General features: G+C 73.8%; 35 protein-coding genes. 12 read left to right on the top strand and 23 right to left on the bottom strand.

All coding sequences use genetic code 11. From position 1 onward, the window contains the following. The coding region (locus ACQRUO_RS20485) for a hypothetical protein (protein ID WP_428317434.1) at positions 1-424 on the top strand (424 nt) is incomplete at its 5' end. A gap of 60 nt (positions 425-484) precedes the next feature. Here the strand turns inward: ACQRUO_RS20485 and hrpB are convergent. Together hrpB and ACQRUO_RS20495 are read right to left on the bottom strand one after the other, a co-directional pair. Then, positions 485-3,070, bottom strand: a complete 2,586-nt coding sequence (gene hrpB, locus ACQRUO_RS20490; protein ID WP_428317435.1) for an ATP-dependent helicase HrpB — start codon at positions 3,068-3,070, stop codon at positions 485-487. An 11-nt stretch (positions 3,071-3,081) separates the two neighbouring features. After that, on the bottom strand, positions 3,082-3,936 hold the full coding sequence (locus tag ACQRUO_RS20495) for a class I SAM-dependent methyltransferase (protein ID WP_428317436.1): 855 nt from the start codon (positions 3,934-3,936) through the stop codon (positions 3,082-3,084). A 428-nt stretch (positions 3,937-4,364) separates the two neighbouring features. Here ACQRUO_RS20495 and rpsA point away from each other — a divergent pair, with 428 nt between their 5' ends. Then, positions 4,365-5,855 carry a 30S ribosomal protein S1 gene (gene rpsA / locus ACQRUO_RS20500; protein WP_428317437.1) on the top strand — a complete coding sequence of 497 codons (1,491 nt, stop codon included), beginning with the start codon at positions 4,365-4,367 and terminating at the stop codon, positions 5,853-5,855. Between the two features lie 230 nt (positions 5,856-6,085). After that, entirely contained in the window at positions 6,086-8,299 is a 2,214-nt protein-coding gene (locus ACQRUO_RS20505) for an MMPL family transporter (protein WP_428317438.1), read from the top strand. A 50-nt stretch (positions 8,300-8,349) separates the two neighbouring features. On the opposite strand, the gene ACQRUO_RS20510 is transcribed toward ACQRUO_RS20505, so the two are convergent. Together ACQRUO_RS20510 and ACQRUO_RS20515 are read right to left on the bottom strand one after the other, a co-directional pair. Then, positions 8,350-8,502, bottom strand: a complete 153-nt coding sequence (locus ACQRUO_RS20510; protein ID WP_428317439.1) for a hypothetical protein — start codon at positions 8,500-8,502, stop codon at positions 8,350-8,352. Between the two features lie 82 nt (positions 8,503-8,584). Next, positions 8,585-9,040: a MarR family winged helix-turn-helix transcriptional regulator gene (locus ACQRUO_RS20515; protein WP_428317440.1), complete on the bottom strand. Its 456-nt coding sequence runs from the start codon at positions 9,038-9,040 to the stop codon at positions 8,585-8,587. Positions 9,041-9,076: 36 nt separating this feature from the next. Between ACQRUO_RS20515 and ACQRUO_RS20520 the strand changes: the two genes are divergently transcribed. Both ACQRUO_RS20520 and coaE read left to right on the top strand, forming a co-directional pair. Further along, positions 9,077-9,739, top strand: a complete 663-nt coding sequence (locus ACQRUO_RS20520) for an MBL fold metallo-hydrolase (RefSeq protein ID WP_428317441.1) — start codon at positions 9,077-9,079, stop codon at positions 9,737-9,739. Positions 9,740-9,748: 9 nt separating this feature from the next. After that, positions 9,749-10,354 (top strand): dephospho-CoA kinase, encoded by a 606-nt coding sequence (gene coaE, locus ACQRUO_RS20525; RefSeq protein WP_428317442.1) that lies wholly within the window; start codon positions 9,749-9,751, stop codon positions 10,352-10,354. A gap of 60 nt (positions 10,355-10,414) precedes the next feature. Here the strand turns inward: coaE and ACQRUO_RS20530 are convergent, their stop codons facing one another. The 9 genes from ACQRUO_RS20530 to ACQRUO_RS20570 form a co-directional block, all read right to left on the bottom strand. After that, positions 10,415-10,855, bottom strand: a complete 441-nt coding sequence (locus ACQRUO_RS20530) for a MarR family winged helix-turn-helix transcriptional regulator (protein WP_428317443.1) — start codon at positions 10,853-10,855, stop codon at positions 10,415-10,417. 114 nt (positions 10,856-10,969) lie between these two features. Next, a complete protein-coding gene (locus ACQRUO_RS20535) occupies positions 10,970-11,812 on the bottom strand; it encodes an SAM-dependent methyltransferase (RefSeq protein ID WP_428317444.1) in 843 nt (280 codons plus the stop codon). 108 nt (positions 11,813-11,920) lie between these two features. Then, positions 11,921-12,682 (bottom strand): hypothetical protein, encoded by a 762-nt coding sequence (locus ACQRUO_RS20540; protein WP_428317445.1) that lies wholly within the window; start codon positions 12,680-12,682, stop codon positions 11,921-11,923. A gap of 177 nt (positions 12,683-12,859) precedes the next feature. Then, on the bottom strand, positions 12,860-13,300 hold the full coding sequence (locus ACQRUO_RS20545) for a PPOX class F420-dependent oxidoreductase (protein ID WP_428317446.1): 441 nt from the start codon (positions 13,298-13,300) through the stop codon (positions 12,860-12,862). Positions 13,301-13,305: 5 nt separating this feature from the next. Continuing rightward, positions 13,306-14,019 carry a 2OG-Fe dioxygenase family protein gene (locus ACQRUO_RS20550; RefSeq protein ID WP_428317447.1) on the bottom strand — a complete coding sequence of 238 codons (714 nt, stop codon included), beginning with the start codon at positions 14,017-14,019 and terminating at the stop codon, positions 13,306-13,308. Between the two features lie 48 nt (positions 14,020-14,067). Further along, complete coding sequence (locus ACQRUO_RS20555) at positions 14,068-15,360, bottom strand: ATP-grasp domain-containing protein (RefSeq protein ID WP_428317448.1); 1,293 nt, start codon at positions 15,358-15,360, stop codon at positions 14,068-14,070. 4 nt (positions 15,361-15,364) lie between these two features. Next, entirely contained in the window at positions 15,365-16,633 is a 1,269-nt protein-coding gene (locus ACQRUO_RS20560) for an ATP-grasp domain-containing protein (RefSeq protein ID WP_428317449.1), read from the bottom strand. A gap of 46 nt (positions 16,634-16,679) precedes the next feature. Beyond that, on the bottom strand, positions 16,680-17,933 hold the full coding sequence (locus tag ACQRUO_RS20565; protein ID WP_428317450.1) for an MFS transporter: 1,254 nt from the start codon (positions 17,931-17,933) through the stop codon (positions 16,680-16,682). A gap of 1 nt (position 17,934) precedes the next feature. Next, entirely contained in the window at positions 17,935-19,125 is a 1,191-nt protein-coding gene (locus ACQRUO_RS20570; RefSeq protein WP_428317451.1) for an ATP-grasp domain-containing protein, read from the bottom strand. A gap of 376 nt (positions 19,126-19,501) precedes the next feature. Here ACQRUO_RS20570 and ACQRUO_RS20575 point away from each other — a divergent pair, with 376 nt between their 5' ends. Beyond that, positions 19,502-20,416 carry a DUF6879 family protein gene (locus ACQRUO_RS20575; protein ID WP_428317452.1) on the top strand — a complete coding sequence of 305 codons (915 nt, stop codon included), beginning with the start codon at positions 19,502-19,504 and terminating at the stop codon, positions 20,414-20,416. A 113-nt stretch (positions 20,417-20,529) separates the two neighbouring features. Continuing rightward, entirely contained in the window at positions 20,530-21,570 is a 1,041-nt protein-coding gene (locus tag ACQRUO_RS20580) for a LuxR family transcriptional regulator (RefSeq protein WP_428317453.1), read from the top strand. A gap of 79 nt (positions 21,571-21,649) precedes the next feature. Here ACQRUO_RS20580 and ACQRUO_RS20585 read toward each other — a convergent pair whose 3' ends face one another. The 6 genes from ACQRUO_RS20585 to ACQRUO_RS20610 all read right to left on the bottom strand — a co-directional run bounded on the left by ACQRUO_RS20585 (position 21,650) and on the right by ACQRUO_RS20610 (position 27,048). Then, positions 21,650-23,071 carry a uracil-xanthine permease family protein gene (locus ACQRUO_RS20585; protein WP_428317454.1) on the bottom strand — a complete coding sequence of 474 codons (1,422 nt, stop codon included), beginning with the start codon at positions 23,069-23,071 and terminating at the stop codon, positions 21,650-21,652. Continuing rightward, positions 23,068-24,294: a hypothetical protein gene (locus ACQRUO_RS20590; RefSeq protein ID WP_428317455.1), complete on the bottom strand. Its 1,227-nt coding sequence runs from the start codon at positions 24,292-24,294 to the stop codon at positions 23,068-23,070. Before ACQRUO_RS20590 ends, ACQRUO_RS20585 begins: the two co-directional genes overlap by 4 nt. A gap of 46 nt (positions 24,295-24,340) precedes the next feature. Continuing rightward, complete coding sequence (locus ACQRUO_RS20595; protein ID WP_428317456.1) at positions 24,341-25,405, bottom strand: isopenicillin N synthase family dioxygenase; 1,065 nt, start codon at positions 25,403-25,405, stop codon at positions 24,341-24,343. 16 nt (positions 25,406-25,421) lie between these two features. Next, complete coding sequence (locus ACQRUO_RS20600) at positions 25,422-25,982, bottom strand: TIGR00730 family Rossman fold protein (protein ID WP_428317457.1); 561 nt, start codon at positions 25,980-25,982, stop codon at positions 25,422-25,424. A 17-nt stretch (positions 25,983-25,999) separates the two neighbouring features. After that, a complete protein-coding gene (thyX, locus tag ACQRUO_RS20605; RefSeq protein WP_428317458.1) occupies positions 26,000-26,764 on the bottom strand; it encodes an FAD-dependent thymidylate synthase in 765 nt (254 codons plus the stop codon). Positions 26,765-26,838: 74 nt separating this feature from the next. Further along, positions 26,839-27,048 carry a hypothetical protein gene (locus ACQRUO_RS20610; RefSeq protein ID WP_428317459.1) on the bottom strand — a complete coding sequence of 70 codons (210 nt, stop codon included), beginning with the start codon at positions 27,046-27,048 and terminating at the stop codon, positions 26,839-26,841. 189 nt (positions 27,049-27,237) lie between these two features. Between ACQRUO_RS20610 and ACQRUO_RS20615 the strand changes: the two genes are divergently transcribed. Continuing rightward, positions 27,238-28,011, top strand: a complete 774-nt coding sequence (locus ACQRUO_RS20615; RefSeq protein WP_428317460.1) for an alpha/beta fold hydrolase — start codon at positions 27,238-27,240, stop codon at positions 28,009-28,011. A 64-nt stretch (positions 28,012-28,075) separates the two neighbouring features. Here ACQRUO_RS20615 and soxR read toward each other — a convergent pair whose 3' ends face one another. After that, the gene (soxR, locus tag ACQRUO_RS20620) at positions 28,076-28,528 is read right to left on the bottom strand and encodes a redox-sensitive transcriptional activator SoxR (protein ID WP_428317461.1); all 453 of its coding nucleotides are present in this window, start codon (positions 28,526-28,528) and stop codon (positions 28,076-28,078) included. Positions 28,529-28,626: 98 nt separating this feature from the next. Between soxR and ACQRUO_RS20625 the strand changes: the two genes are divergently transcribed. Next, positions 28,627-29,259, top strand: a complete 633-nt coding sequence (locus ACQRUO_RS20625; protein WP_428317468.1) for a transketolase — start codon at positions 28,627-28,629, stop codon at positions 29,257-29,259. Positions 29,260-29,337: 78 nt separating this feature from the next. Next, positions 29,338-30,231, top strand: a complete 894-nt coding sequence (locus ACQRUO_RS20630; protein WP_428317462.1) for a transketolase family protein — start codon at positions 29,338-29,340, stop codon at positions 30,229-30,231. 52 nt (positions 30,232-30,283) lie between these two features. On the opposite strand, the gene treZ is transcribed toward ACQRUO_RS20630, so the two are convergent. From treZ to glgX, 3 genes are read right to left on the bottom strand one after another with little or no spacing between them, the layout of a single operon-like run. Next, the gene (gene treZ, locus ACQRUO_RS20635; protein WP_428317463.1) at positions 30,284-31,975 is read right to left on the bottom strand and encodes a malto-oligosyltrehalose trehalohydrolase; all 1,692 of its coding nucleotides are present in this window, start codon (positions 31,973-31,975) and stop codon (positions 30,284-30,286) included. Beyond that, positions 31,972-34,212 (bottom strand): malto-oligosyltrehalose synthase, encoded by a 2,241-nt coding sequence (treY, locus tag ACQRUO_RS20640; RefSeq protein ID WP_428317464.1) that lies wholly within the window; start codon positions 34,210-34,212, stop codon positions 31,972-31,974. The genes treZ and treY overlap by 4 nt, the downstream gene beginning before the upstream one ends. 9 nt (positions 34,213-34,221) lie before the next feature. Beyond that, positions 34,222-36,330, bottom strand: coding sequence for a glycogen debranching protein GlgX (gene glgX / locus ACQRUO_RS20645; protein ID WP_428317465.1), 2,109 nt, complete (start codon positions 36,328-36,330; stop codon positions 34,222-34,224). Positions 36,331-36,723: 393 nt separating this feature from the next. Here glgX and ACQRUO_RS20650 point away from each other — a divergent pair, with 393 nt between their 5' ends. Then, a complete protein-coding gene (locus ACQRUO_RS20650; protein ID WP_428317466.1) occupies positions 36,724-37,992 on the top strand; it encodes an SAV2148 family HEPN domain-containing protein in 1,269 nt (422 codons plus the stop codon). A gap of 153 nt (positions 37,993-38,145) precedes the next feature. Next, positions 38,146-40,245, top strand: coding sequence for an iron uptake transporter permease EfeU (gene efeU, locus ACQRUO_RS20655; protein ID WP_428317467.1), 2,100 nt, complete (start codon positions 38,146-38,148; stop codon positions 40,243-40,245). The last annotated feature ends 140 nt before the right edge of the window (positions 40,246-40,385 follow it).

Genomic DNA, 40,385 nt, shown 5'->3' on the forward strand with positions numbered 1-40,385 from the left:
CACGGCGCGCGCCACGCCCGCCCGGGGGCGGCCGGTCCCGCAGCCGGGCGGGTGGAACCCGCCGGCGGCCGGCCGGCTGGTGGGCGGGGTGTTCGCCGCCCTGCTGCTCGGCGGGGGGTTCGGCACGGCGTTCGGCGCGGGGCGGGTGGAGTTCCTGCTGATCATCATTCCGGCGCTGCTCTCGTTCAACGCGCTGGGCGCCACCCTGGCCATCCGCCGGGGCGTGGCACGGGCCGGACTCCAGCACCCGATGCTCTTCACCATCGCTGCCGCCGCCTGGCTCGGCGCCGCCTCGCTGACCGACCCGCACCACCTGCCCTACCTCGCGGCCTCCGTCGCCGCGGTGCTGTGCACCCTGCTCATCGCGGTGCTCGCCCGCCCCCGCCCGGCCGCCGCCCCCACCGGCCCCGGCCGGCACCGCTGACGCGCCCACCCCGGCCACCTCGGGGACCTCCGGGTCACCCGGGCCGGCGCGGGTGCGCCCTCACCTGCGGGGGTTCGCCCGCCTGGTCGGCTCCGCCGTGGTGGGGTCCTCGGGCCAGGGGTGGCGGGGGTAGCGGCCGCGGAGGTCGGCGCGGACGGCTGGGTAGCCCTGGCGCCAGAAGGTGGCGAGGTCGCCGGTGATGGCGGCCGGGCGGCCGGCGGGGGAGAGCAGGTGGATGGTGAGCGGGACCCGGCCGCCGGCCAGGGCGGGGGCGGCGGGCCAGCCGAAGAGCTCCTGGAGTTTGACCGCGAGCACCGGGCGCTCGGTGGCGTAGTCGATCCGGATCCGCGAGCCGCTGGGCACGGTGATCCGCTCGGGGGCCAGCTCGTCCAGCCGGCCGGCCTCGCCGGTGGCCCAGGGCAGCAGGCGGGGCAGGGCGCCGGCCACGTCCAGGCGTTCCAGGTCGGCGCGGCGGCGGGCCCGGGAGAGTTCGGGTTCCAGCCAGTGGTCGGCCGCGGCCAGCAGCGCCGCGTCGTCGACCTCCGGCCAGGGCGCCCCGAGCGCGTGGTGCAGGAAGGCGAGCCGGGCCCGCAGCGCGCGCGCCGCCTCGGACCAGCGCAGCAGCTCGCCGACCCCCTCGCGGGCCAGCCCGTCCAGCAGGGCGGCCCGGACCAGGGTCGGATCGGGGTCGGCGAGGGCGACGGAGTCCAGCTCCAGTGCGCCCAGCGCGGTGCTCCGGCGTGCGGCCAGGTCGCCGCGCCGGCTGCCGGGCGGCACCGCCCAGCGCACCTCGGCCCGCTCGGTGAGCAGGTGGGCGGCCGCGGTCCGGGCGGTGGACTCGTCGATCACCACCGCCCGCCGGATCCGGGCCGAAGGGGCGCCGGCGGGTCGGTCGGCGACGGCGACGGCGAGCCAGGTCGCGCCGGCGAGCGGGGAGCCGGGGGCGGCCTCGGCGGCGGTGCCGGAGGCCATCAGGAAGGCGCCGCCGCGGGCCCGGGCCACCCGCTCCGGGTGGGCGAGCGCCACCACCAGACCGGCCGCGGCCGCCTCGGGCAGGTCCGCTCCCGCCGCGTCGGCACCGGCCGACTGCCGCTGCAGCCGCCGCACCTCCTCCCGCCAGCGCGCCCCGTACCCGCCTGCCCCGGAACCCGAGCGCACCGTGCGCCACACCGCCAGCAGGTCGTCGCCCAGCTCCCGCGGGGGCTCCTCGGACAGCAGCGCCACCACCTCCGCCGCCCGCCGGGCGCCCACCAGCGACGCGCCGTCCAACAGGGCGCGGGCCAGCCGCGGGTGCAGCCCGGTGCGGGCCAGCCGGCGCCCGCGCGCGGTGGCCCGGCCGTCCGCGTCCACGGCGCCGAGCGCGGCCAGCGACTGCCGGGCGGCGGCCAGCGCACCGGCCGGCGGCGGGTCGGGCAGAGCCAGGCCGGCGGCGCTCGGGTCGCCCCAGCAGGCGGCGTGCAGGGCGAAGGCGGTGAGGTCGGCGAGCGCGATCTCGGGGGTGGGGAAGCGCGGCGCCCGGGCGTCGGCCACCTCGGCCCAGCAGCGGTAGACGGTGCCCGGCGCCTCGCGCCCGGCGCGGCCGGCCCGCTGCCGCCCGGCGGCCAGTGAGGCGCGCACGGTGACCAGCCGGCCGAGCCCGCGGGCGTGGTCGGTGCGGGGTTCGCGAGCCAGGCCGCTGTCCACCACGATCCGCACGCCCGGCACGGTCAGCGAGGACTCGGCGACCGAGGTGGCCAGGATGACCCGACGGTGGTCGGCGGCGGACAGCGCCGCGTCCTGCACGGCAGCCGGCGCCTGCCCGTGCAGCTGCAGCACCTCGGCGTCCACCCCGCCGAGCAGGCCGGCCACCCTGGCGATCTCGCCGACCCCGGGCAGGAAGCAGAGCAGGTCCCCGTGCTGTTCGGCCAGCGCCCGCCGGACCACGGCGGCGACGTGGGCCAGCAGCGCCGGGTCGGTGCGGGTGCCCTGCGGCGGGCGCACCTCGCGCGGCGGCGGCGCCCAGCGGACCTCGACGGGGTGCGCGCTGCCGTGCGCCTCGACCACCGGGGCGTCGTCGAGCAGCCGGGCCCAGGCCTCGGTGTCCGAGGTGGCGGAAGCGACCACCAGCCCCAGTTCGGGGCGCAGCGCCGCCCGCACGTCGAGCAGGAAGGCGAGCGCGGTGTCGGCGTCCAGGTGCCGCTCGTGGCACTCGTCCAGCAGCACCACGTCGACGCCGGGCAGTTCCGGGTCCCGTTGCAGGCGCTGCAGCAGCACGCCGGTGGTGACCACCTCGACCACGGTGTCCGGCCCGACGACCCGCTCGCCGCGCACCGTGTACCCGACCCGGCGGCCGACCGGTTCGCCGAGCAGCCAGGCCATCCGGCGGGCGGCGGCCCGCACGGCGAGCCGGCGCGGCTCGGCGACCAGCACCCGGCGGGCGGGGTCCGCAGCACCTGCAGCACCTGCAGCACCTGCAGCACCTGCAGCGCCCGCGGACCCCGCAGCGCCCTCGCCCACCAGGTGGGCCAGTGCCAGCGGCACCAGGGTGGTCTTGCCGGTGCCGGGCGGGGCGGCCAGCACCGCGGTGCCGGTGGTGTCGAGGGCGGCGTGCAGGGCGGGCAGCGCGGTGCGGACCGGGAGGTCGGCCGGGCGAGGGGATGGCAGCACCACCCCAGTATTCAGCCCCGCCGGCTGACGAAGATCGCCGTCCCCGGGATGTGCCGCCCGCGCAGCGGGCTCCAGCCGCCCCACTCCTGGGTCAGCTCGGCCGGCCACTCCGGTTCGACCAGGTCGAGCAGGGTGAAGCCGGCCGCCACCAGTTCGCGCACCCGGTCGCCCAGGGTGCGGTGGTGCTCGACGTAGTTGGCCCGGCCGCTCTCGTCCTGCTCGACGTAGGGCGTGCGGTCGAAGTAGGAGGCGCTCGCGGTGAGGCCCTCGGCGCCCGGCTCGTCGGGGAAGGCCCAGCGGATCGGGTGGGTGACCGAGAAGACCCAGCGCCCGCCGGGCCGCAGCACCCGGTGGACCTCGCGCATCAGCTGGCCGGTGTCGGCGCTGAACGGGACCGCGCCGTAGGCGGAGCAGGCCAGGTCGAAGGAGCCGTCGGCGAACGGCAGCACGGCCGCGTCGGCCTGCACCAGGGCGACGGGCGGCTCGTCGCGGGACAGGTCGATCCGGCGGGAGTGCTGGAGCTGGCGGTGGGAGATGTCCAGCGCCACCGGGCGGGCGCCCCGGGCGCGCAGCCAGCGCGCGCACTGGGCGGCGCCGGCGCCGAGCTCCAGCACGTCGCGCCCGGCCAGGTCGGCGGTCGGGCCGAGCAGCTGGGCGGCGGCCTCGTCCAAGCCCTCGGGGCACCAGGTGAACCGGTCGTCGCCGAGGAAGGCGCCGTGCTCGTCCTGGTACTCGTCGGCGTTGCGGTCCCACCAGTGGCGGCTGGCCCGGGAGCTCTCGGCGGCCGGAGCCGGGCGACGCAGCGCGATGTCCTCGTCACCGTCCGGATCGGCGCCGTGGGTGCCAGGGGGGGTGTCAACGGTCATGATGCGCCTCGCGTATGGTAGGGGCTGCGGAAAGCGCCGCTGTCTGGCACGCCCCTGTGGGGCGGATCAGGCGGTGGCATCCGGGGAGCGGGCCCCGACGGTTGCCACTCCGCACGCCGGTCGGCGTGGGGTGCGCAGGTGGAGGATATGGCCTGATCCATACCGGCCTGGTAGGTTGCGTCGCCTTCGGCGTTGACCGTGCCTGGCTGTCCCCGTATGCTACAAGTTGCGCTGCGGGCCTGCGCGCCTCGGACGGAGCAGGTCGCGCTCGCATCTGTCGAAGACCCCACGGTCGCAAGACGGACCTCATCCCGGTTGTTCGGGTTGATGGGCCGTGCTCTTGGCTGTCCGGCTTTCGGTGGGAGCGAATCGGGCCCCCGCGTGGCATTACCTACGACTTTCATGTCCGTACCGGAGCCCTTTTCCTAATGACGAGCCCCACCGACACCTCTGTCAGCACCACCCCGCAGGTTGCGGTCAACGACATCGGCGACGCGGAAGCCTTCCTCGCCGCGATCGACGAGACCATCAAGTACTTCAACGATGGCGACATCGTTGAGGGCGTCATCGTGAAGGTCGACCGTGACGAGGTGCTCCTCGACATCGGTTACAAGACCGAGGGTGTCATCCCGTCTCGCGAGCTCTCGATCAAGCACGATGTCGACCCCCACGAGGTTGTCTCCGTTGGTGACAACATCGAGGCCCTGGTTCTCCAGAAGGAGGACAAGGAGGGTCGTCTGATCCTGTCCAAGAAGCGCGCGCAGTACGAGCGCGCCTGGGGCACGATCGAGAAGATCAAGGAAGAGGACGGCATCGTCACCGGTACCGTCATCGAGGTCGTCAAGGGTGGTCTCATCCTCGACATCGGCCTCCGCGGCTTCCTCCCGGCCTCGCTGGTCGAGATGCGTCGCGTCCGCGACCTGCAGCCCTACGTGGGCAAGGAGCTCGAGGCCAAGATCATCGAGCTGGACAAGAACCGCAACAACGTGGTCCTGTCCCGCCGTGCCTGGCTGGAGCAGACCCAGAGCGAGGTCCGCCAGACCTTCCTCACCACCCTGCAGAAGGGCCAGGTGCGCTCCGGCGTCGTCTCCTCGATCGTCAACTTCGGTGCCTTCGTGGACCTGGGTGGCGTCGACGGCCTGGTGCACGTCTCCGAGCTGTCCTGGAAGCACATCGACCACCCGTCCGAGGTTGTCGAGGTCGGCCAGGAGGTCACCGTCGAGGTCCTCGACGTCGACATGGACCGCGAGCGCGTCTCCCTGTCGCTGAAGGCGACCCAGGAGGACCCGTGGCAGCAGTTCGCCCGGACCCACCAGATCGGCCAGGTCGTCCCGGGTAAGGTCACCAAGCTGGTTCCGTTCGGTGCGTTCGTCCGCGTGGACGAGGGCATCGAGGGTCTGGTCCACATCTCCGAGCTGGCCGAGCGCCACGTGGAGATCCCGGAGCAGGTCGTCCAGGTCGGCGACGAGATCTTCGTCAAGGTCATCGACATCGACCTCGAGCGTCGTCGCATCAGCCTCTCGCTGAAGCAGGCCAACGAGTCCCTCGGTGCCGACCCGGCGTCGGTCGAGTTCGACCCGACCCTGTACGGCATGGCCGCCTCGTACGACGACCAGGGCAACTACATCTACCCGGAGGGCTTCGACCCCGAGGCGAACGACTGGCTGCCCGGCTACGAGAAGCAGCGTGAGGAGTGGGAGCGCCAGTACGCCGAGGCGCAGGCCCGCTTCGAGCAGCACCAGGCCCAGGTCATCAAGAGCCGTGAGGCCGACGCCGAGGCCGCTGCCGAGGCCGGCGACGCGGTTGCCGCCGCTGCCGGTGGCAACTACTCCTCCTCCAGCGACGAGGGCGCCGGCGCCCTCGCCTCGGACGAGGCGCTGGCCGCCCTGCGCGAGAAGCTGGCCGGCGGCCAGAGCTGATCACGCGGTGGTCGAAGCTGAGCTGAGCTCCAGCTGACACCCAGTGGGCCCCCACCCGGAGTGACCGGGTGGGGGCCCACTGTCGTTTTTCCCCGGTTTTCGGTCGATGGCAACCGTTTGATGTGATAAGGGGCTCATCGCGATCTTATGGGTGTTTTAGGACAGAGCGCCTAGCGTGGGATGAACTGCCCGACGGGCTCCCCCGCCCCGCACGCTAGGCAATCCGCTTGATGCGACTTCACGCTGCGCCCGCTGCGCCTGCTGCCGCTCCCGGCAAGCTCGCCACGCTGGGTCGCTTCTGCCACCGCCACCGTCGCTGGGTGCTCGCCTTCTGGGTGGCCGTCCTCGCGCTCGGGGTGCTGATCGGCGGCCGGGTCTTCGAGGGCTCGGTCACCAACACCTCCTCCGGCGGGTACGAGTCGGTCCGGGGCAGCAACCTGGTCGCCGCCGCCGACCCGGCCGCCGGGACCGTGACCGCGGTGGTCGACGGCAAGCCGGTGGACAGCCCGCAGGTGCGCGACGCGGTCACCGCGGCCGCCGCCGACCTGGCCAAGCTGCCCGGTGTGCTCTCGGTCTCCGACGCCTACCAGAGCGGGCAGCAGGCGCTGCGCAGCACCGACGGCTCGGCGAGCCTGGTCACCGTGCGGATGGCCGCCGACTCCAGCACCGCGCAGCAGCAGGCGGTCAGCCAGGCGCTGACCGCGATGCAGCCGCCCGGCACCCACGTCACGGTCGGCGGCGACCTGGTGCTGCAGCACGAGGTCAAGGCGCAGACCGCCTCCGACACCCGGTTCGGCGAGATCGTCACGCTGCCGTTGACCCTGGTCGTCATGGTGCTGGTCTTCGGCGGGCTCGCCGCGGCCAGCCTGCCGGTGATCGGTGCGGTCGCCTCGGTCGGCGGGGCGCTGCTGGCGATGTTCGGCTTCAGCCAGATCATGGACATCGACACCACGGTGCTGCCGATCGCCACCGTGCTGGGCCTCGGGCTCTCCATCGACTACGCGTTGCTGATGGTCAACCGGTTCCGCGAGGAGAAGGGCGCCGGTGCCGAGCCGGCCGTGGCGGTGGAGCGGACCGCCGCGACCGCCGGGCGCACGGTGGCCTTCTCCGGCCTGACCGTGGCGGTCGCGCTCAGCGGCCTGTTCGTCTTCACCAGCCCGGTCTTCCGGGCGGTGGCCGCCGCCGGGGTCAGCGTGGTGGTGATCGCCGTGCTGGCCGCGCTCACCCTGGTGCCCGCGCTGCTCGGGTTCGCCGGGCACCGGATCAAGCCGCCCAAGCACGCCGAGCCGGACGAGGGCTTCTTCGCCCGCACCGTGCGCCGGGTGCAGCGGCGCGCGGTGCCGGTGGCACTGGTCTGTGTGGCCCTGCTGATGGCCGCCGGCGCGCCCTTCCTGAGCGCCGACATGCGCTCCACCGGCGCCGCCGTGCTGCCCACCAGCTCGGCCGGGCGGCAGGTCTCGGACACCGTCGACGCCCGCTTCCCGCAGCTGGCACCGGCGCCGGTGACCGTGGTGGTGCAGGGCAGCGAGCAGGACGGCGCGCAGGCCGCCCGGCAGTACGCAGCCGACGTGGTGGCCAAGCTGCCGGGCGTGGCCGGGGTGCGCGCGGTGCAGCCGGCCGGGCCGGACCTGAGCACCGTCGAGGTGCTGGTGCACGGCGACCCGCAGGGCGCGCAGGCCAAGCAGGTGGTGGACGAGCTGCGGGCCGACCGCGGCGGGCTGACCACCTACGTCACCGGGGACGCCGCCGGTGTGGTGGACTTCCAGCACGAGCTGGCCGACCGCGGGCCGTGGGCGCTGGGGCTGGTCGCGGCCGGCACCCTGGTGCTGCTCTTCCTGATGACCGGCTCGCTGGTGATGCCGGTCAAGGCGCTGCTGATGAACCTGCTCTCGCTGGGCTGTTCGCTCGGCGCGCTCACCATGGTCTTCCAGCACGGCTGGTTCAGCGGGCTACTCGGCTTCACCCCGACCGGTGGGCTGGAGACCTTCATCCCGGTGCTGGTCTTCGCCTTCGCCTTCGGCCTCTCGATGGACTACGAGGTCTTCCTGCTGGCCCGGATCAAGGAGCTGCGCGACCAGGGCTACGGCTGCAAACAAGCCGTCCAGCTCGGCCTGCAGCGCAGCGGTCGGATCATCACCTCGGCGGCGCTGCTGATGGTGATCGTCTTCGCCGGGTTCGCGGCCGGACAGATGCTGATGGTCAAGGAGATGGGCATCGCGCTGGCGGTGGCCGTGGCGGTGGACGCCACCCTGGTCCGCTGCCTGCTGGTGCCGGCCATGATGTCGCTGTTCGGCGAGTTCAACTGGTGGGCGCCCAAGCCGCTGCGCAAGCTGTACGCCCGGTTCGGGCTGCGCGAGCACGTGGCGCTGCCGCCGCTGGAGGTGGCGGCCGGCGCCTCGGTGCCCGGGCCGCGCAGCCCGGAGCCGTCGGCCGCGCGGGTCTGAGGGCGGGCTGTCAGGGGTCTGAGGGCCGGGCGAGCTCCGTAAGAGGGACCCTAGTCGCCGAGTGAGCAGTTGTTGCCGAAGCCGGAGTTGGTGGCGGCGCCGAGGTCGGCCGTGACGCCGCAGGCGGAGGCCGCGCCGGCGCCGGTGAGGATCAGGCCGCACAGGGCGGCGGCGACCAGGAGCGAGTTGCGCAGGGAGATCACGCGAGGTCCTTAGGGCTGGGGGGACGGGTGCGCCCTGCTAACGCGCGAGCCGCGGCAAAGGTAGTGGGGTCGGCGGCCGGGGTCAGCCGATCCGGCGCAGCAGCTCGACCGCCGCGCGCAGGGTGGCCTGCTCCGGGTCGGTCAGCTCCCGCTCGATCGCGGTGGCCAGGTGCACCTCGCGGCGTCGGCGCTGCTCGTGGAGGGTGGCCCGGCCGGCCTCGGTGGCGGTGAGCACCAGCTTGCGCCCGTCGGTGGGGTGGGGCTCCTGGCGGATCAGGCCGGCCTGGAGCAGCAGCGTGACGGTGCGGGCCATCGACTGGTGGCGCACCCGCTGGCGGTCGGCGAGCTCGGCGGTGGTGTGCGGGCCCTCGCGGACCAGCCAGCCGAGGGCGCCGGCCTGGCTCTGCGGCAGGGCCGACTCGGCGTGCCGCACCTGCCGGACCAGGTCGCCCAGGGCGGCCCGCAGGTCGGCGGCGAGCTGGAGGGTGGCGGGCGCGGGGGCCTCGGCGGTGGGGTCCTGAGGGTGACTGATATTCACAGGCCAACTGTACAGCTCTGCTGTATGGTCTGCCTCATGAGTCCTCTCGAACTGACCAAGTACGGGCACGCCTGCGTACGGATCGAGCACCACGACACCACGCTGGTCATCGACCCGGGGCTGTTCACCGAGCCCGAGGCGGTCGCCGGCGCCGACGCGCTGCTGATCACCCACGAGCACTTCGACCACTTCACCGAGGAGCAGGTGCGCGCCGCGCTGGCGGCCAACCCGGGCCTGCGGATCTGGACCAACGGCGCGGTCGCCGAGCAGTTGACCGGCCTGGGCGCCGCGGTCACCGTGGTCGGCGACGGCGATGCGTTCGACGTCGGCGGGATCGACGTCTCGGTGCACGGCGAGTGGCACGCGGAGATCCACCGCGATGCGCCGGCGGTGAAGAACATCGGTTTCCGGCTGGCCGGCGGCCGGCTCTTCCACCCCGGCGACGCGCTCACCGTGCCGGAGCACCCGGTGGACACCCTGCTGCTGCCGCTGGCCGGCCCGTGGAACAAGATCGGCGAACTGGTCGACTACGTGCGGGAGGTCAGGCCGGCCCGGGTGCTCGGCATCCACGACGCGGTGCTCAGCGAGATCGGGCGGCAGATCGGCGCGCGCTGGCTGGGCGAGGAGCACGGCCCCGGCACCGGTGCGCCCTACGCCTTCCTGCAGCCCGGCGAGAGCGTGCTGCTGGACGCTGTGTAGTCTGCCGCCATGCGGAAGATCGGACTCACCGGTGGCATCGGGGCGGGCAAGAGCGCGGTCGCGGACCTGCTGGTCTCCTACGGTGCCGTGCTGATCGACTCCGATCTGATCGCCCGTGAGGTGGTGGCCCCCGGCACCCCGGGACTGGCCGCGGTGGTCGAGGAGTTCGGCCCCGGCGTGCTGGGCGCCGACGGCGCACTGGACCGGCCCGCACTGGGCGCGATCGTCTTCGGCGACCAGGCGCGGCTGGCCGCGCTGAACGCCATCGTCCACCCGCTGGTCCGGGCCCGCTCGGCCGAGCTGGAGGCCGCCGCCGCACCCGAGGCGGTCGTGGTGCACGACGTGCCGCTGCTCGCCGAGAACGGCCTGGCCGGGCTCTTCGACCAGGTGATCGTGGTCGACGCGAGCGAGGCGGTGCGCCTGGACCGGCTGGTCCGGCTGCGCGGGATGGCCGAGTCCGAGGCCCGCGCCCGGATGGCCGCCCAGGCGAGCCGGGACGAGCGCCTCGCGGTCGCCGACCTGGTGGTGGAGAACAACGGCTCACGGGCGGAGCTGGCGCAGCAGGTCAAGGCCGCGTGGGAGCAGTTGACCCGGCCCGCGCCGCCGGCTGAATGAGGTCCCAGCAGTTGCCGTAGCGGTCGGCGAAGACCGCCACCGTGCTGCGTTCGGCTGACGTCAGGCCGCCGGGTTCGCCTGCTGGGCCTCCAGGTTGGCGCACATGCGGGCCAGGGTGGCGGTGGTGGCCGTGTACTCCTCCGGTGTGATGCCCGACATCAGGGCGACCCGGGCTTCGAGGATGGCGTGTTCGACCTGGGTGTGTGCCGTGTCGCCCGCCGGGGTCAGGGCGTAGCTGCCCGCGACCCAGCCGAGGTCGGCCAGGTCGCCGGTGACCTCGGCCAGCCGGATCGCGCCCTCGCCCCAGAACGGGAGCAGCTTGCCGCTGAGCGTGGCCTCGTCGTTCGGGCCGCTGGTGGCGAGGGTGTGCAGCACCTGCCAGTGGCGCCGGGTGAGGCGGCGGTCGAAGCGGACCAGGACCTCGTCGAAGTGGCCGTCGAGCAGGTCGTCGAGGAGCTTGACGTAGTAGCCGATCGGCTTGAGCTCGGTCGGGGCGGTCATGCCGGCCTCCAGGCACGGGGAAGGGGGTCGACCACGAGCGTGACCGAGCACGCTGGGGGCCGACTGGAGCAACTCCCGGCTTCCGACCCCCAGCCCTGCGCCCCCTGGCCGAGGTCAGCCGGGCTTGCGCGCGACGCCCGCCCAGAAGGCGGTGCGCGCGTCGGTGTCGGCGGGCGGCTGGTCCGGGCGCCACTGGGCGACGGTGACCAGCCCGGGCGGCAACAGCTCCAGCCCGTCGAAGAAGCGGGCCACCCGGTCCCGCTCCCGCAGTGTCAGCGGGGCGGCCGTGCTGCGGTAGATCGCCGAGCCCCTGCCGCGGGCCGGCTCCGGGGCGAAGTCGCCGGTGGCGTGCGAGAGCGCCAGGAAGCTGCCCGCCGGCAGGGCCTCGACCAGTCGGCGGACGACCGCGTGCGGGGCGTCCGCGTCGTCGAGGAAGTGCAGCACCGCGAGCAGCAGCAGCGCCACCGGCTCGCCCGGCTCCAGCAGCCGGGCGATCACCGGGTCGGCCAGGATCGCCGCCGGGTCGCGCAGGTCCGCGTGGCGCACCGCGGTGGTGCGGCGGGCCGGGCCGGCGAGCAGCGCACGGCCGTGGGTGAGCACGATCGGGTCGTTGTCGAGGTAGGCGACCTGGGCGAGCGGGTCCACCTGCTGGGCGATCTCGTGGGTGTTGCCGTCCGTCGGTATCCCCGTCCCGACGTCGATGAAGCGCCGCACCCCCAGCAGCGCCAACTCCCGTACCGCGCGCCTAAGGAAGGCCCGGTTGGCGCGGGCGCTGATCCGCACCAGCGGACCGAGCGCCAGCACCTTCTCGGCGGCGGCCCGGTCGGCCGGGAAGTTGTCCTTGCCGCCCAGGTAGTAGTCGTACATCCGGGCCGGGTGCGGGATCTCCGGGTGCAGGTCGGCCGGTGGTGGTGGGGCCTCGTCGCCCCAGCCCATCCAGTGCTGATGATCGGTCATCACGTGTTCCCCCGTGGACAGTTGCCTGTTGGGGAGAGGGTAAGGCCGGTGGCCCGGATGCGCGCCTGGTCTGCGGGAACTGGCACGCACCGGGGCACTCGGGGCGCGTCAGGGGTGGTAGAGCTCGTCGATGGAGGTGATGGTGTTGCCGGGGCCGAGGGTGACGGCGTACTTGTTGCCGTAGCAGCGGTAGGGCGACGGGTTCGCGCCCGGGGTGGTCAGGCAGGCGCCGGCGACCTTGAGGAAGGTCTGCTCGGAGACCGCGCCCGGCTGCAGGGGGGCCAGCAGGTGGAAGGTGGCGCCGGCGGCGAAGGTGTACTGGGACGCGGCGCCCGCGCCCTGCCAGTAGCCGTCGTCCGGGACGTCGGGGCCACAGAAGAACTGGGCCTTCTGCGCCGTCAGCGTGCCGTCGGGGGCCACCCCGGTCAGCTGGATCACCGTGCCGATGTTGGCCTCCGCCCGCGCGGTGCAGTCGTCGGTCGGGGTGGGGCCGGCGACCGGGCTGGTCGAGGGGGCGGCGCTCGACGACGGCTTGGCGCTCGGCGAGGGCTTCGCGGTCGGCGACGGCTTGGCGGAGGTGCTGGGCCTGGCCGTCGGCGCCGGCGTCGCCGCGGTGGGGGCGGGGGTGGGCCCGTGCGAGGCGGCGGCGGATCCGGTGGGCGCGGGGGTGGGCGCGGCGCTGCCGGGCGGGGTGGCGACGGGACCGGTCGTGGCGGGGGCAGAGGCGATCGGCGCGGTGCTGCCGCTCGGCGAGGCCGGCACCGGTGTGGGTCCGGCGCTCGTGGTGGAGTCCGGCCCGCACGCGGTCAGGGCGAGTGCGGCCAGACCCAGCACGGCAGAGGTGGCGAGTGAGGTGCGGCGAAGTGACATGAGTGGGTCCCCCCAGGGAGTCGGCCGGCCGCCCGGTCGGGCGGTCATCCTCTCTACGCAGTGGGAGGCCGGACAGGTTGATCCCGGGACAGTTCTGTGACAAACGAATCTGCCGGCAAGCCGACGGCCCGGACCGCGGGTGCGGTCCGGGCCGTTCGGCTGCGCGGTGGGGCGGACTCAGTCGCTGATCCCCTGGTGGGCGATGACGTGGTCGATGGTGGCGCGGACCAGGTACTCGCCCGGGACCGAGTTGCGCCGGCCGTACTCGTCCGCGCGCTCGCGGCCCATGTAGCGGGCGCCGATCCGGGTGGCCCAGCTCAGCAACTCCGCCGGGTCCTCGGTGAGCCGCGCGGTGCACTCCAACATCGCGTAGCCGTAGGGCGCCTCCTGGTCGTCCACGCAGAGGGCGAAGCGCGGGTCGCGGTGCAGCGCCGCGGCCTTGACCGAGCGGTGCCAGGTGGTGAACACCAGCTCCGGCCGCTGCCCGCCGGTGTGGTCCAGCAGGAACCAGACCGGGGTGACGTGCGGGCGGCCGTCCTTGCGGAGGGTGGCGAGCTTGCCGGTGCGGGTGCCCGCCAGGACGAACTCCTGCCACTGGGCGTCGGTCATGGGCTTCATGACGGTCAGTGTCCCTCGCCGAGCGGGAAGAAGTCGATCAGCATCATGTCGCGCACCCCGAGGTCGACGCCGGGCGTCGGGGCGACGGCCGACACGCCGTGGAAGACCCGCCGGTCGTCGATCACGATGGACTCGAAGGGCTGCACCAGGGTGGTGCGGAAGATCGGCCGGCGGTCGCGGTCGTACAGCTGCGACTCGCCGCCGCCCACGCCCGACCGGTTGACCAGGACCTGGGCGACGAAGTGGTGCCCGTCCTCGTGGATGCCCTCGGGCGCGGGCGGCCAGGCCTCGTCGGGGCGGGCCAGGATGCGGATCTGGTGCACGCCGACCGCGCCCCGGGCGGTGTCGAAGTCGCCGGGCAGCACCCGCAGGAAGGTCGACACGATCGTCTGCAACACCGCCGAGCCGGCCACCCGTTCGCGCATCGGCGGGAACCGCCGGGCGATCCCGCCGAACACCGCGTTCACCTGCGTGCTCTGCTCGAAGACGACCGGGCCGGTCGGCAGCAGCCGGTCGCCGGCCAGCTCGAAGCGGGCGTAGCGCCGTTGCCGGAAGGTCGCGCCGTCCTTGAGGTACTCGTCCACCGGCAGGTCGTCCCAGGAGGCGGTGAACTCCTTGCGCTCCCATTCCGGGTGGCCGGCCAGGGCGTTGGTCAGCAGATTGGCGGAGAAGTGGCGGTAGGGCAGGGTGTGGGCCGGGGCGATCGAGGTGATGGTCATGTCGGTTCTCCTGGGTGGGGGTGTGGGGTGGGCGGCAGGCGGTGCGGGTCAGGCCCGGCCGGCGGACAGCAGCTGCGGCTGCGCCTGGTCCGCCTGGTCTGTCTCGTCTCCCTCGAGCGGCACCGCGGCGACCCGGAACGCCGCCGCGGTGGCGGCCACGGCCCGCTCCACGTCGCCGCTGCGGGCGCCGCGGAACCGGAACCGGCCGCCGACGTGCTCGTAGTAGGCGTCGGCCCGTGGCAGCACGCCGCCGACCGGGAGCAGCGCCTCCGCGTAGGGGCCGTCGGGCCGGCCGGTCATCGGGGTCACCTCGACGATCCGGCACGGCCGGGCCGCGGGCGCCGGGACCAGCAGGAAGCCGGCCAGCTCCCCGCCCGTCCGCTCGGGCACCGTCGGGACCGGGCGGCCCAGTTGCAGTTGGAAGGCGGCGTCCATCAGGTCGTAGCCGTGCACCTCGCGCCAGAGGAAGGGGATCTCGGCCCCGCCGACCCGGGCGCCGACCTCCAGGAAGCTGCACCGGGGCGGGCCGGCCGCGGTGTCGACGAACAGCTCCAGGTGGAAGACCAGCGGGGCGTCGGTGAGCGCTCCCAGGTAGGCCCTGGCGCTCTCGGCGATGGCCGCGTTGATCGCCGGGTCGTCCTCCTCCACCGAGCCCAGCGCGTCCCCGCTGCGGAAGCCCAGGCAGGTGTTGAGGTACCGGGAGCCGCGGCAGACCAGCAGCTCGGTGCCGGTGAAGACGCCGTCGACGTGGTAGATCTGCCCGGGCTGGAAGCGCTGCACCATCATCGGCCGGTCGGCCAGGTCGAGCGCGGCGACCTCCGCGGGGCCGTCGACCTTGACCACGCCGTCGCTGGAGCTGCCCAGGATGGGCTTGACCACCACCGGCCAGCCGTGCGCCTGCCCGAACTCCAGCACCGAGGCGGCGTCGGTGACCAGCGCGAAGTTGGGGATCTCGAGGCCGGCGGCGGCGACGGCCGAGGCCATCAGGTACTTGTCCCGGAACCGGGTCAGGTCCGCCACCCGGGGGCCGGGGACCTCCCACTCCTCGCGGAGCTGGGCGGCGATCAGCAGGTCGTCCTCCTTGAGCGCCACGATGGCCTGCGGCCGGCCGTGCCGGGCGATCAGCTCCTGCAGCGCGGGGCGGACCTCGGCCGGGTCGTCGGTGGCGCGGACCACGCGGACGTCGTGCGCCTGCGCGGGCACCGAGGCGAGGCCGATCTCGGTGCTGAGGTAGCTGACCCGGTGGGTGGCGTGGTCGAGGTACTCGGCGTACCGGGCGTACTGCTCCTGCCAGCGGTTGACGACGATGACGTGCGGGCGCGGGTGCTGGGTGGCGGACATCGGGTCAGCCCTCCTGTCCGGTCGGGGCGGCCAGCTCGTACATCCCGTGGCCGTCGAGGTACTGGATGGTGTTGGTGTCCCGGCGGACCACCTCCTCGATCTCGTGGAAGAGGCGCACGAAGCCGACGTAGGTGCTGTCGTTGACGGTCGGCACCACCTCGCCGCCGTCCGGCACGAACCGGGACAGGTCGTGGAAGCTCTCCAGGGCCTCGATCTCCGCCTGGTGGCGCAGCGAGCGCAGCGTGCCGGCCGCCGGGGCGACCAGGCCGACCGAGGAGAAGTGCCGCTCGATCCGGTACTCCTCCTCGCAGCGGGCGCGGAACCGCTCGGGCCGCAGGTAGGCGTCCACCGTCCAGGTGAACGGCGATTCGCCGCAGGCCAGTTGGACGAAGTGGGGCAGGTCGCCGCCGCAGATCCGGGCGCCCATCTCGATCAGCACCGGGCCCTGGGCGGTGAGCTTGAGCTCCAGGTGCGCGGGGCCGTGCCGCACGCCGAGCGCGTCGAGCACCTCGAAGGCGTACTCCACCAGCCGGTCCTGCAACTCGCCGCGGCGCGGCAGCAGGTAGACCGAGTTGCTGATGTCGTGGACGCCGTTCACCGAGATCCGGGTGGTGGCCATGATGTCGGTGACGTGGTGGCGCCCGTCCCGGCTGACCGTGTTGACCATGTACTCGCCGCCGAACAGGTGCTCCTGGGCGACCACGGCCACGTTCCGCTCGGCGAACATGTTCTCGGTGCCGGTCAGGGCCCGGAAGGCGGCGGCGCTCTGCTCGGGCGTCTCGCAGAACCAGATGCCGTCGTTGCCGGCGCTCTTCAGCGGCTTGACCACCACCCGGCTGCCCAACTGCTCGTGCCAGCGGACGAGTTCCTCCTCGCTGGTGGCCAGCAGCTGGCGGGCGCCGCGCACGCCGGCCGCCTTGATGGTCTCGATCATGGTGAACTTGTCGCGGCGGGCGGCGCTCAGCTCGGTGCCGTTGGTGGGCAGCTCCAGCGCCTCGCTGAGCCGGTCGGCGAACTCCACGCCGAGCTCGCCGCCGGCGAAGACGGCCGCCGGCCGGTAACTGCGCAGCGCGCGCAGCGTCTCCTCGAGGTCGCCGGTGTGCACGATGTTGTCGGCGTAGAGGGTGGGGTCGACCGAGCCGGCGAAGGCGGGCGGCACCTCGGCGGTGCTCTGCACCCGGATGCACTCGTAGCCGGCCTTGCGGAACTCCTCGGGGAAGAAGCGCGCCGCGGCGAACGGGTCGACGATGGCGACGTAACGCTTGTCGGACATGGGAACTCCGGTTGTTCGGGATCGGTGGGTGGGGTGGCGGGGGCGCTCAGGCGGCGGAGACGCCGGAGGAGGAGGCCTCGGCGGGTCGTGCGGCCGGCGCCGGCCGTGCGTCGGGGCGTGCGGTGCGCGGCAGTCGGCTGCCGGCGAGCAGGGCCGCGGTGGAGACGGCGGCGCTGGTCAGGGCGACCGTGGTGAAGGCCCACAGCGGCCCGCGGGAGTCCATGACCGCGCCGGCCAGCGGTGCGCCGAGGCTGTTGCCGAGGGTCATCGCGGCGCTGTAGCAGCCCATGACGACCCCGCGGGTGCCCGGGTCGGCCTGCTTGCTGGCGGCGCTCGCGGTGGCCGCGAAGGCGGGCGAGCAGAGCGCGGCCGGCAGGGCCATCGCCAGGCAGAGCCAGCGCCAGTCGCCGCTGGCCAGGCCGCCGAGCAGGGTGGCCAGGCCCACCAGCAGGGAGATCACCGCCGCGGCCGGCGGGCGCTTGAGCGTGCCGTAGCAGAGCGCGCCGAGCAGCGAGCAGAAGCCGCAGACCGTCAGGACCGGGGCGGCCCACTGGACCTGGCCGGCGTGCCGCAGCCCGCCGACGATCGCGCTCTCGTACCCGGCGGTGGCCAGGGTGGTGGCGGTGGTGGCGGCCAGCACCGGGAGCAGCCCGGGCTTGATGCAGGCGCGCAGCGGGATGCGGGCCGGCCGGTCGCCGGCCGCGGCGCCTGCCCTGGTGGTGTCGCGGACCACCGGGTTGAGCAGCGCCAGGCCGATTCCGGCGGTGGCGACCAGCAGGCCCAGGCCGCGCATCGCGGTGGCGCCGGAGACCGCGGTCGCCACCGTCACCCCGAGGGCCGGGCCGACCATGTAGGAGATGTTCGAGGTCATCGCGTCCAGTGCGAAGCCGGTGGAGCGCTGCTCCTCGGGCAGGGCGATGGCCAGCCGCAGTCGGACGATCGCGAAGCCGGGCAGGTTCAGTAGACCGCAGCCCAGGCCGGCCGCGACCAGCGCGGGGTAGGGCAGTGACGGGCCCAGCTCCCAGAAGAGGAGTTGGCCCAGCACGGAGGCGGCGAGCAGCGGGCGGACGCCGAAGCGGTCCATCAGCCGGCCGTGCAGCGGACCGCCGACCGCGACGCCGACCGTCCAGACGGTGATCGCCAGGCCGGCCTCGCCGAAGCCGCGGTGCAGGCCGATCACCACGCCCAGGTTGAGCACGACCGGGACCGCCACCACGGCGATCTTGGCGAAGAAGCCCAGCAGCATCAGCGGGGTGATGCCGGGGTGGGCGAGGATCCTGCGGTAGCGGGTGAGGGCCATGTCAGCCGTCCGATCCGGTGCTGGCGGGTGCGACCCCGACGGCGAGCGCGATCTGCCGCAGGAACTCCGGTTCGGCGAAGCGGTGGCGCCGCCGCAGGGATTCGAGCTTGGCGGGCAGTTGCGGCAGGTCGTCGAGCTCGCAGGTGATGATCATGTTGGGGTGTTCGACGCCGTCGATGGTGAGCGTCTGGGTGCGCACCACGTCGAGTTCGGTGAGCACGTCGGCGACGAACTCCGGGGACAGCTCGCGGACCGGGAACTGCAGCGCCACCCGTTGCAGCGCGCCCAGGCCGGCGGTGTCCCGCGGCGGCCAGTCGCCGGTGAGCACCGAGACCAGGCAGTCGTAGGTGTTGAAACCGGTGGCGGCGATGCACGGGGTGGTGGTGCCGGTGACCCGGGGGTTGATCTCCAGGATCTGGTAGACGCCGTCCTGGTAGATCATGTCGAGCCCGATCGCGCCCTGCAGGTCCAGCTCGCGGCAGAGCTCGACCAGCTTGGCCGCCACCGGGGCGAAGGCCGCGTCGTGCTCGGCGCGCGGCGCCACGTAGCGCAGCCGGCCGAAGTTGAAGACCGGGCCGAGTTCCGCGGGCCCCTGCCAGACCACCGGCTGCACCACGTACCGGCCACGGGCGCCGACCACCTCCACCGAGCAGATCTCCCCGGGCACGCAGCGCTCCAGGATGAAGTTCCCCGCGTGCCGCTGCTCCAGGTGGCGGACCAGCTCGGCCTCGCCGGAGATCGGCACCATGCCGGCGCCCATGCAGTCCCACAGCGGCTTGCTGATCACCGGGTAGCCCAGGTCGGCGACCTGGAGCAGGATCGAGTCGAGGTAGGCGGGGATGGCCAGCCCGCGACCGGCCAGCACGTCGTTGTCGACCAGCACGCCCTGCGGCGTGTCGAAGCCGCGCTCGACCAGCAGCCGCTTGGTCTCCCACTTGTTGGCGGTGAGGCTGGTGGCGGCCACGCTGTGGATGACCATCGGGATGCCGAGTGGCTCCAACTTGCGCTTCACCACCGCGTCGCGCAGGGCGTTCTCATCCGCGATGGAGAGCGAGACGACGCCGTCGGCGCCCCACTCCACCACCTTCTTGGCGAGCTCGTCCGGCGAGATGTCGGACGGTATACGTTCCGCCTCGCCGGGGAAGTCGCCGGGTCCACACGAACCATCGGTGTAGAACAGCCTGGCGGTCACGCCGGTGGTTTCGAAGCGATCGGCCAGTGCCGTCAGGAAGGGTTTGGTCTGCTGAATCTCAATGGAACGCAGGAAAGCGATTTTCCGCATCGTCCGTCAGCCTCCGAGGATCCGGTGCCCTTTCCAGGGCCCTCTCTTGCAGCGCGTTGTGACGACCATGTCAGCCGGCGCCGGCGCTGTGGAGAGATACTCGGTGTCCTAAGGTTCCCCGACCGGAAGAGGTTCTCGACAAATGGAGCATTCTCGGACAGAGGGAGAGGCGGGCGGCACCGCACCACAGGCGCCTTGGCTGGCTCTGTACGCGTGGGTGCTCCGCCGTGGCACGCTGCTCGACGGAGCCCGGGCGATGCTCGAACTCGACTTGGAGGAATCGGAGTTGGCTGAGCATCGGGAGACCCTGCTGCGGCTCGGCCTGCTGCTGCCGACCGGTCGGCAGGGCGAGCTGGCGCCGGCCGACCCGGCGATAGCCGAGATCCTGTTGCGCACGCCGCTGGAGGCGGAGATCCACCGCCGGCAGCAGGAGTTGGCCCGGATCCACGAGCAACTCCAGCCGCTCGCCTCGCTGTTCGCCGAGCGCACCATGAGCAGCCGGCGTGACCAGGGCGTCCGCTGCCTGGACGACCCGTCGGAGGTGCGCCGGGAGCTGTCGATGATGACCAGGCTCTGCGCCCGGGAGATGGTGAGCATCCAGCCCGGCGGCGGCCGCAATCCGGACACCCTGCGCGGGATCGTCGCGGAGAGCCGGGGCATGCTGGAGCGCGGGGTGCGGCTGCGCACCCTGTACCAGCACACCGCGCGGGCCAGCCTCGCCACCCAGACCTACGTCCGCGAGGTCAGCGCGGCCGGCGCCCAAGTGCGCACCACCGCCGAGATGTTCGACCGGCTGATCATCTTCGACGGGGAGACCGCGTTCGTGCCCCAGGCGCGCGCCAACGGCCTTGCGCAGGGGGCCTCCATCGTCACCGATCCGACCGTCGTCGGCTTTCTCTGCCGGATGTTCGAGAGCGCCTGGGATTCCGGGATGCCTTTCGAGAGCGAACCGGGGGAGTACCACCACACGGCCGAGCGGCTGCGCGCCTCGATGCTGAAACTGATGGCCGCCGGACTGAAGGACGAGGCGGTCGCCAAGCGCCTGGGGATGACGGCGCGGACCTGCCGCCGCTACATGAAGGAGATCATGGACGATTTGGGTGCGACGAGCCGTTTCCAGGCGGGCTACAAGGTATGGCGGCTGGGGCTGCGGCTGGAGCGGGCGGAAGTCGCGGAGGGCGAGGACTGGCCCGGGGAGTGAGCGGACGAAGCAAACCGGACGGCGGAAAGCAGACTGATGGTCTGTCAGGTACATGGGCTAGACTCGGGTTCGCTCCAAAGTGATCACCACAACTGTTCAACTGGAGTTGGTACATGTACTCGCAGTTGCCATCGGCGCCGATTCCCAGCTCGAAAGCGCGTGAGACCTACGTGGAGCTGCTGCGCCGGAGTTGCCGGCAGGGCGACGGCACGGCGGACCGGCCGACCGGGCCCGAGGAGTCGCAGCAGCCGCAGGCCGCCCCGCCGGTGGACCACGAGACGCTCCAGGAACTCCTGTTCATGGGCATGGTCGACCCGGACGCCTCCTGCCCCGAGCAGGTGGTGGCGGTCGACCCCGGGATCGTCGAGGCCCGGCTCGGCGCACTGCTGCGCTCCTCGGCGCTGAGCATGCTGGAGGAGGCCCGCAGCCTCACCGACCTGCTGCGCCCGCTGATGGCCGACGCACGGCGGGCCACCGGCCCGGTCGGCTCCGAACTGTTCACCCGGATCGAGGGCAAGGCCGCGATCAGCGCGATCGTCAACGAGACGGTGCAGCAGTGCAGTCGCCAGCTCCTCACCGCGCAGCCGGGCGGCGGCCGGCCGGCGGGCACGCTGGACGCGGTGCGCCGCCAGACCACCGTCCTGCTGGAGCGCGGGGTGGAGGTGCGCACGCTCTACCAGCACACCGCCTGGCACGACGGGCCGACCCGCGACTACGTGAGCGAGATGACCGGCCTGGGCGGCGAGTACCGCACCCTCGACCAGTTCTTCGACCGGCTGATCGTGGTGGACCACCGGATCGCCTTCATCCCCGCCGACACCGACCGCTCGCACGCGGTGGTGATCCGGGAGCCGGCCGTGGTGCGCTTCCTCGCCGACGTCTTCGAGCGCAACTGGCAGCGGGCCAAACCGTTCTACGGCTCGCGCACGCCGAACGAGTCCAGCCACATCAGCGCCGAACTGCGCGAGACCATCATCCGCTGCCTGATCGACGGCGACAGCGACAGCGCCATCGCCCGCCGGATCGGCCTGAGCACCCGCGCCTACTCCACCCACCTGGCGCGGCTCAAGGCCGAGTTCAAGGTCGAGACCAGGTTCCAGCTGGGCTACCAGCTGGGTCTGCTGGAGGCGGCCGGAAAGCCGGAGGGGGAGTGAGGCGATCGGTGGATCGCCGCACTCCCCCTCCGGTGGGTGCCGGTTGACCTGCTGTGCTGCCGATCGGACGTGCTGCCGATCAGCTGTGCTGTGGTTCGGCGGCCCGGTGGTGCTGCGCGGCCGGCCGGATCCGCGGGGCGCCGGCCCGGGCGCGCTCGGCGCGCCGGCGCCCGGCGGCCAGCGCGTGGTGGCCGAGCACCGTCACCAGGGTGCCCAGCGCGATCCCGCCCACCGAGAAGTGACCGGCCACCCGCAGCGAGACCCCGCCGATCCCGATCACCAGCCCGGCGGCGACCGGCACCAGGTTGGTCGGCTCGGCGAAGTCCACCCCGGCCCTGATCCAGATCCTGGCGCCGAGCAGCCCGATCATCCCGTACAGCACCACGGTGATGCCGCCGAGCACCCCGCCGGGCGTTGCCGCCACCAGCGCCCCGAACTTGGGACAGAGCCCGAAGCCCAGCGCCGCCAGGGCGGCCGCCCAGTACGCCGCGGTGGAGTACACCCGGGTGGCGGCCATCACGCCGATGTTCTCCGCGTAGGTGGTGGTCGGCGCCCCGCCGACGGCCGAGGAGAGCGCGGTGGCCAGGCCGTCGGCGAACAGCGCCCGGCCCAGCAGCGGGTCCAGGTCGGTGCCGGTCATCTCGCCGACCGCCTTGAGGTGGCCGGTGTTCTCCGCCACCAGCGCGATCACCCCGGGCAGCACCAGCAGCGCCGCGGAGGCCGAGAAGCTCGGCGCGTGCAGCTGCGGCAGCCCGAACCAGTGCGCCGAGCCGACCTGGGACCACTGCACCCGCAGGTGCCGGTGCACCGCGCCGGTGGCGTCCGGCGCGGTGATCGGGCCGCCGAGCCGGTCCAGCAGCCAGGAGAGCGCGTAGCCGAAGACCAGCCCGAGGAAGACCGCCAGCCGGCTCCAGAAGCCGCGCAGCAGCACGGCGGCCGCCACCACCACGGCCAGCGTGGCCAGCGCCACCCACTGGTCCTGCGGCCAGTACACGGTGGCCGCCACCGGCGCCAGGCTGAGGCCGATCAGCGCCACCACGGCCCCCGCCACCACCGGCGGGAAGAGGCGGTTGACCGGCCCGGGACCGACCCGCCGCACCACCAGTCCGACGCCGGCCAGCACCAGCCCGGCCACCAGCACCGCGCCGGTCACCGTGGCGGTGCTGCCGCCGGCGGCCCGGATCGCGGCCACCCCGCCGACGAAGGAGGCGCTGGTGCCCAGGTAACTGGGCACCCGGCCCTGCACCACCAGCAGGAAGAGCACGGTGGCCGCGCCGGACATCATGATCGCCAGGTTGGGGTCGAGCCCCATCACCACCGGGAAGACGAAGGTGGCGCCGAACATCGCCACCACGTGCTGGGCGCCCAGGCCGACGGTGCGCGGCCAGGACAGCCGCTCGCCGGGCGGCACGGCCGCCCCCGGGCGCGGCGCGCGCCCGTCGCCGTGCACCTGCCAACCGATGCCGAGCCGCCGGCGCAGCTCGCTGATCCCTGCTCTCATGTCGTCCTCCCGAACGGCTCGACTCTGCTGGTGATGCCTGCCACGGCCTGGTCGGCCCAGGCCTCGGCCCGGGCGGCGTCCTCGGCCAGGACGATCAGGTGCCCGAGGCGGGTGCTGCCGGCGCCGGCGTCGCCCACCCGGTCGCCCGGCTCCCGGTAGGAGCGGACCACCGCCAGGTGCGGGCCGGCCGCCAGGCCGTCGAAGCCGCGGAAGACGCCGCTCCGGTCGGTGCTGATGAAGCGCAGCGCGGCGGCCCGGTCGCGGTCGGGGCGCAGGTCGGGCCAGTCGCCGAGGGCGGCCAGCAGGTGCGCCCGCGCCGTGCTCATCCCGGTGGCCTGTTCGAGCAGCTGCATGGTGGGCTGGGCGGCCGGTACCGGGACGATGCCGAGCACCTGCACGCCGTGCGCGGTCACCCGGACGCTGGTGTGGGCGACCCCGTCGCGCAGGCCCAGGGCCGCCACCGCCGCCTCCACCGCGGCGAACACGGCCGCGGTGGCGTGCAGGTCGAGGCCGGCGGGCACGGTGAAGCCGGTGGTGCGGCGCTGCGGACCGGGGGTGCACCGGATCCGCACCACCGGCAGGTGCCGGCAGAGCCCCCGGTGCAGCACCGTGTCGATGCCGAACTCCGGTCCGGCCAGGTACTCCTGGACCAGCAGCGCGGGCGCCGGGCGCCCGCCGCCGGGCGGTGGCGCGAGGGGCCGCCCGCGGATGGGCCGGCGCAGCCGCGCCAGCTGGGCGGGCTCCGCGACCAGCACCGCCTCGCCCGTGCTGCTCACGGGCGAGGAGACCAGCACCGGGTACGTCCAGCCGGCCGCGTGCAGCCGGGCGAGCGCCTGGGCGCCGTCCGCGGCGCCGAGTGTGCGCGGGACCGGCACGCCGTGGCGCTGCAGCGCCAGCGCCGTGCGCCAGCGGTCGTGCCCGGCCCCGACGGCGTCGGGGTCGTGGCCCGGCAGGCCCAGCCGGCGGGCGAGTTCGGCGGCCGGCCGGGCCAGGTCCGCCCGGCCGGCCGCGACCGCCTCGATCCCGGTCCGGGCGCAGTACGCGGCGAGCCGGTCGAGGGCCTTGGCCGAGCGGAAGTCGGTCCGGACGGCACCGGCCGGGCCCGCCTGCGGGGCCGCCCGGTCGGTGGCGAGGTGCACCGCCACGTCGAGGCCCTGCGCCGCCCGGACCAGCTGCTCGACCGTGCTGCCCGTCGCGCCGAGCAGCAGCACCGCTCTGGTCACGCGGCGCCCGCCTTCCGGGGCGCGCGGACGGCGTCGGCCGGGTTCGTCACGAGCCGTAGGCCCGGGCGAACTTGCCGATGATGTACTCCCCGGAGCGCACCGGCCGGTGGCGGGCCGGGCGGCCGGGACCGGTGCAGGTGGGGATGCACTCGATCAGGGCGTCGTAGGCCGGCTGGTGGAAGAACGGGACCGAGTAGCGCTCGCGGTCGGCCAGCTCGCGCGGCGGGTTGACCACCCGGTGCACGGTGCTCACCCACCGGTTGTTGGTCCAGATCGCCATCAGGTCACCGATGTTGACCACGAAGGAGCCCTCGATGACCGGTACGTCGAGCCAGTCGCCGCCCTTGTCGAGCACCTGCAGGCCGCCGGGGCCGTCGTCCTGGTACAGGATGGTCAGGCTGCCCCAGTCGCTGTGCAGGCCCTTGCGCAGCTGGCCGGGGGCCGGTGGGACGGGCTGGCGCGGGTAGTAGTTGGCGGTCAGGTTGGTCATGTGCCGCTCGATCTTGGCCGCGAACCAGTCCTCGGGCAGGTCCAGGGCCAGCGCGAACAGGCGCATCAGGTCGGCGGCGAGTTGCTCCATGGCCGCGTAGTAGGCCCGGTAGGCCTCGGCGAAGCCCGGCAGTTGCGGCCAGCGGTTCGGGGTGAGCAGCGCGCGGTCGGCGTCGGCGGGCAGTGCGGCAGCGCCGTCCGCCTCCCCGAGCCGGTTGACGGTGAAGGTCTCCGACACGTCGGGCAGGGCGCGCTCGTGGGCCACCGAGGCGTCGGCGTTGGAGGCGGCCAGGCTGCCCGAGCGGCCGAAGCCGCGCATCAGCGGGTCGGCGGGGTCGGCCCGCAGCGCGGACTTGACCTCGGCCGGCAGGGCGAAGAACTCCCGGGTCGCCCGGTACATCTCGGCGATCGTCCGGGCGGGTACCCCGTGGCCGACCACCACCAGGAACCCGCTGGTGCGGCAGACCTCGTCGATCACCGCGGCCAGCCGCCGGTCGGCGGCCGGCGTGCTGCGGGCGGAGGACAGGTCGATCACCGGGACGTAGCCGTCCACCACCGTGACCGGCGTGAACCCCTTTGGCACGGTCGCTTCCGGTGCGGTCTGCAGATTCAGTACGGACATCGCTCCTTCTCTCGGTTCAGCCCCACCGCGGCGGCGGGGGCTCCCACAGGCGGACGAGTTCGAGGAACTCGGTGGCATCGGCGACGGCGGGCAGCGAGCCGACCTCCTCCTTGCGCAGGAACCCGCTCGCGGCCATCCGGCAGTTCATCCGCAGCAGGCGGTCCCAGTAGCCCTCGGTGTTCAGCAGGGCCAGCGGCCTGGTGTGGCGGCCGAGCACCAGCCAGGCCCAGACCTCGAAGATCTCCTCCACGGTGCCGACGCCGCCGGGCAGCGCCACGAAGGCGTCGGCGAGGTCGGCCATCAGCTGCTTGCGTTGGTGCATGGTGTCGACCACGTGCAGCCGGGTCAGCCCGCGGTGGGCCACCTCGGCCTCGACCAGGTGCTGCGGGATCACCCCGGTGACCCGGCCGCCGGCGGCCAGCGCGGCGTCGGCCACCACACCCATCAGCCCGGCGGCGCCGCCGCCGTAGACGATCTCGTGGCCCGCGGCGACCAGTTCCTTGGCGAACAGCGCCGCCGCTTCCCGGTAGGCCGCCCGGTTGCCCAGGGCGGATCCGGCGTAGACCGTGACGCGCATCGTGCGACCTCCTCAGGTCAGGGGCTGACCCGCCCGAACTCCTCGAACGCGGCGTGGGTCAGCGGCATCAGCCGGGCGAACTCCTGCTCCATCTGCTCGGCGACCAGCTCGATCTCGCGCTGCGGGTGCGAGACGTAGGCGGCGTCGGCGCGGTTGGTGCGCAGGCCCAGGAAGTGCATCAGCGAGCGGGCGTTGCAGGTGGCGTAGACGGTGGAGTAAGTGGCCACCGGCAGCACCATGCGGGCCAGTTCGCGGGCGATGCCGGCGTCCAGCATCCGCTGGTACTCGCGGAACGCGGCCCGGTAGGAGGCGCTGGCCGAGGTGCTGAGCAGCTCGTGGTCGTGGTCGCTGCCCGGGACGTACTGGTAGTGACCGGGCTTGCCCTCCTGGCGCAGCGCGCGGTCCCGGTCGGGGACGTAGAAGACGTTCTTCAGGTCCTTGTAGCGGGCGCTCTCCTCGTTGAACGACCACATCCGGTGCCGCATCATGTGCCGGATGGTGAAGATGGGCGCGTGCACCAGGAAGGTCAGCGAGTTGTGCTCGAACGGGCTGCCGTGCCGGCTGCGCATCAGGTAGCGGATCAGGCCGGCGAGGTAGTCGTCGCCGCGCTCCTCGCGGTGCGCCTGCTCACCGGCAGTGGAGACGCGCGCGGCGCGCACCACGGCCAGGTCCGAGGCGGTGTGGTCGACCAGCTCCACGCCGATCGTGCTGCGCAGTTCGATCTCGGGGCCGTGCAGGGCGGCGGGGGCGGTGTCGGCTTCCAGGGCCGGGGTGATGGTCATCTGCTCTCCTCGCAAGTGGGCTCTGGGGTGGGGCCGGTGGGGCCGGTGGGGCCGGTGGGATCAGTGGGGGTGGATCAGTCCCAGCCGTGGTCGTTCGGGCCGCCGGTGGCGGTTGCGGTGGGGGTGGTGGCGGTGCTGGGGTCGGCGGCCGGCGCGGCGGCGGCCGGCTTCGCCGCGACGGCCGCGGTGGTGGGCGTGGCGGCGGCAACGGTGCAGGTCAGCGGGAGGGCGGTGGCCGCCGCGGTGACCAGCAGGGCGGTGATCTCAAGGACAACGTTGCGCACGCGCACGACTTTTCCCTCTTTCGGAGAACCGGTGCGGCCGGATCCGCACAGGTTTCATTCTTGGAAGCGGGAGTGCCGGCAATAAGTTCACAGATCTGCACTGCGCAACTGGGAAGCCAGTGCCATGCGGCTCGACGAGTGCTCGTCATATAGTCCTGAGGACCTGGTACTTGAGCCGAGAGGACCCGTATGCACGCCGCCCGAGTCACCCCCGCCGGAGCCGTCATGCGCTGGGTGGAGATCGCCGGTGAGGCCGAGCCCGCGCGGGTCTACCTGCACGGGCTCGGGGCCGCCGCGGCCCCGTACTTCACCGGGAGCGCCACCCACCCGGCGCTGGCGGGCCACCGCTCGCTGCTGGTGGACCTGCTGGGCTTCGGGCTCAGCGACCGGCCGGCCGACTTCGGGTACTCGCTGGAGGAGCACGCCGACACGGTGGCGGTGCTGCTGCGGGAGGCCGGGGTGGCGGGCGCGGACGTGATCGCCCACAGCATGGGCGGCTCGGTGGCCATCCTGCTGGCCGCCCGCCACCCCGAGCTGGTGGCCCGCCTGGTGCTGATCGACGCCAACCTGGACCCGGTGGTGGTGCGGCCCGGTGCCATCGGCAGCAGCGGGATCGCCTCCTACACCGAGGCGGAGTTCCTGGCCGGCGGCCTGGCCGAGGTGCGCGAGCGGGTCGGCGCGCACTGGTGGTCGACGATGCGGCTGGCCGACCCGCTGGCCCTGCACCGCAGCGCGGTGCGGCTGGCCCGGGGCAGCGAGCCGACCATGCGCGAGCAGCTGGTCGGGCTGAAGGTCCCGCGCAGCTACCTCTTCCCGGCCGACGAGGGGGAGCCGGCCGGGCGGGCGCAGCTGGCCGCGGCGGGCGTCGAGGTGCTGGGCATCCCGGACTGCGGGCACAACATCATGCTGGACAACACCGAGGCCTTCGTGGCGGCGGTGGCCGGCTTCCTCGCCGGGTCCTGAGCCGGGCACTGAGGGCGGGCCGGGCCGGCCGACCCGGACCGGCCAGCTCGGCGCGCGCGGTCGGTCAGTCGGCCGCCCGGGCGCGCCGGGGGAGCTTGCGGGCGCCCGGGCCCTCGGCGCCCTGGACGTCGCCCGGGTTGTAGAGCGCGCACTTGCCGAGCGAGAGGCAGCCGCAGCCGATGCAGCCGGTGAGGTGGTCGCGCAGCCGCTCCAGGTCGGCGATCTGTTCGTCGATCCGCTGCTGCCAGGCGGTGGCGACCGGGCGCCACTCGCCGGCGCTGGGGGAGCGGTCGACGGGCAGATCGGCCATCGCCTCGCGGGCCTCGTCGAGCGAGAGGCCGACGGTCTGCGCGGCCCGGACGAACGCGACCCGGCGCAGCGCCTGCCGGGCGAACAGGCGCCGCCCGCCCGCGGTGCGCTCGGCGTGGATCAGGCCGAGCTCCTCGTAGTAGCGCAGGGCCGAGGGGGCCAGGCCGCTGCGGGCGGCCAGTTCGCCGATGGTCAGCTGGTTGCTCATGGCACCGGATTCTAGGGCTTGACCTCAAGTCGACTTGAAGTTGCAGGCTGGTCCCCGTGATCAAGACCTACGACGAACTGCCCGGCCTGCTGAGCCGGATGACCGGGGCCGAGAAGCACGGCCCGGCCGCCCTGTCCACGCTGGACGCGCTCTGGGTGCTGTACCAGCGGGTGCTGCGGGTCGCCGACCCCGCGGACCCGGACCGGGACCGCTTCCTGCTCTCCAAGGGCCACGGCCCGATGGCCTACTACGCGGTGCTGGCCGCCAAGGGCTTCGTGCCGGAGGAGTGGCTGGACGGCTTCGGCGGCTACGACTCGCCGCTCGGCCACCACCCGGACCGCACGCTGGTCCCCGGGGTGGAGATCGGCTCCGGCTCGCTGGGCCACGGCCTGCCGCTGGCCGTCGGCACCGCGCTCGGCCTGCGGGCCCAGGGCCGGCAGGAGCCCGCCGTCTGGACGCTGATCGGTGACGCCGAGTTCGACGAGGGCAGCAACCACGAGGCGGTGGCCTACGCCGGTGCCGTCGGGCTGGAGCGGCTGCACACCATCGTGATCGACAACTCCTCGGCCACCCACGGCTGGAGCGGCGGGATCGCAGCCCGCTTCGAGGCCGCCGGCTGGTCGGCCGTCACGGTCGACGGCCACGACCACGCCGCACTGCACGCCGCCTACACCCTGGCGCACCCGGGCCGCCCGCACGCGGTGGTCGCCCGGGTGGAGCCGAAGGACTGAGCGCGGCCGCAGCAACACGGCCCGCGACACCGGGCGAAGAAGCCGGAGCAACGAGAAACAGCTGGGGGACAGCACACCATGGACACCATGCGGGACCGCTTCATCACCGTCACCACCGACCTGCTCGAGCAGGACCCGCGCACCGCGCTGGTGCTGGCCGACATCAGCGCCGCGAGCTTCACCGAGGCCCGCGCCGCCCACCCCGACCGGGTGCTCAACGTCGGCATCCGGGAACAACTGCTGATCGGGGTGACCGGTGGGCTGGCGCTGGCCGGGCTGCGCCCGATCGCGCACACCTTCGCCAGCTTCCTGATCGAGCGGCCCTTCGAGCAGGTCAAGCTGGACCTCGGCCACCAGGGCGCGGGGGCGGTGCTGGTCAGCGCGCTGGGCTCGTACGACTGGCCGGCCGGCGGGCGCACCCACATGAGCCCGGGCGACGTGGCGCTGCTCGACACCCTGCCCGGCTGGACCGTGCACGTGCCCGGGCACCCGGACGAGGCCGAGACGCTGCTGCGGCACGCGGTGGCCGACGGGGACCGCAACGTCTACCTGCGCCTCTCGCTGCAGCAGAACGCCGAGGCGCGGGCGGTCGAGCCGGGCCGCTTCCTGACCGTGCGCAGCGGAGCCGGCAGCGCCGCGGTGCTGGCGGTCGGGCCGATGCTGGACACGGTGCTGGCCGCCACCGAGGGGCTGGACGTCACCGTCCTGTACGCCACCTCGGTGCGGCCCTTCGACGCCGCCGCGCTGCGCGCCACCGGGGCGAGCGACGTGGTGCTGGTCGAGCCCTACCTGGCCGGCACCTCCAACAACGAGGCGCACCAGGCGCTGGCCGACCTGCCGCACCGGGTGCTCGGCCTCGGGGTGCCCCGCGAGGAGCACCGCCACTACGGCTCGATGGCCGAGCACCTGGCCGCCTACGGACTGGACGCGGCGGGCCTGCGGGCGCGGATCAGCGCCTTCCTCGGGAACTGAGGGCGGGACCGGTCCAGCGGGTCTCGGTCCAGCTGGACCGGTCCAGCGAGTCTCAGTCCAGCGGGCCGACGATCGCGCAGGAGCGCGGCCCGAGCTTGCCGTCCGCCGCCTCGCCCCAGCTCGCCAGCACCGGCCCGGCCGGCAGCTCGCCCGGCCGCTCCCCGAAGTTCACCGCGACCCGGTAGCCGCCGCGGTGCACGGTCAGCCGCCCGCCCGCCTCGTCGGCCTCGACCCGGACCGCGGCCAGCTCGGGCGCCATCAGCGCCGGGTGGGTGCGCCGCAGTCGGATCAACTGCCGGTACCAGGCCAGCAGTTCGGCGTGCTCCCCGCGCTGCGGCTCGGTCCAGTCCAGGGTGGAGGCCAGCACCGTGGCGGGCGCCTGCGGGTCGGGGACCTCCGCCGCGCTCCAGCCGGTGGCGGCGAACTCGCGGCGGCGGCCCTGGCGGACCGCCTCGGCGAGCTCGGGGTCGGTGTGGTCGGTGAAGTACTGCCAGGGGGTGGCGGCGCCCCACTCCTCGCCCATGAAGAGCATCGGGGTGAACGGCGAGGTGAGCACCAGGCAGGCGGTCAGGGCCAGTTGGCCGGCCGTCAGGCGGTCGCCGACGGCCCGGTTGCCGATCTGGTCGTGGGTCTGGGCGTAGCCGAGCAGCCGGTGGCCCTCGCCGGTCGGGAACGGGCGGCCGTGGTGGCGGCCGCGGTAGGAGGACCAGGTGCCGTCGTGGAACCAGCCCCGGGTCAGCACGCGGGCCAGCGCGGCGATCGGGTGCTGCCCGAAGTCGGCGTAGTAGCCCTGGCGTTCGCCGGTGGCGGCGCAGTGCAGCGCGTGGTGGAAGTCGTCGCTCCACTGGGCGGTCAGGCCGAGGCCGCCGGCCACCCGCGGGCGGAACAGCCGCGGGTCGTTCAGGTCGGACTCGCCGATCAGGAACAGCGGCCGGTTCAGCTGGGCGCCCAAGGTGTCGACCGCGGTGGCGAGTTCCTCCAGGAAGTGCACCGCCCGCTCGTCCACCAGGGCGTGCACCGCGTCCAGCCGCAGGCCGTCGATCCGGTAGTCGCGCAGCCAGGCCAGGGCGCTGCCGATCAGGTAGTCGCGCACCTCGTCGGAGCCGGGCGCGTCCAGGTTGACCGCGGTGCCCCAGGGGGTGTGGTGCCGGTCGGTGAAGTACGGGCCGTAGACGGGCAGGTAGTTGCCGGAGGGCCCGAGGTGGTTGTGCACCACGTCCAGGATGACGCCCAGACCCTTGCGGTGGGCGGCGTCCACGAAGCGCTTGAGGCCCTCCGGGCCGCCGTAGGGCTCGTGCACCGCCCACAGCGACACCCCGTCGTAGCCCCAGCCGTGCGTGCCGGGGAAGGGGCAGACCGGCAGCAGCTCGACGAAGTCCACCCCCAGCTCGACCAGGTGGTCCAGGCGCTCGATCGCCCCGGCGAAGGTGCCGGCCGGGGTGAAGGTGCCGACGTGCAGCTCGTAGACCACCGAGCCGGCCAGCGGGCGGCCGTGCCAGTCGGTGTCCGACCAGTGGAAGGCGGCGTGGTCGACCAGCCGGCTCGGCCCGTGCGGGCCGTGCGGCTGCCGGGCCGAGCGCGGGTCGGGCAGCACCGGACCGCCGTCCAGCCGAAAGCCGTAGTCCGACCCCACCGGGGCCTCGCCCTGCCACCAGCCGTCCTCGACCGCGGCGAGCGGATGGCCGCGCCCGTCCACCTCGACCTCGACCCGCGCCGCGTTCGGCGCCCAGACTCGATACCTCACGCGTTCTCCCGGATGAGCAGGGCGACGGTTTCCACCGTGCCGTCAAAAGGGCCGTCCGTGAGCAGATTACGCCAGCGCCCCGGCAGCTCCAGGCGGGCGGGTCGACCGCTGCGGGCCAGCGCGCAGGGCAGCCGGGTGGCGGCCACGGTCAGGTCCGGGCCGCGTTGGAAGGCGACCAGGTGCGGGCCCGCGGGCAGCGGGCGGTAGCGGCCGAGCGGGCGGGGCAGGTGGAGCGCGGTGCGGGTGAGGTGGAGCTTGCGGCGGGCGAAGTCGCCGAGCCCGTCCGCGGGGACGGCGAAGTCGACCGGCGCCCGGTTGTCCGGGTCGACCAGGGTGTGCAGCGGGAACTCGCTGCCCTGGTAGAGGTCGGGCACGCCCGGCACGGTGAGGTGCAGCAGCGCGGCCGCCAGGCTGTTGGACTGCGCGTACGGCTCCAGCCGGGCGCTGAACGCGGCGATCCGCTCGCGCAGTTCGGGGTGGGCGAGCACCGCCGCGGCGTGCTCGAGCACCGCGCTCTCGTACGCCGGGTCCTGGGCGGTCCAGGAGGTGGCCAGCTTGGCCTCGCGCAGCGCCTTGAGCAGCACCTGCCGCAGCCGCTCGCCCTCGATCGGCCAGGCCGCCACCAGGGTCTGCCAGAGCAGCCACTCGGCGTTGCGGTCGGCGAGCGGGCCGGCCAGCGCGGACCAGGCCCGGCACTGCGCCGCCCACTCCTCGGGCAGTTCGGCCAGCACCGCGAGCCGGGCCCGGGCGTCGGCGCTGCGCTTGGTGTCGTGGGTGGAGAGCGCGGTCATGGTGTGCGGCCAGTGTTGCTCGGTCTCCGCGCACCAGCGGTGGAAGTCGGCCACCTCGAGGCCCGGGTGCTCCGGGTCGCCGCCGACCTCGTTCAGGCTGAGCAGCGGGTACCAGCGGTAGAACGCGGTGTCCTCGACCCCCTTGGCCGCGACGGCCACGGCGGTCTGGGCGAACCGGACGTGGAACTCGTCCTTGAGCGCGCTGCGCCCGAGCCGGCCCCGGCTCAGCAGCTCGACCAGCTCGGGGGTGCCGGTGGGGGCCTCGGCGACCGGCCGGTCCTCGTCGAGCGGGACGTAGGGCCGGTAGACGGTGTAGGCGGTGAACAGCTCGCACAGCGCCTCGCGCACCGCCGCCGGGGCGTGGTCGGCCAGCGCCGGTTCGGCCGCGCCGATCCGCTCGGCGAGCCGGACCAGCCGGTTCACCTCGGCGGCCAACTCGCCCTGCGGGGCGACCATCTCGGCCCGGCCGCGGCGGGCCTCGGCCGCCGCCGAGGAGTGCCGCCCGGTGTGTTCGGCGTACTGCCCGGTCAGCCGCCGCACCCCGGCGCCGTCGGTCAGCACCCCGTCGATCCGGCGCAGCGCGTCGTACCCGGTGGTGCCCGCGCACGGCCAGTCCGCGGGCAGCCGCTCCGGCCCGCTGAGGATCTTCTCCACCACCGTGTAGGCGCCGCCGGTCGCCGCGGCCAGCCGGCGCAGGTAGCCGCGCGGATCGGCCAGCCCGTCCGGGTGGTCCACCCGGAAGCCGTCCAGCACCCCTTCGGCGTGCAGCCGCAGCAGCACGCCGTGGGTGGCCGCGAACACCTCCGGGTCCTCGACCCGCAGCGTGATCAGCTCGTTGATGCTGAAGAACCGGCGGTAGTTGACCTCGCTGGCGGCCAGCCGCCACCAGGCCAATCGGTAGTGCTGGCGGGTCAGCAGCTCGGGCAGCGCCAGCCGCTCGGTGCCCGGGCGCAGCGGCAGCACGTGGTCGTAGTACCGCAGGGTGTCCTGGTCCACCTTCAGCTGGTCCAGCACCGCACCGAGCCGGTCGCCGAGCAGCGGCAGCAGGATCCGGCCGCCCTGCGCCTGCCAGTCGATGTCGAACCAGCCGGCGTACGGCGAGGTGGGCCCGTCCCGCAGCACTTGCCAGAGCGGCTGGTTGAGCCGTTCGGGGACCGGCACCGCCATGTGGTTGGGCACCAGGTCGGCGATCAGCCGCAGCCCGTGCGCGCGGGCGGTGGCGGCCAGCGCGCGCAGCGCCGGCTCGCCGCCGAGCGCCTCGCTGATCCGGGTGTGGTCGACCACGTCGTACCCGTGCGTCGAACCGGGGGCCGCCTCCAGCAGCGGCGACAGGTGCAGGTGCGAGACGCCGAGGCCGGCCAGGTGGGGGACGGCCGCCGCGGCGTCCGCCAGGGTGAAGGAGGGCTGCAACTGGAGCCGGTAGCTCGCGGTGGGGGGTGAGGTCACCTCGGATGCCTACCCGGCGCACCGCTTGAGTACCAGTAGGGAGCGGTCGGCCAGCCAGATGCCGTCGCCCTCCTTGATCCGCAGGCCGGTGCCGGGGGTCGGCAGGGTCGCCAGCGTGGTGTCCACCACCACCTGCCACTCCTCGCCGTGCCCGTGCGGGACGGTGAACTGCAGCGACTCGTGGTGCGCGTTGAACATCAGCAGGAAGGAGTCGTCGGTGATCCGCCCGCCGCGCCGGTCCGGCTCGGAGATCGCGGCGCCGTTCAGGAAGACCGTCAGCGACTTGGCGTAGCTGGTCGTCCAGTCCCGCTCGGTCATCTCCTCGCCGCTGAGGGTGAACCAGGCGAGGTCGGTCAGCTCGTCGTGCGCCGCGGCCACCGGGCGGCCGCGGAAGAACCGGCGGCGCCGGAAGACCGGGTGGTTGCGGCGCAGCCAGACCATGCCCTGGGTGAACTCCAGCAGCTGCCGGTCGCCGGGCCAGTGCACCCAGGAGAGCTCGCCGTCCTGGCAGTAGGCGTTGTTGTTGCCGAGCTGGGTGCGGCCCAGCTCGTCGCCGTGCGAGAGCATCGGCACGCCCTGCGAGAGCAGCAGGGTGGCGATGAAGTTGCGCTGCTGGCGGGCCCGCAGCTCGAGCACCCGCGGGTCCTGGGTGGGGCCCTCGGTGCCGCAGTTCCAGGAGCGGTTGTGGCTCTCGCCGTCGCGGTTCTGCTCGCCGTTGGCCTCGTTGTGCTTGTCGTTGTGGGAGACCAGGTCGCGCAGGGTGAAGCCGTCGTGGCAGGTGATGAAGTTGATCGAGGCGATCGGGCGCCGGCCGTCGTGCTGGTAGAGGTCGGAGGAACCGGTCAGCCGGGAGCCGAACTCGGCCAGCGTGGCCGGCTCGCCGCGCCACAGGTCGCGCACGGTGTCGCGGTACTTGCCGTTCCACTCGGTCCACAGCGGCGGGAAGCCGCCCACCTGGTAGCCGCCCTCGCCGAGGTCCCAGGGCTCGGCGATGAGCTTGGCCTGGGAGACGATCGGGTCCTGCTGGACCAGGTCGAAGAACGAGGAGAGCCGGTCCACCTCGTGGAACTGCCGGGCCAGGGTGGCGGCCAGGTCGAAGCGGAAGCCGTCCACGTGCATCTCGGTGACCCAGTAGCGCAGCGAGTCCATGATCAGCTGGAGCACGTGCGGGCTGCGCATCAGCAGCGTGTTGCCGGTGCCGGTGGTGTCCAGGTAGTAGCGGCGGTCGGAGGCGAGCCGGTAGTAGGAGGCGTTGTCCAGGCCGCGCAGCGAGAGCGTGGGGCCCAGGTGGTTGCCCTCGGCGGTGTGGTTGTAGACCACGTCCAGGATCACCTCGATCCCGGCCGCGTGCAGCGCCTTGACCATCGACTTGAACTCCTGCACCTGCTGGCCCAGGTCGCCCACCGAGGAGTAGGAGCCGTGCGGGGCGAAGAAGCCGATGGTGTTGTAGCCCCAGTAGTTGGTCAGGCCCAGGTCGCGCAGCCGGTGGTCGCGGACGAACTGGTGCACCGGCATCAGCTCGATCGCGGTCACCCCGAGCTCGGCCAGGTGCTCGATCAGCGCCGGGTGGGCGAGCGCCGCGTAGCTGCCGCGGATCTCCTCGGGGATGCCCGGGTGCAGCCGGGTGAGGCCCTTGACGTGGGCCTCGTAGATCACCGAGCGGTGGTAGTCGGTGTGCGGCGGGCGGTCGTTGCCCCAGTCGAAGTAGGGGTTGATCACCACCGAGTGCATGGTGTGCGGGCCGGAGTCCAGGTCGTTGCGGCGCTCGGGGGCGCCGAAGTGGTAGCCGTAGACCGACTCGTCCCAGTCGATGGTGCCGCTCATCGCCTTGGCGTAGGGGTCGAGCAGCAGCTTGGCGCCGTTGTGCCGGTGGCCGCGGGCCGGGTCGTAGGGCCCGTGCACCCGGAAGCCGTAGCGCTGGCCGGGCTGGATGCCGGGCAGGTAGGCGTGCCGGACGAAGGCATCGGTCTCGCGCAGCTCGACGGCGGTCTCGGTGCCGTCCGGGGCGAGCAGGCACAGCTCGATCCGGTCGGCGCTCTCGGAGAACACCGCGAAGTTGGTGCCCACCCCGTCGTAGGTGGCACCCAGCGGGTACGGTTGCCCCGGCCAGACCTGCATAGGCTTCAACTTCCGTGCGGTGGAGTGGAGCTGACGCTCGCTCGGGACGGCGGCGCACCGCTGGGAGCGGTATGCCCGGGCGGCGCGCGGCCCATGTCGGGGCGCCACCCGGCGTGATGCACGACACAGCCCGCGGCCACTGGCCGCCATTCTTCTGTGCGCCGCCCGCCATCGTCGCCGCGCCACCGGTGATCTGACGCGCTTTCGGCCCGCATTCGCCCGAACGGGCGGGCGGTGGCGGCCGGTGGCGGGGGCCCCGCCGGCCCGAGCCCGCTGCGGGGCCCGGGGGCTGAGGGGGTTTCGGTTGCGGAAAGGCAACGGGCTGACCGCCGCGCGGGCCGCGCAGTAGTCTTGATCGTCACAGGGCCGGGTGCCGAGAGTCGAGGTAATCAGATGGTCTTCCCCGCCGACGAATGGCCCGAAGGGCCCAGCGGAACGGCGGGTGGCGGATCCCGGTCCGAGGCGCCGACCGCGGTGCTCGGCTCGCCCGGCGGCGGGCGGCTGCTCCCGGCGCAGCTCGGCCCCGAGGCGGCGCCCGCCTGGAGCGGCGAGCAGTGGCAGCGGGCCTACCAGCGGGTCCGGCTGACCGGCCGGGCCTACGTCTGGCTCAACCTGGTGGAGCAGCGGCTGCGGGCGCTCCTCGACGACCTGCTGCGCCCGGTCTACCAGCCCGCCCACGGCGCGGACTGGGTCACCGCCGCGGCCGGGCCGGTCGGCGAGGAGTGGGTGCGGCGGGCGGCCGCGGTGCGCGAGGTGAGCCGCCGCAAGGGCTTCCTGCTCGACCCGGCCGACGACGACCCGCTGGTCTTCCTCACCCTGCCGCAGCTGCGCGAGCTGATGGTGCAGCACTGGCCCTGCTTCGAGCCCTACCTGGACGACCGCCGGGAGATCGAGCTGGCGCTGGACGAGCTGGAGGTCGCCCGGCACGTGGTCTCCCGCAACCGCAGCCTCTCGCACACCGTGCTGGCGCAGACCGAGCGGGCCGCCGCCCGGGTGCTCGGCCTGCTGGACGGGCGGCCCGCCGGCGGGGCCCACCTGCCCGCCGACGTGATCGAGGAGCTGGTGGCCGGGCGGTACGCGGACGTGGCCGCGGTGCACGCCGACCGGATCCGGCTGCAGCGCGACGTGCCGATGGAGGACCTGCTGGAGGGGGCCCGGCGGCTGGACGCGATCGGCATCGCGCTCGGTGCGCTCTGCCAGAACTACACCGGCAAGCGGCTGGCCCGGCTGGCCGCCGAGGGCTGCCGGATGCGGCTGCTCTTCCTCAACCCGGCCAGCAGCGCGGTGCGCCGGCGCGAGCGCGAGCTGGGCCTGGGGCGCGGCGAGCTGTCCCGCTCGATCGAGATGAACATCATGCACGTGCGCCGGGTGCGGGCCCGGCTGCGCGATCCGGGGGCCTTCGAGATCCGGGTCTTCGACGAGACGCCGAGGTTCACTGCATATCTGGTCGAGGGCGCCCGGACGGTGGCGGCCCGGCGGCGCGGCGGGGACGTCGGCGTGGTGCAGCCCTACCTGCGCCGCGCCCGCGGCATCGAGTCGCCCGCCCTGGTGCTGCGGCCTGCGGTGGAGGAGGCCGAGGGCGAGGTGGGCGAGGCCGGCCTGCTGGAGGTCTACCGCGAGGAGTTCGAGGGCGTCTGGGCCGACTCACGTCCGGTCAGCTAAGGCTTGGCTAACTTTTCCCCCACCCCCGCCGTGGACGCCCACGGGAGCCCTGGCTAAGGTATGCCTAAGCTAAGCGCGCTGGGCGCTTGGTCGCGCTCCGCGGTGCACCCTGTCCGCTGGGCGGTACCGGACGCCTGGGGGAGTTCAGCACCCATGTGGGACGACGCGTTTCCAAGCTTTCTGATCGGGCTCCGGGAGGGCCTGGAGGCGGGACTCATCGTCTCGATCCTGGTCGCCACCCTGGTCCGCTCCGGGGAGAAGGGCCGCCTGCCGCAGGTCTGGGCCGGCGTCCTGGCGGCCATCGCGGTGGCGCTCAGCTTCGGTGCGGTGCTCACCTTCACCGCGGCCAACCTCTCCGGGACCGCCCAGGAGGCCTTCGGCGGCACGCTCAGCCTGATCGCGGTGGCCTTCGTCACCGCGATGGTCTTCTGGATGCGCAAGTCCGCCCGCAACCTCTCGGCCGAGATCCGAGAGAAGGTCACCGCCGCGCTCGGTATGGGCGCCGGGATGCTGGTCGTCACCAGCTTCCTGGCGGTGGGTCGGGAGGGCCTGGAGACCTCGCTCTTCCTCTGGACCACGGCCCGCTCGGCCGGTGAGGCCAAGGGTCCGGCGATCGGCGCCGGGATCGGCCTGGTGCTCGCCGCCGGGCTCTGCTGGGGCCTGTACCGCCGGGTGCTGAAGATCAACCTGACCACCTTCTTCACCCGCACCGGCCTGGTGCTGGTGGTCATCGCGGCCGGGGTGCTCAGCTACGGCCTGCGCGACCTGCAGGAGGGCGGGGTGCTGCCCGGCGGGCACGCCTACGCCTTCGACCTGAGCGGTTCGCTGGACGCCGGCTCCTGGTACGCCACCCTGGTCCAGGGCGTCCTCAACCTGACCGTCACCATGACCTGGCTCCAGGTGGTCGGCTACCTGCTCTACCTGGCCGTGGTGCTGCCGCTGTTCGTCCGCGGGGTGCGCCCCGCCGCGCCCGCGCCGGCCGCCCAGCCGGTGGTGGAGGCCGAGGCCGCCGGCACCGCCGCGGCGACCGCCGCCGAGCAGCCGGCCGAGGAGCAGTCGGGTGCCGCGCAGCCGGCGCCCCGCCGGCCGCGCCCGCGCTGGCTGCTGCCGGCCGCGCTGGTCACCGTCCCCGCGGTGGTGGCCGGCGTGGTGATCGCGGTCAGCGACGGCAAGCCGGCCACGGCCGCCACGGTGACCGTCTCGGACGCCAAGGACCAGTGCGGCAAGGGCTTCGGCACCCCGCAGCCCGGCCAGCAGACCTTCCAGATGCACAACGCCGGCGCCAAGACCTCCGAGGTCTACCTGGTCAACCCGGCCACCAACGCGGTCTACGGCGAGATCGAGGGCCTGGCCCCCGGCACCACCCGCCCGCTGACCGCCACCATCGGCACCGGCGACCTGGCCTGGCGCTGCGTGCCCACCGGCGGCGACCCGGTGACCTCGGCCACCGTGCACGTCGACGGCGGGCAGCAGGTGGCGGCGGTGCTGCCGGTCTCCGAGGACGACCTCAAGGGCCCGCTCGACCAGTACAAGGCCTACGTCACCACGGGCCTGGCCACCCTGCTGACCGACACCCAGAAGCTGCAGGCCGACCTGCACGGCGGCGACCTGGCCGCGGCCAAGGCCGACTGGCTCACCGCCCACCTGCAGTACTCCTCGCTCGGTGCGGCCTACGGCACCTTCGCCGACTTCGACAAGAAGATCAACGGCCGGGCCGACGGCCTGCCGGACGGCGTCCAGGACAAGGACTTCAGCGGCTTCCACCGGCTGGAGTACGGCCTGTGGCACGGACAGTCCGCCGCCGACCTGAGCCCGGTGGCCGACCAGCTGGTCACCGACGTGGCCGGGCTCGGCCAGGCCTTCCCGACCCAGGACTTCGACCCCACCGACCTGCCGCTGCGCACCCACGAGATCCTGGAGAACACCCTCCAGTTCGAGCTGACCGCCGACACCGACGAGGGCAGCGGCACCAACCTGGCCACCGCGCAGGCCAACCTGGCCGGCACCCAGGAGCTGCTCTCGGTGCTCACCCCGCTGATCCAGGCCCGCAGTCCGCAGCTGCTCGGCACCGTGCACGGTGACCTCCAGCGGGTCGCCGACCTGCTGACCGGGGCGCACCACGCGGACGGCAGCTGGACCCCGGTCCAGCAGCTCGACCCCGCGACCCGCACGCAGCTCAACGGCGCCACCGGCCAGTTGCTCGAAGACCTCGCCCCGATCCCCGACCTGCTCGAGATCCGGAAGTCCGCCTGATGACGAACCAGCCCAGCACCAGCGGCTCCTGCCCCTTCCCGCACCAGGCGGCCGCCGCTGCCGCCGCCGCGGAGGCGGCCGGCTGCCCGGCCGCGCCCGCGCGGCGCAGCTTCCTGGGCGCCGCCCTCGGGGAGATCGGA

Source organism: Kitasatospora sp. LaBMicrA B282 (assembly GCF_050325825.1).
Taxonomy (GTDB): Bacteria; Actinomycetota; Actinomycetes; order Streptomycetales; family Streptomycetaceae; genus Kitasatospora.

Bases quoted from the DNA above. Each gene is read 5' to 3' on its own strand.
- ACQRUO_RS20495 (WP_428317436.1), bottom strand. From the start codon at position 3,936: ATGACCGTTGACACCCCCCCTGGCACCCACGGCGCCGATCCGGACGGT.
- rpsA (WP_428317437.1), top strand. From the start codon at position 4,365: ATGACGAGCCCCACCGACACCTCTGTCAGCACCACCCCGCAGGTTGCG.
- ACQRUO_RS20505 (WP_428317438.1), top strand. From the start codon at position 6,086: ATGCGACTTCACGCTGCGCCCGCTGCGCCTGCTGCCGCTCCCGGCAAG.
- ACQRUO_RS20520 (WP_428317441.1), top strand. From the start codon at position 9,077: ATGAGTCCTCTCGAACTGACCAAGTACGGGCACGCCTGCGTACGGATC.
- coaE (WP_428317442.1), top strand. From the start codon at position 9,749: ATGCGGAAGATCGGACTCACCGGTGGCATCGGGGCGGGCAAGAGCGCG.
- ACQRUO_RS20530 (WP_428317443.1), bottom strand. From the start codon at position 10,855: ATGACCGCCCCGACCGAGCTCAAGCCGATCGGCTACTACGTCAAGCTC.
- ACQRUO_RS20535 (WP_428317444.1), bottom strand. From the start codon at position 11,812: ATGACCGATCATCAGCACTGGATGGGCTGGGGCGACGAGGCCCCACCA.
- ACQRUO_RS20540 (WP_428317445.1), bottom strand. From the start codon at position 12,682: ATGTCACTTCGCCGCACCTCACTCGCCACCTCTGCCGTGCTGGGTCTG.
- ACQRUO_RS20545 (WP_428317446.1), bottom strand. From the start codon at position 13,300: ATGAAGCCCATGACCGACGCCCAGTGGCAGGAGTTCGTCCTGGCGGGC.
- ACQRUO_RS20550 (WP_428317447.1), bottom strand. From the start codon at position 14,019: ATGACCATCACCTCGATCGCCCCGGCCCACACCCTGCCCTACCGCCAC.
- ACQRUO_RS20555 (WP_428317448.1), bottom strand. From the start codon at position 15,360: ATGTCCGCCACCCAGCACCCGCGCCCGCACGTCATCGTCGTCAACCGC.
- ACQRUO_RS20560 (WP_428317449.1), bottom strand. From the start codon at position 16,633: ATGTCCGACAAGCGTTACGTCGCCATCGTCGACCCGTTCGCCGCGGCG.
- ACQRUO_RS20565 (WP_428317450.1), bottom strand. From the start codon at position 17,933: ATGGCCCTCACCCGCTACCGCAGGATCCTCGCCCACCCCGGCATCACC.
- ACQRUO_RS20580 (WP_428317453.1), top strand. From the start codon at position 20,530: ATGTACTCGCAGTTGCCATCGGCGCCGATTCCCAGCTCGAAAGCGCGT.
- ACQRUO_RS20585 (WP_428317454.1), bottom strand. From the start codon at position 23,071: ATGAGAGCAGGGATCAGCGAGCTGCGCCGGCGGCTCGGCATCGGTTGG.
- ACQRUO_RS20595 (WP_428317456.1), bottom strand. From the start codon at position 25,405: ATGTCCGTACTGAATCTGCAGACCGCACCGGAAGCGACCGTGCCAAAG.
- ACQRUO_RS20600 (WP_428317457.1), bottom strand. From the start codon at position 25,982: ATGCGCGTCACGGTCTACGCCGGATCCGCCCTGGGCAACCGGGCGGCC.
- thyX (WP_428317458.1), bottom strand. From the start codon at position 26,764: ATGACCATCACCCCGGCCCTGGAAGCCGACACCGCCCCCGCCGCCCTG.
- ACQRUO_RS20615 (WP_428317460.1), top strand. From the start codon at position 27,238: ATGCACGCCGCCCGAGTCACCCCCGCCGGAGCCGTCATGCGCTGGGTG.
- soxR (WP_428317461.1), bottom strand. From the start codon at position 28,528: ATGAGCAACCAGCTGACCATCGGCGAACTGGCCGCCCGCAGCGGCCTG.
- ACQRUO_RS20625 (WP_428317468.1), top strand. From the start codon at position 28,627: ATGACCGGGGCCGAGAAGCACGGCCCGGCCGCCCTGTCCACGCTGGAC.
- ACQRUO_RS20630 (WP_428317462.1), top strand. From the start codon at position 29,338: ATGGACACCATGCGGGACCGCTTCATCACCGTCACCACCGACCTGCTC.
- glgX (WP_428317465.1), bottom strand. From the start codon at position 36,330: ATGCAGGTCTGGCCGGGGCAACCGTACCCGCTGGGTGCCACCTACGAC.
- ACQRUO_RS20650 (WP_428317466.1), top strand. From the start codon at position 36,724: ATGGTCTTCCCCGCCGACGAATGGCCCGAAGGGCCCAGCGGAACGGCG.
- efeU (WP_428317467.1), top strand. From the start codon at position 38,146: ATGTGGGACGACGCGTTTCCAAGCTTTCTGATCGGGCTCCGGGAGGGC.